Origin of the sequence: Nonomuraea sp. NPDC023979 (assembly GCF_040639085.1) — a bacterium.
GTDB classification, from domain to species: domain Bacteria; phylum Actinomycetota; class Actinomycetes; order Streptosporangiales; family Streptosporangiaceae; genus Nonomuraea; species Nonomuraea ceibae.
In genome coordinates, this window is the sequence record NZ_JBEZZG010000020.1 from 113,364 (window position 1) to 168,939 (window position 55,576).

The following is a 55,576-nucleotide window of genomic DNA, read 5'->3' on the forward strand; positions in this document are numbered from 1 at the left end:
TGGTGCTGCTGCCCAGGGCCGGGCACGTGGCGATGATGGAGGTGCCGCGCGTGGTGGCCGCCGAGGCGCGCCGTCTGATCCGTGAGACGCGATTGGGGAATGCCCCACTGCCCGGCTAGGTTTCACATGGAGATAGAGACCCCCTGAAACGGGAGCGTAGAAAGTGTCGTTGCCACCGCTGGTAGAGCCGGCCGCCGAGCTCACCGTCGACGAAGTGCGCCGTTACTCGCGTCACCTGATCATTCCCGACGTGGGGATGGCCGGGCAGAAGCGGCTCAAGAACGCCAAGGTGCTGTGTGTCGGCGCCGGCGGTCTCGGGTCGCCGGCGCTGCTCTATCTCGCCGCGGCGGGTGTGGGCACCCTCGGCGTCGTCGACTTCGACGTCGTGGACGAGTCCAACCTGCAGCGCCAGGTCATCCACGGCCAGTCCGACGTGGGCAGGCTGAAGGCCGAGAGCGCCGCGGCGTCCGTCCGGGAGATCAACCCGCTGATCGACGTCGTGATCCACAACACGGCGCTGACCACCGAGAACGTCATGGAAATCTTCTCCGGCTACGACCTGATCCTCGACGGCACCGACAACTTCGCCACCCGCTACATGGTGAACGACGCCGCGGTGCTGCTGGGCAAGCCGTACGTCTGGGGCTCGATCTACCGCTTCGACGGCCAGGCGAGCGTGTTCTGGGCCGAGCACGGCCCCTGCTACCGCTGCCTCTACCCGGAGCCCCCGCCTCCCGGCATGGTGCCGTCGTGCGCCGAGGGCGGCGTGCTCGGCGTGCTGTGCGCGTCGATCGGCTCCATCCAGGTCAACGAGGCGATCAAGCTGCTCACCGGCATCGGTGACCCGCTCGTCGGCCGCCTGATGATCTACGACGCCCTGGAGATGAAGTACCGCGACGTCAAGGTCCGCAAGGACCCCGAGTGCGTGCTGTGCGGCAAGAACCCGACGGTCACCCAGCTCCTGGAGGACTACGAGGCGTTCTGCGGCGCGATCTCCGACGAGGCGGCCGAGGCGGTCAGCGGCTCCACGATCACCGCCCAGGAGCTCAAGGCCATGCAGGACAACGGCGAGAACATCTTCCTCGTCGACGTCCGCGAGCCGAACGAGTACGAGATCGTCTCCATCCCGGGCGCCACGCTGATCCCCAAGGGGGAGTTCCTCAACGGCTCGGCCCTGGAGAAGCTGCCGCAGGACAAGCGGATCGTGCTCCACTGCAAGTCCGGCGCCCGTTCGGCGGAGGCGCTCGCGGTCGTCAAGAACGCGGGCTTCGCCGACGCCGTCCACGTCGGCGGTGGCGTGCTGAGCTGGGTCAAGACCGTCGACCCGAGCCTGCCGTCCTACTGAGTCTGCTTTCCGACGGATGACACGGGGTCGCCCGCATTAAGGTCGATCCCGTGGACAACGCCCGCCTCTGGCCTTCCCTGCTGGTGGCCTCCGCGCTGACTCTGGTCTGCGCGGTGGCCGCCGGGGTCGCGGCCGGTTCGGCGAGCGGCGAGCTGACCCGGGGTCCCACCGCGGCCGAGCTCAGGGCCGCCGCCGAGCGCGAGGTCGCCGAGCGCTGGCGCACCTGGGCGGCCGGGCGCGTCTTCCCGTCCAGCCTCGCCTACTCTGCCGAGCAGGGCGGCCGCGAGCGGGCCCGCCGGATCGGCATCTCGCCGCGCACCACCTGTCACGACGCCGTCGACGCCGAGGCCGCCGCCGCGCTGGCCGCCGCGGGCTGCCGCGCCGTGCTGCGCGCCACCTACATCGACGCCCTGCGCGGCGTGCTCGTCACCGTGGGCGTGGTCGCGCTGCCCGACAAGCAGCGCGCCGCCCGCGCCAGGTCCGCCTTCCCGGGCAGCGGCGCGCCCGTTCCCGGCCTGCGCCCGCTGGCCTTCCGCGGCACGGTGTCCGACCGGTTCACCCCCGCCGTGCGGCAGTCCGGCTCGGTACGGCAGGCGGGCCCGTACCTGGTGCTGACCACGGCGGGCCAGGTCGACGGCCGGCCGGCGAGCAAGTCGGGCGAGCAGCGGCCGGCGGTCTTCGCCTTCGCGACCGAGATCTCCGAGCGCGTCCTGGCCGACCTGAGCAGGCCCCGGATGCCCAACTGCGCGGCCGAGGAGTGGCGGTGCTGAGCCGCGGGCCGCTCGTGCGGGCGGCGCTCCTCGCCGGGCTGCTGCCGGCGCTCACGGCCCCGGCGTGGGCGGACGAGGTACGGTCCGGGCAGGAGCGGGTCATCAGGACGCTGGACCTGGCCAAGGCGTGGCGGATCAGCGAGGGCGACGGCGTCACCGTGGCCGTGCTCGACTCGGGCGTCGACCCGGGCCACCGCGACCTGGCGGGCTCGGTCACCGTCGGCCGCGACTTCACCGCGGGGGCGAACCCGCCGGGCGTCACGCCCCGCCGCCTGCACGGCACGTACATGGCCTCGCTGATCGCCGGGCACGGGCACGGCCCGGACGGGAAGCTGGGCGTCATCGGGGTCGCGCCGCGCGCCCGGGTGCTGTCGGTACGGGTGATCCTGGAGGACGAGGAGCCGGGGTTCCGCACGTTCAACACCGACGAGCGGTTCGAGAACGTGGTCGCGCGCGGCATCCGCTACGCCGTCGACCGCGGGGCCGACGTGATCAACCTGTCGATCTCCAAGGAGCTGGCGACCCGCCAGGACCGGGCGGCCGTGCGTTACGCGGTGTCCAAGGGGGTCGTGGTGGTTGCGGCGGCGGGCAACGAGGGCACCCGCGAGGTCGAGGGCGGCGGCGCGGCGCCGTACTCCTACCCGGCGGCCTTCCCCGGCGTGGTGTCGGTGGGGGCGACCGACGGGAGGCTGCGGCGGGCGACGTTCTCCAACTGGAACTCCTCGGTGGTGGTGGCCGCGCCGGGCGTCGACATCATGGGCGCGGGGCCGGGCGACGCCTACTGGGTGGGCCGGGGGACGTCGCAGGCGACCGCGCTGGTGTCGGGGGTGGCCGCCCTGATCAAGGCCGAGTATCCGGACCTGTCGCCGCCGCTCGTCGTGCGGGCGCTCGCGGCCAGCGCCGACGACCGGCCGCCGGGCGGCTACGACACCGGCACCGGGTTCGGCGTCGTCAACGCCGCCAGGGCGCTGGCCGAGGCGGAGCGGCTGGCCGGGCACACCGAGACCGCGGCGGGCGCGCAGGCGGCCGACCCGGACAGGCCGCTGGGCCAGGCGCCGCCCGCCCCGATCCAGGTCGTGCACCGCGACGGCGCGCACATCCTGCTGCACGGGGGCCTCGCGGCGGCGCTGGCCGTGGTGGCGCTGGGATCGCTGGGAGCCGTCGTCGCCCTGGTCAGAAGGGGCCGACGCCCACACAATGACCAAGAGGCATGATCCGCCCCGTTAGGGGGACGAAATAGACACGAAGCCGAGCTGGGAACGAGGCGGTGGTGAAGGCACGTAGGCCCACCTCAGGACTACCGCGCGTCGGGGGACGATCCACGCCGGGACGGAGCAATCCGCTCGGCGCCACCACCGGCCGCCGGTCGCGCGTGCGCGACTGGCCCACGGCGGGCATGCGGAGCAGGCGGGCGGCGGCCGAACGCGCCGAGACCGACTCCCTCCAGCAGGGCGTCCGCTACCGGCGCATGTTCGTCGCGCTCCTCACCGTCATCGTGGCCGTCTCGGCCGTCGTCGTGCTGCTCGGCACCGCCGGCCTGTTCAAGGAGACCCGGTCGCGCCCGCTGACCGCCGAGGAGCAGAACCGCTACAAGCAGGAGGAGATCGCCCGCCGCTGGCAGGCGTGGCCCACCACCGGCGTCTTCCCCGAAGAGGTCAAGTACCTCGGCCTCGACCGCGCGCAGCAGTACGCCAGGCGCGTCGGCATCGCCCCCGAGACCGCCTGCCGCGACGCCGTCGACCCGTCCGTGGCCGGCGTCCTCGACGAGTACGGCTGCGTCTCCATGCTGCGCGCCACCTACGTCGACCAGACCTCCACGTTCGTCATGACCGTCGGCGTGGCCGTGCTCAAGGACGAGGCGGCCAGGGCGTCCGTCACCGACCAGCTCAGCCAGGACGACCGCGTCGGCGTGCTGCCCGTCGCCTTCCCCGGCACCGTGACCGAACGGTTCGGCGTGCAGCAGCGCCAGCGCACCGGCTGGGTGGGCGCCGGGCCGTACATCGTGTTCTCGACCGCCGGTTACGCCGACGGCCGCACCAGGGCCGCGGTCCCGCCCGAGGAGATCCTGCACCCCGAGCTCTGGCCCGCCGCCAAGTCCGTCGGCAACCAGATCGCCTACTTCCTGGCGGACCCGCCCAAGGTCCCGCCCTGCACCCAGGGGAACGTGTGCTGACCGTCGTCCGCGTTCTCACCGCCGCGATGCTGGCCCTGCACGCCCCCACCGACCCGCCCATCCGCGAGCAGCAGCAGTGGGTGCTCGACGCGCTCAACGTCGAGCAGGCGTGGAACGTCACCAAGGGCGCCGGCGTCACCGTCGCCGTGATCGACAGCGCCGTCGACACCCGGGTCAAGGAGCTGCGCGGGCGCGTCACCGTGGGCCCCGACATGAGCTCGGGCTCGGCCCGCCCGCGCGAGGTCGAGCCCGGCGAGCACGGCACTGCCATGGCCGCGCTGATCGCCGGATCGGGAGCCGGGGACGGGTTCGTCGGCGTCGCCCCGGAGGCCCGGGTGCTGTCGCTGCCGCTGGCCCTGGACGAGAACCCCGAGGACCAGATCGCCCCGCCGCTGCTCACCGACCCCGGCGCCACCGAGAGCCCGCTCGCCCGCGCCCTGCGCTACGCCACCAACCACGGCGCCAAGGTCATCAGCATGTCGATCGGCAACTACGGGCCGCACAAGTCCGAGCGCGAGGCCGTCTCCTACGCGCTCGGCAAGGGCGTCGTCCTGGTCGCCGCCGCGGGCAACGACGGGCAGACCAGCTACACCAAGGACAACGAGACCTCCTACTGGAGCTTCCCCGCGGGCTACCCGGGCGTCATCGGCGTCGCGGCCGTGGACAAGACGAGCAAGCCCGCCCCGTACAGCAGCGACAACCTGTCCGTGCTCGTCGCCGCGCCCGGCTCCGGGGTGCCCGTGGTCCAGCGCGGCAGCGGCTACGCGCTGTCCGACGGCACCAGCTCGGCGGCGGCGCTGGTGGCCGGGGTGGCCGCGCTCGTCAAGGCGCGCTACCCCGACCTGCGGCCCGAGCAGGTCGCGCAGGCGCTCGCCACCGGGGCGCGGGGCCGCCCCGCCGCCGGGTACGACGACAGGACCGGGTTCGGCGTGGTCGACGCGGGCGCCGCGCTGAACGCCGCCGAACGGCTCACCGGCCACAAACGCCAGGTCCCCGTACCCGCTGACCAGCACTTCGGGCAGGGCGAGGACACCCCGCAGCCGTCGGCCCCCGGACCCGACCCGTGGCGGCTCTGGCTGTACGGGATCGGCGTCCTCGTGGCCCTCGTCATGTTCTGCGGGGCCATCGTGCTCCTCAATCAGCGGAGGGAGTAAAGATCCGCTATGGTCCCCCGTCATGGGATACGAGCTACGCGTGGTTCGTGAGGCGCCGCTGGCCTTCGCGGAGGTCGCGAAGGCGATCGCGCCGGCGGGTTTCGAGCTGCGCGGATCGCACGAGATCGTCGCCAGGCACGGCGACGGCACGCACGCCGTGGGCGCATGGCGTGAGCAGGTGATCGGGGCGCCCGGCTCCGACTGGCAGGTGGCCCAGCTCGTCCGGCTGGCGGGCGTGCTCGGCGCCCGGCTCATCGGCGAGGACGGCGAGGTCTACGGGCTGCGTGAGGGCGTGGTCGAGGTGGTCGCCGACGGGTCGGTGATCGAGCTTGGCAAGCTGGACGAGATGATCGACGCGGGACCGGCGGCGTGGAGCCGCTGAAGCCGTTCGCCGAGCGCGTGCTCGACCTCGTCGAGCGCATCCCGCCCGGCAAGGTCATGTCCTACGGCGACATCGCCGAATACCTGGGCGAGGGCGGCCCCCGGCAGGTGGGACGCGTGATGTCCGTGTGGGGCGGCGGCGTTCCGTGGTGGCGCGTGGTGCACGCTGACGGCAGCGGCGTGGCCCCTGACCACCTGCAACGCTGCCTGGCGCACTGGCGCGAGGAGGGCACCCCGTTGCGGGGGGAGCGCGTGGACATGCGCGGCGCCCGCTGGGACGGGCGTTCAGCCGATTCTCAGGAAGGCCGCTGACCTGCCGGTTCCCTGAATGGGCGATTTGGTAGTAGGTGACTCCTATTACCATGGGCAGAACACTGACGGCAGCCTGAAAGGCGGTGCCTCCCCGATGGCTACCGGCGTAACTGCCCAGAGCCCGGGCGGCGATGCGGTCCCCGACCGACTCAAGGCCGTCCAGGACCTCTGCGACCGTGGCGAGCCACTCGACGCGGTCATGCGCGCCGTCGGGCCGGGCGGCCGCGACGCGGCGTTCGACGCCGAGGTGCTCAGCGGGCCGCTCGGCGCGCGGATGGACCTCGCGGTCAAGCGCGGCGCCGCCCGCAGGCGCGAGCTCGTCGACCTCGTGCGACCCTACCTGGCGGGCGTCGCCGCGGGGGTCAAGCGCGAGCTGCCCGTGGCCCGCCGCCTCATCTGCCACCTGATCGAGCACCGCCCCGACGACGAGCTCGTCGAGGGCGAGACCCTCGCCAAGGTCGTGGCGGCCGCCGCCGAGCCGTCCAAGCGCATCCGCAAGGGCCTGCGCTGGTACGCCGACCTGCCGTTCCGCGACGAGCTGCCCGCCGAGCTGTTCCGGCTGCGCCGCGCCGACCTGGTGCCCGTCACGCACATCGACGACATCGTGTGGGTCGACGGCAAGCTGCGCATCACCGGTTTCGCCTACCTGGCCGGCCTGTCGGTGCGCAGCCGCCGCTTCAACCGCGCGACCGTGGTGCTGCGCGGCCCGCGCTGGCTGCCGCCGGTGCGGCTGCGCACCCGCCGCGTGCTCGCCCCCGAGGCCACCCACGGGGCCCGCGAGCCCGGCTGCAACTACGACTGGTCGGGCTTCCACGCCGAGCTGAGCCCGTGGGCGCTGCGCTGGCGCGGCGCCGTCCGCGGCCTGGTCTCCGGCGTGCGCCGCCGCCTGCGCCGCCGTCCCGCCGTGCGCGACACCACCACGTGGCGGGCCGAGATCGTGTTCTGGAGCCGTGGCGCCCGCGCCACCGGCCTGCTGCGCGGCGCGTCCATCGGCCGCAGCGAGCGCCCCGCCGGCCGCCAGCTCAAGCCTGGCTGGTGGGCCAGGCCCGTCTGGACCTCCGACCGCGCCCTCCAGGTGGTGCTCCAGCCCAACCGGGCCGAGCTCACCGGCGTCACCGTCGACGACGAGCGCCTCCAGCTCAAGATCCACCTGCCCGACCGCGTCGTCACCAAGGGCCACGCCCGGCTCGGCGGCCACCGCATCGCCGCCGACTTCAGCCCGGCGGGCAAGGGCACCGACGTGCTGCTGACGCTCGCCGTGCCCGCGCTGCTGCAGGAGAAGGACGGGCGGCGGCTGTGGGTCGAGCCCAAGGGCGACCCGGCGGCCTCCGTCATGCTCGGCGACCTCAAGGGCACCAGGGCCGTGGCCGGCGACCGCGAGATCACCGTGCTCGGCGACCGCCGTGACCGCGTGGTCGTCTCCGCCCACCGCATCCGCCCGGTGATCTCCTCGGCCGTCTGGGACGGGCCCACGCTCGTCCTGCGCGGCCACTACCCCGACGCCGAAGGGCCGCGCTCGCTCACCCTGCGCCACCGCTCCGGCCTGGCCTACCAGGTCCCGATGGAGCGCGAGGGCGAGGAGTTCACCGTGCGCGTCCAGCCCGGGTTCATGGACCGCTTCGGCGAGGCGGTGCCGCTGTCGTCCGGCACCTGGCAGATGTCCGTACGGCACCCGTCCGGCGAGATCGTGCCCGTGCGCATGGACCATGCCGCGCTGGAGACCCTCGACGAGGACCCGCGCGTGCTCGGCGGCCACTCCTTCCGCATGGTCTCCACCCGCTTCGACGTGCCGGTGGTCGTCTCGGAGGAGGAGCGGCCCGCCGCCGAGAAGGGCGTCGCCGGCACCCACGTGCTGCGTCGCGTCTTCTACCCGGCCCAGCGCACCGAGCCGCTCGACGAGGCCACCGTCTACGTGGTCAACGACGGCCGCCTGTACGCCGACAGCGTCCGCGCCATCTACGAGGAGCGGGTGCGGCGCGGCGACGACCGCCCGCACATCTGGATCGTCAAGGACGGCGCGTTCACCCCGCCCGACGGCGCCACCTCGGTGCGCGCGGGCAGCCGCGAGCACCACGCCGCGCTGGCCCGCTCGCGCTACATCGTCACCAACGCGTTCCTGCCCGTCTGGTTCCGCTCCCGCGAGGGCCAGGTGGTCGTGCAGACCTGGCACGGCACCCCGGTCAAGCACATCGGCAACGACCAGGCCCACATGCGGCGCGACCCCAAGCCGCCGGTCTGGCACCGCCAGGCCGCCGAGGTGCGCGGCTGGGACGTGCTGCTGTCGCAGTCGCCGTGGGCCACGCCGGTGCTGCGCAAGGCGTTCGGCTACCAGGGCGAGGTGCTGGAGAGCGGGCTGCCGCGCAACGACGTGCTCACCTCGCCCGACCGTGACGAGCTCGCCGCCGCCGTGCGCGAGCGGCTCGGGCTCGCCGAGGGCAAGCGCGTGGTCCTGTACGCGCCCACGTGGCGCGATTACGACCGCAAGAACGCGATGGTCAAGCTCGACCTGGCCAAGGCGCGTGAGGCGCTGGGCGCCGACCACGAGCTGCTGGTACGGGCGCATCCCATGCAGGCCATGCCCGCCGTTCCCGACATCGCGCGTGACGTAACGACTTATCCGGATATGGCGGATCTGCTGCTCGTGGCCGACGTGCTGGTGACCGACTACTCGTCCGTCATGTTCGACTTCGCGGTCACCGGGCGGCCGATCGTCCTGTACGGCTACGACCTGGCCAAATACTCCGCCAAGCGCGGCATCTACGTGGACCTGCCCGAGGTCGCCCCCGGGCCGGTGCTGTCGACCTCCGGCGAGGTCGTCGAGGCGCTGCGCTCCATCGACGAGGTCGCGGCCGCCCACGCCGACCGCTACGACGCCTTCCGGGCCACGTTCGCGCCGCGCGACGACGGCAAGGCGACGGCCCGCGTGGTCGACCACGTTTTCTGAGGGCGTACCGACGACGGCGTGTCGGGGCGAATCCTGAATTTTGCCCCGATTGGCCCCGATAACGTGGGCGTCCGCGCGGGGAGACCGGGCAAGTCGGCACGATCTACCCCTGTGGTCTGGTGGAATCTAGTGCTGTGAGTGGTCAGACCTGGCGATTGGTGCGCCGCGGCAGCGGGAGGCCTGTTGAGGCCCCTGTGCTTGATGAACATCAGCGCGCCGTGGTCGAGCACCCCGGAGGCCCCCTGCTCGTCCTCGCCGGGCCCGGCACCGGCAAGACGACGACCATCGTCGAGAGCGTCGTCGACCGCATCGAACGGCGCGGCGCCGACCCCGAACGCGTCCTCATCCTCACCTACAGCCGCAAGGCCGCCGGCGAGCTACGCGAACGCGTCACCGGCCGGCTCCGCCGCACCACCCGCACCCCGCTGGCGCTCACCTTCCACTCCTACGCCTACGCCCTGCTGCGCCGCGAGGCCGTCCTCGCCGGCGAGCCGCCGCCCCGCCTCCTCACCGGCCCCGAACAACTCCTCGAAGTCCGCCGCCTCCTCCACGGCGAGCTGGAGGACGGCGCCCTCGACTGGCCCGAAGACCTGCGCGAACCGCTCAAGACCCGCGGCTTCGCCGAAGAGCTGCGCGACTTCCTGTCCCGCGCCGCCGAACGCGGCCTCGACGGCGAGCGCGTACAGGAGCTCGGACGGCAGCACGGCCGCGCCGACTGGGTCGCCGCCGGCCGCTTCGCCCAGCGCTACCAGCTCCGCTTCGACCTCGACCCCGACCCGGCCATGGACTACGCCGAGCTGATCCGCACCGCCGCCGGACTGCTCGCCGACCCCGACGTACGCCGCCGCGAACGCGCCGCCCACGACGCACTGTTCGTCGACGAGTACCAGGACACCGACCCCGCCCAGGAGTTCCTCCTCCAGCAGCTCGCCGGCGACGGCCGCGACCTGGTGGCCGTCGGCGACCCCGACCAGTCCATCTACGGCTTCCGCGGCGCCGACGTACGCGGCATCCTCGCCTTCCCCCAGCGCTTCCGCACCCGGTCCGGCCACGACGCGCCCATCGTCGCCCTGCGCGTCTGCCGCCGCAGCGGCGCCGACCTCCTGGAGGCCTCCCGCCGCGTCGCCGACCGCCTCCCCGCCACCCCCGCCCCCTCGGCCGGCCCTCCCGCCGACGGCATCCCCCGGGCGCGCGGCCACCGCGACCTCGTCCCCCTGCCCGACACACCCTCCGGCGAGGTACGGGTGCTGCTCGCCGACAGCACCAGCCAGGAAGCCGCCGTCGTCGCCGACACCCTGCGCCGGGCCCACCTCATCGACGGCGTGCCCTGGCACCGCATGGCCGTCCTGGTCCGCTCCGCCACCCGGCAGGTGCCGCTGCTGCGCCGCGCCCTCGTCACCGCCGGGGTCCCCACGATGATCGCCGGCGACGAGGTGCCCATCGCCCAGGAGCCCGGCGTCCGCCCCCTCCTCACGCTGCTGCGCGTCGCCCTCGACCCCGCCGCCCTGGACGAGGGCGTCGCCGAGGAGCTCCTCACCGGCCCGCTCGGCGGCACCGACATGATCGGCGTCCGCCGCCTCCGCCGCGCCCTCAAGATCGCCGAAAACGAGGCCCACACCGCCCCCACCCCCTCCGCCCCCACCCCGGCAGACCCCCCGGCCTCCGCAACCCCGGAAGGTGACGCCCCCCAACCGGGCGCACAGGCCGGCGCACCCCAGAGCGCCCCGCAGACCGGCACCCTGGCGGACCCCAAGGCGGCACCGGGCCGCGCGTCCGGCGCGGCGCCGTCTGGTGCGGCGCAGGGCGGCCCGCAGGCTCCGCAGGAGGAGCCGCCGCCCGCGGACTCCCCCCGTGCCGCCGTAGCGGAGGCGGTCGCGCCGCAGGGCGACTCGGCCGGGCCCGGAGCGGCGGAGGAAGGGGCGGCGGCGGGCTCTGGGGAGGGGGTGCGGTCGTCGGGGGAGTTGCTGGTGGCGGCCGTGAACGATCCGCGGGAGCTGGTACGGGTGGAGCCGCACGTGGCCGTTCCGGCGGAGCGGGTGGCGAGGCTGCTGGCCACGGCGAGGGAGGCGCTGCGGGAGGGCGCGACGGCCGAGGAGGTGCTGTGGGCCGTGTGGCAGGGCAGCGGCCTGGCGGAGCGGTGGACGGACCTGAGCCTGAGCGGCGGCCAGCGGGGCGCGCAGGCGGACCGGGACCTGGACGCGGTCGTCGCGCTGTTCGATCATGCGGCGAAGTTCGTGGACCGGATGCCGAAGGCGGGCCCGGAGGTGTTCCTGGACGATCTGGCGTCGCAGGAGATCCCGGGTGACACGCTGGCGGAGCGGGCGCCGGACGGTGACGCGGTGCGGGTGTTGACGGCGCACCGCTCGAAGGGCCTGGAGTGGGACGTGGTGGTCGTGGCGGGCGTCCAGGAGGGCGTCTGGCCGGATCTGCGGCTGCGGGGCACGATGCTGGGCGTGGAGGACCTGGCGGAGGTGGCCGAGGGGGGCAGGCCGAGTGCGGCGTCGCTGGCGTCGAAGCTGCTGGCGGAGGAGCGGCGGCTGTTCTACGTGGCGGCGACGCGGGCGCGGCATCGGCTGGTGGTGACGGCGGTGGGCGGTGAGGACACCGACGAGCGGCCGTCGCGGTTCCTGTCGGAGCTGATGCCGGGCGCGGTGGACGAGGCGACGGTGGAGGACCGGTCGCGCTGGCTGAGCATGCCGTCGCTGGTGGCCGATCTGCGGAGCGCGGTGACGGATCCGACGAAGCCGGCGTCGATGCGGCGCAGGGCGGCCAGGCAGCTGGCGAGGCTGGCGGCGGCGGGGGTGCAGGGCGCGCATCCGAACGACTGGTACGCGTTGACGACGATGACCGATGACCGGCCGTTGAGCTGGCCGGACGACGTGGTGAGCATTTCCCCGTCGGCGGTGGAGAGCTTCACCAAGTGCGGCCTGCGCTGGCTGCTGGAGACGGCGGTGGGCGCGGCCGGGACGAGCACGGCGCAGGGGCTGGGCACGGTCATCCACGCGCTGGCGGTGCTGGGCGCCACGGATCTGTCGGACGAGAACGCGCTCGGCGACCGCCTGGACGGCATCTGGAACGAGCTCGACTTCGGTGGCGTATGGTTCAACCGCAAGCAGCGCCGGGTGGCCGAGCAGATGATCGGCCGCTTCCTCCGCTGGCAGCAGGACAACCCGCGGGAGCTCGTCGCCCTGGAGGAGGCGTTCGTCGCCATGGTGGGCGACGGCGTCCAGATCAAGGGCCGGGTCGACCGTGTGGAAAAGGACGCGGAGGGCCGGGCGGTGATCATCGACCTCAAGACGGGCGGCTCGAAGCCCAAGCCGGGCGAGCTCGACCGCCATCCGCAGCTCGGCGTCTATCAATTGGCGGCGCTGCTGGGCGCGTTCGCCAGGCACGGCATGGCGGAGCCCGGCGGGGCGGCGCTGGTGCAGCTCGGCAAGGCGGCGGGCAAGACGGCGGCGGTGGAGCAGAAGCAGGGCGCGCTGGCCGACGACGCGAACCCGGGCTGGGCGCGGGATCTGGTCGACACGGTGGCGATCGGCATGTCGGGCCCGTTCTTCCAGGCGAAGGTCAACGACGGCTGCCGTACGTGCGCGGCCAGGGCGAGCTGCCCGGTCAACGACAGCGGGGGACAGGTGTGCTGACCCCGGTCGAGCTGGCCGGCAAGCTCGGCATCCTGCCGCCCACCCGGGAGCAAGCCGCCGTCATCGAAGCGCCGCTGGAGCCGATGGTCGTCATGGCCGGGGCGGGTTCGGGCAAGAGCGAGACCATGGCCGGGCGGGTGGTCTGGCTGGTGGCCAACGGTCTGGTGAAGCCGTCGAACGTGCTGGGTCTGACGTTCACCCGCAAGGCGGCGGCGGAGCTGGCGACGCGGGTGCGGGAGCGGCTGGCGGGGCTGGCGGAGGCGGGCCTGGTGGAGCCGTCGATGCTGGACGAGGAGCCGACGGTCTCCACCTATCACGCGTACGCGGCCCGCCTGGTCACCGATCACGCGCTGCGTGAGGCGCTGGAGCCGACGATGCGGCTGGTCACGCCGGCGGTGTCGTGGCAGCTCGCGTCGCGGGTGGTGGCGATGTACGACGGGCCGATGGACCGGGTGGAGCTGGGCCCGCCTTCGGTGACGGCGGCGGTGCTGGAGCTGGCGGGTGAGCTGTCGGAGCATCTGCGCGCCCCGGGTGACGTGCGGCGGGTGGGGGAGTGGCTGGACGAGCGTCTGGCCGAGCTGCCGGGCCGCACGGTGCAGGCGCAGCGCAAGCCGATCGCCGTGCAGGCGGCCAGGGAGCAGTTGCTGCCGCTGGTGGAGGCGTACGAGAGGTTGAAGCGGCGGCGGGAGGTCATCGACTACGGCGACCAGATGTCGCTGGCGGCGAGGATCGCCGCCAATCACCGCGAGGTCGGTCAGATCGAGCGGGAGCGGTTCGCGGTGGTGCTGCTGGACGAGTATCAGGACACCAGCCACGCGCAGCTGGTGTTGCTGCGTTCGCTGTACGGGGGCGGCCATCCGGTGACGGCGGTGGGCGACCCGTGCCAGTCGATCTACGGCTGGCGGGGGGCGTCGGCGGGCAACCTGCGCCGGTTCGCCGAGGACTTCCGGACGGGGGCGGGCGATCCGGCTCCGGTGCGGCAGCTCAGCGTCAGCTTCCGCAACGGTGACCGGGTGCTCGACGTGGCCGCCCGGGTGCAGCTGCCGCTGCGGATGGAGGCGCGTGAGGTGCCGGTGCTGGTCCCGGGCCCGAACCGGGTCGACCGGGGCCGTGTCACCTGTGCCTTCCACGAGACGGCCGAGGACGAGGCGAAGTGGGTCGCCGACCGCGTCGCCCGGCTGCTCGGCCAGGAGGTCGCCCCGGACGGCCTGCCGTGGGGGGACAAGGAGCGCAAGAAGACCCTTGCGCTGCAGCCGCAGGACGTGGCGATCCTGGCGCGCAAGCGGTCGCAGTTCCCGGCGTTGCGCAGGGCGCTGGAGGATCGTGACATCCCGGTCGAGGTGGTCGGGCTGGGCGGGCTGCTGACGGTGCCCGAGGTGACCGACATCGTGGCCACGTTGCGCGTGCTCTACGACGCGACGGCGGGCGACGCGCTGGCCAGGCTGCTGGCGGGGCCGCGCTGGCGGATCGGCCCGGCGGACCTGCGGGCGCTGGGGGAATGCGCCCGCGAGCTCAACCGGGAGATGCGTGACGGGCAGCGCGTGCAGGACCCGCTCGACCAGGTGGTGGCCGATCTGGCGGAGGAGCGCGGCAGCCTGGTCGACGCGCTCGACGAGCTGCCCGACCGGGAGGAGTGGCTGGAGGCGTTCTCGCCGCTGGCCGCGACCCGGCTGGTGGCGCTGGCCCACGAGCTGCGCCAGCTCAGGGCGCACACGGCGCAGCCGCTGCCCGACCTGATCAGCGAGGTGGAGCGCAAGCTCGGCCTGGACGTCGAGGTGGCGGCGCGGGGCGGCACGGTGAGCGCGTTCGCGGCCAGGGCCGACCTCGACGCGTTCCTCGACGCGGCGTCCCGGTTCGCGGGCGACGCCGAGGATCCGACGCTGGGCGCGTTCCTGGCCTATCTCCAGGCGGCGGAGAGCGAGGAGTTCGGGCTGGAGGCGGGCCGGGTCGGCGACAGCAACAGCGTCAAGCTGATGACCGTGCACGCGTCCAAGGGCCTGGAGTGGCCGGTCGTGGTGGTGCCGGGCCTGTCGCAGCTCCTCAACACGAAGGGCGCGGTCGCGACGGGCAGCGTGTTCCCGGCCACGCCGGTCATGAACAGCCGCTGGACCGACAACCCGCGCAAGCTGCCCTACCCGCTGCGCGGCGACGCCGCTGACCTGCCCCGGCTGACGGGGTTGAGCAAGGACGAGCTGGCCGCGTTCGACGAGCGGTGCCGCGAGCGCGACCTGATGGAGGAGCGGCGGCTGGCGTACGTGGCGGTGACGCGCGCCCACTACCACCTGATCGCCTCCGGCTACCGGTGGGGCAGCGCGTCCAAGCCGCTGGAGCCGTCCGACTTCCTGCGGGAGATCGCGCAGAGCGCCGACCGGATCGCGTTCTGGGCGCCGGAGCTCGCCGAGGGCGCCACGAACCCGCTGCTGGCCGAGCCGGCCGCCGCCGTGTGGCCCGTCACGCCCGAGGGGCTGCGGTACGAGTCCGTGCTTGACGGCGCCCGCCTGGTGGAGGACGCGCTGGCGGGCACCCTGGAGGACGAGGAGGAGGAGCAGCCGCTGCGCGCCTTCGAGGAGGAGCGGGTGCGCGCCTGGGACCGCGACACCGAGCTGCTGCTGCGCGAGCGGGAGTTGCATCGGCGGCGCGGCTCCACGACCGTCGAGCTGCCGTCCAAGCTGACCGTGTCGTCGCTGGTCACGCTGGCCACCGACGCCCGCGAGCTGGCGCGCAGGATCCGCCGCCCGGTGCCGGTCAAGCCCGCGCCGCTGGCCCGCCGGGGCACCTCCTTCCACAAGTGGCTGGAGACGCGCTGGGACCAGCAGCGGCTCATCGACGACTTCGACCTGGACCTGGAGCACGAGCCGGAAGAGGCGGACGTGCGGCTGGCGGAGCTGCAGGAGCGCTTCGAGGAGAGCGAGTGGGCCGAGCGGCGTCCGGTGGACCTGGAGGTGCCGTTCGAGACCATGATCGCCGACCGGCTGGTGCGCGGCCGCATGGACGCGGTGTTCGAGCTGCCCGGCGGACGTTACGAGGTCGTCGACTGGAAGACCGGCGACCCGCCGACCGGCAAGAAGGCCAGGGCCGCCTCGGTGCAGCTCGCCGCCTACCGGCTGGCCTGGTCGCACCTGGCGGGCGTGCCGCTGGAGCGGGTGAGCGCGGCCTTCCACTACGTGCGCGCCAACCGCACCGTGCGCCCGGTGGACCTGCTCGACGCCGACGGCCTGGTGGCCCTCATCGAGGCGGTGCCGGAGGTCAGTCGCGCAGATGGTGGAAGCCGGGCTTCGGGTGCATGAGGAAGTCGTGGTGTGAGATGTTCCAGGCGTAGGCCCCGGCCATCCCGAACACCACCGTGTCCCCCACCCGTACCGTTGTCACGATTTTTCGTGCGAAGACGTCTTTCGGGGTGCAGAGCTGCCCGACGAGCGTGACCGGCTCGTCCGCCACGCCCGGCCCGTCGCCCGTGGGCAGCACGGTGAAGGGCTGGTCGTGGCCCTTGGTCACCGGGGTCCGCAGGTGGTGGGTGCCGCCCAGCAGGACGGCGTACGCCTCCCCGCGCACCCGTTTCACGTCCACCACCCGGGTCACGTAGAAGCCGCAGTAGGCGGTCAGCGCCCGCCCCGGCTCGATCCTGACGAGCTGCCCCGGCCGCCGCAGCCGCGCCAGCCCCGCGCCGTAGGCCGCCCAGTCGAAGCGCTCCGGCGAGCCGTAGGAGACCGCCATGCCGCCGCCCAGGTTCACCTCGGGCTGGCCGGTGTCCAGCAGCACCGCCGCCAGCCGCAGCAGCTCTGGCGCGGCCAGCCCGCTCGCCAGGTGCGTGTGCCTGCCGCGCAGCCGCACCCGGTCCGTGAACAGCGGCAGGCACTCCTCGACCCCCGCCTCGTCCATCCCGAACGGGCCGCTCATGGTCAGCGCCGCGCCCTCCACCGCCAGGTCCGGGCTGACGCGCAGCAGCACGTCCGCCTCCAGCCCTGTCGCCACCAGCCGCCGCAGCTCGTACGGGGACTCCACGTGGATGCGGTGATGCGGCAGCCGCAGCTCGGCGTCGGTCTTGCCGGGGCCGCCCAGGGCCAGCGGCCTGCCCGGCAGCAGCGCCGACACGTGCGCGTGCTCGCCGCCGGACGACACCTCGAACCCGTCGACGTGCGCGTCGAGCACCCGCAGCAGCTCGGCGTCCGGATTGGCCTTGACCGCGTAGTACAGCTCGACGCCGGGCAGCGCGGCCCGTACCGCGGCCGCGTGCTCGTCCAGGGCGGGCAGGTCGTACAGGTAGGCCGGGGCGGCCAGGCGGGGGGCGGCCTCCAGGACCCTCGCGGTGATCATGCGAGCGGGTTCGCGATCGGGACATAACCGGCGGACCGGTCGGCGGCCCTTGCCCAGCGCACGCCCAGGTTGGCCTTGGCCGGCAGCGGCGCCCCCGCGAGCAGGTCCGACAGCGGCACCGGCCCGCCCAGCTCGGCGGCCTGCTTGGCGAGCACCTCCCGGGCGGCGCGCCACAGCTCGCGCAGCAGCCCGTCGTCGCCGTCCGAGACGGTCGCCGCGATCTCGACCAGGTGGTTGACCAGCAGGCAGTAGACCACCCGGGCCCAGCCGCGCTCGGCGTCGTAGGACATGGCCTCCGCGACCCGGGCCGGCACGCCGCTGAGGTCGTGGCGGCCGGTGACGAGCTTGGCGCCCTCCAGGTCGCGGAAGACCGCCTCCACGGGCAGGCCGGAGCCGTCGAGACCGACGAGCACGTTCTGCAGGTGCGGCTCCAGGATGACGCCGTGCGTGAAGTACAGCTCCAGCACCGGCGGCGCCACGGCCGTCACGTACGCCGTCCACCAGGCGAGCGGGTCGGGCGGCGGCGGCCCGGCGGCCAGCGCCCCGGCCAGGACCGGGGTGACGCCGGGCGAGCAGGCCGCCCACGGGCTCGCGCGGACGATCACGCCCAGCCCCTCCAGCAGCGGCGTCGCCGAGCGGTAGCCTGGCTCGGGCAGCCACCGGGCGCCGGGATGCTTGGCGGCCACCTCGGCGAACACCGGCGCGAGCCGCGAGGTCAGCTCCACCGCCCCGGCCAGCTCGTACCAGGCGTTCTTGCGCACGCAGTTGGTGATCCGCACGTCGAGGCTGAACTTCAGGCACGCCCCGGCCGCCGGGGCGTACACGGTGCGCACCGACGAGGTCGGCATCACGACCGGTCCCGGCCCCAGGTCGATCAGCTCGCCGCCCAGCGGGGGCCGCAGCAGGCCGAGCTGCCACGGGTGCGCCGGCAGCAGCCGGTAGCCGGGCGGCGCCTCGCCCAGCGCGTCGAGCGCGCGCACGTCGCCCTCCTCGGCGGCCGCGTCGTCCCGCACGCCGAGCAGCCGCAGCGGGAACTCGGCGTGCGCCTCGGGCGCGTAGGCCAGCCACCCGTCGCCGCCGCGCGCCTTCGGGCTCGGATGGAACGGGTGCCCGTACACCAGCGCCTGCTCCGAGGCCAGCCACGGATCGGCGGGCGGCACGGCCTCCGCCCTGGCCCGTAGGATCGCGGCCACCGCCTCACGGCTGGCGGCCACCTGCCCGGCGAACTCGTCGTTGCGCCCCGCGCCCAGCTCCGCCTCGGCCAGCCGGACCAGCTCGGCGGACGTCAGCGGATGCCAGGCGCCCGCGTCGAGCCGTTCGGGACGGCCGTCGAAGCGCAGCGCGGCCCCGCCGTGGGTGCGCACCCGCAGCAGCGTGCCCCCCACGCGCAGCAGCAGCAACGGCGGCGCCGGCCAGACCAGGCCGCGCGGTCCGGCCACCTCCCGCACGCAGCAGCGCAGCAGCGCGGCGAGCGTCGCCTCCTCGGCCGGCCCGGCAGACGAGGTGAGGGCCAGACCGTGCATTCAAGCTCTCCTCAGGTAGTTGGGCCCGCTGGTGCCGTAGAACTTGTTGATGTCACGCGCGCCCGACCGCTGCTTGGCCACGAGGGTCCCGGCGGTGACCATCGACTTGCCGGTGAGCCTGGCCGCCTCCAGCGTCCGGGCGCGCAGCAGCCTGGCCATCGGGTCGTCGCCGTAGGGCTCCAGCGCCGCGGCGAGCGTGTCGCGCAGCAGCGCGGACGCCTCGGCGTGGGGCAGCGCGCCGAACGTGATCGCGGCCGCCGCCAGGTGCAGCGTGATCGTCACGAAGACGTCGGCCAGCGCGTGCGGGTCGTCGGTCATCATCCGCGCGTCGCCGAACGCGGGCACCGCCACCCCGGCCGCCGCCAGCCTGGCGGGGGAGGCGAGCAGCCCGTCGTTGTCCTTGACCAGCAGCTTCATGGCGCCGTCGGCGAAGACCAGGGCCAGGTTCTGCTGGTGGGCCTCCAGCGCGACGCCGTACTCGACGAACAGCCGCACGTTCCAGCCGAACAGCAGCCGCAGGTAGGCGGGCAGCACGTCGCCCAGCTCGGCCAGCACCCCGGGCACGGCCAGCGCCGCCACCGGCACGATCTTGCCGGGCGGCAGCCTGCGGACCATCCAGGCCAGATACTCGTGCCCGGCGTGCGCGTACGCCTGCTCGTCGGCGATCAGTACGTCCGGGCCGGCGAGCTCGCGGAGCAGCAGCTCGGCCCGCGCGCCGTCGCGCAGCGTACCCGGCTTGATCGAGCGCCGGTTGCGGCTGCCCAGCGTGGCCGTGGGCAGCGGCAGCTTGAGGTGGACGCGCGGCCCGACCTCCACCGTCCGCATCGACAGCGTCGGGCGTACGGTCACGCGCGGCTCGTCCAGCACCCGCACCCCGTCGATCTTGGCGACCTCGGCGACGGTCAGCGGGTGCACCGGGAACAGCCCGTCACCGTCCGGCAGCACGTCGGCGGGCAGCGGCGACGAGCCTGCCATCAGCAGCTCGCCGGGCACCCGCGCCCACCGCAGCGGGAACGACGGCGCGAACTCCGGCGCGTACGCCAGCAGGTCCGCCTCCGACAGCCCCGTCCGCGCCCGCGCCGTCGGATAGACCGGGTGGTCGGTGAAGGCGGCCAGCGACTCGTACGACGGCTTCCTGGCCAGCACGCCGGGCAGATGGGCGTCGTGCAGCTCCAGGGCGGCCAGCGCGGCCAGGCACTCGTCGAAGAACGCGGCCACGCCCTCGGCGTCCGCCGGGTCGGCGATCTCCGCCAGCGTCTCCAGCACCTGTTCGAGGCCCAGCAGCTCGCCCGGCGCCACCACGAAGTCCTGGAAGAGCGATCCGGGAGCCAGCCGCACCAGCCGCCCGTCGGCCATCGTCAGCGCGACGCCGTCGCGGTCGCGGGTGACGCGGGAGGAGAGCCTGCCGTAGTCCTCGCGCAGCAGCGCGTTGAGCACCCGGGCGGCCAGGTAGGAGTCGCGGGAGCTCATCCGACGACCCACGGCCTGGACGCCCGGTAGCCCTCGACGGCGGCCTCGACGCGGGCCCGGTCCGGCCCGACGGCCCTGATCACGCCCAGGTAGTCGCGGTTGGTGTGAGTCAGCTCCACCCGCTCGCCGGCCTGGCGCAGCGGCTGGTGCCACAGCTTGACGCCGTCGTGCTCGGTCTCCTCGGCCCCGGGCGCGGTCAGGATCGTGCCCGGCCGGTCGGCCACCAGGCTGACCGCCGTCCCATACCTGGAGGATTCGGGCATCGCGGGCATGGGTTCGCCGAGGTGCACGCGCAGGATCCACTCGAACAGCGGCACTCCCAGCACGTCGGCCAGCAGGAAGTCGCAATGGTCGCCGATCACCCGGTAGTTCACCTCGACGATCCGGGGCCCGGCCGGCGTGACGACGTACTCGGTGTGACACGCGCCGAACCCCGCCCCGATCGCCCGCAGCGCCGCCAGCACGTGCTCGTGCGGCCCCTCGGGCGCCCAGTCGAGACGCTCCTCGACGAAGTGCGGCAGCGGCCCGAGCGTCGTCGCGAACCCGCCCAGCACGCCGATCCGCGAGCCGTCGCCCAGCGTCTCCAGCGTGCGCAGCGGCCCTTCCAGGTACTCCTCGACCACCACCGCCTCGCCGGGCCGCCGCGCCCGGACCGCCTCCACGGCCTTGGCCAGGTCCGACTCGACCAGCAGCACGTCCTCGCTGGCCACCCCCTCGCGCGGCTTGACCACCAGCGGGTACGGCAGGTCGTCCGGCACCGGGTCGCCCGGGGCCAGCCGCGCCGAGAACACCCGCTCCACGCCCGCCTCCGCCAGCCTGCGCCGGGTCAGGAACTTGTTCTTGGCCGTCAGGCAGGCCCGCCAGTCCTTGCCGGGCAGCCCGAAGTAACCGGCGGCCAGCGCGGTCTCCGCCTGGAGGTGGTCGGAGTTGGAGAAGATCGCGTCCGGCCTGCCGAGGTGCTCGATCGCGTCGATCAGCGCGCGCGGGTCACGCACGTCACAACCGACGGCGTACGGATGCCGCTCCGGCCGGTCGGTGAGGATCGTCACCTCGCACCCCAGCGCGCGGGCGGCGGGCAGGAACCCGCCGGTCACCGAATCGGTCGGTTTGAGCGCGGTCAGGTAGAGCCGCAACGCGAAGGCACCCCCGGATGATCAGGTAAGGCTAACCTAACCCGAAAGATCCTAGCCCCTCCAAGATCCCACCGCTGCAGGGAAACCGTAATCGGCGGCTAACCCTGAGGTCATAGGATGACATGGGATTTGGGAAGGGTGGGGCCTTGGATACGAGGGCGGAAGACCAACTCATCGGACCGCTGCTCCTCGCACGCGGCACCATCGACAGATCGGCGGCGCTCAGGGCCGACCGCGCCTGGTTGGAACGTGCCTGGGCCGACCCCTCGACCCGGGTGCTGATCATCGACAACGGCCACACGCTCGTCCGCCGCGACGGCGACGAGGTCCACGCCGTCCTCTACCCCACCGCCGACGCCCCCGACGGCGAGCGCTACCTGCTCGGCGTCGAGGGCGACGTCGCCTACTTCGCCGTCGCCGCGCCGCTGCCCGGCACGCCCGCCGGCGACGTCAACGGCCGCGTCACCGTCCCCATGAGCCTGCGCGACACCCCCGACGGCCAGCCCGTCCCGGCCGGCCTGCGCCAGGCCGGCGGCCTGCTCGGCGACCGCGACGCCGGCCTGCTCGTCTACGCCGTCGCCCTGGAGGCCTGGCACGCCACCCACGAGTTCTGCCCCCGCTGCGGCACCCGCACCGCCGTCCAGGCAGGCGGCCACATCCGCGTCTGCCCGCACGACTCCAGCCAGCACTTCCCCCGCGTCGACCCGGCCGTCATCATGCTCGTCCGCGACGCCGACGACCGCTGCCTGCTCGCCCGCGGCCCCCAGTGGCCCGAAGGCCGCCTGTCGATCCTCGCCGGCTTCGTCGAGCCCGGCGAGTCCCTGGAGGCGGCCGTCGCCCGCGAGGTCGCCGAAGAGGTCGGCGTCACCGTCACCCGGCCCCGCTACCTCGGCAGCCAGCCCTGGCCGTTCCCGCGCAGCCTCATGCTCGGCTTCTTCGCCGACGCCCTCACCACGGAGCTCACCCTCGACCCCGAGGAGATCGCCGAGGCCCACTGGTTCTCCCGCGCCGACCTGGCCAAGGCCATCGAAAAGGGCGACGTACGCCTCCCGCCCCCGGTCTCCATCGCCCGCCGCCTCATCGAAACCTGGTACGGCGAACCCCTCACCGGAGATTGGTGACGTATCGTAAAACCCGTTCGAGCCCCCGGCCAGTGGTCCGGGGGCTCGTGGTGTGTCAGGTGTGTCAGGAGACGCCCAGGAGGTCCTTGACCTCGCGGGCCGACGGGTTGGTGCGCACGACACGCCCCTTCGGGGTGTCGATGACGACAGTCGGCACCGTCTGGTTGCCGTCGTTGACGCTCATCACGAACGCGGCCGCCTCCGGGTCACGTTCGATGTCGATCTCGGCGTAAGCGATGCCCTCGCGGGCCAGCTGGGACTTCAGCCGCTTGCAGGGGCCGCACCAGGTGGTGCTGTAGACCGTGAGCGCCATGTCAGCGATTCCCTCCAAGGTCAAGGAAACAGGCGCTCCGTGCAACAACCCCGGTGCCCCGGTTAATCCCTACCCGACGTGCGAGGTGATCCACTCGTGGACGCGCTCGGCCACGCCGGGGGTGCGGTAGAGGGCGCTGCTGTGGGCGATGCCCGGCACGCTCCAGGTCGTGACGGCCACCCCGGCCTTGCCGAGCATCTGCTTGAGCAGCTGGCTCTGCACCGGCGGCACGAACTCGTCCTGCGAGTGGACGGTCAGCATCGGCGCGTCCTTGGCGCTGGCGTGCCAGGCGACCTCCATGCTGGCCCACACACGCGAGCACTTGCCCTTGGGGGCGCAGCCGCCGGCGAGCTGGACGGCGGCCGAGCGCAGCTTGCGCTTGTAGGGGTCGAGCGACTTCTCGCCGTCCTTGAACGCGCGCAGCGGCGAGATGATCGGCGACAGCCCGACGACGCCCTTGAGCCCCGTCATCCCGTTGCCGTAGGTGCCGACCGAGGCGGCGATGTGGCCGCCGGCCGAGAAGCCGACCACGACGTAGTTGTCGGGGTCGAGCGCCCAGCGCTCGGCGTGCTTCTTGGCCTTGGCGATGGCGGCGAGCGCGTCGGTGCGCTGCGCGGGCCAGGCCGCTTCGGTGGAGAGCCGGTAGTTGAGGTTGAAGACGGTGTAGCCGCGGTCGGCGTACTCGCGGGTGATGGCCGTCATCTGCCGTTTGTCGCCGCTGGACCACCAGCCGCCGTGGATCAGGAAGATCCCCGGCCGCTTCATCCCGTCGGGGGTCCACCACACGTCCATCTGCTGGTGGCGATGCCTGCCGTACGCGATCGTCTCGCTGGAAAGGCCGCCGATGCCGTCGGGGTCGGTGATCGTGGTCGGCCCCGGTGCGGGGTCACCCGACGCGTGCGCGGCCACGGGAGTCAGCGCGACTAAAGCGAGCGCGACAGCGCTCAGGGAAACCGCGGTTCGCACAGCCTGCCCTTCTCTCCCATGCTCAGGTCGGCCCCATTGTGATGGAAGAGACCACTTCTTTGCATCTCAGCGACATTGAAACGATTGACTGCCGCATGCTGCCAGAATGGCGCCCGGAGCGCCACCTGCTGGGAGGATGGTGGGGTGAACGGCGTGGATGACGTGCTGGCCGGGCTCGATCCGGAGCAGCGGGAGGTGGCGGAGACCCTGCGTGGGCCCGTGTGCGTGCTGGCGGGCGCGGGCACCGGCAAGACCAGGGCGATCACCCATCGCATCGCCCACGCGGTGCGGTCGGGGGTGGTCGACGCGCGCAGCGTGCTGGCCGTGACGTTCACCACACGGGCGGCGGGGGAGCTGCGGCAGCGGTTGCGGGCGCTGGGCGCGCCCGGGGTGCAGGCGCGCACGTTCCACGCGGCGGCGCTGCGGCAGCTGACGTACTTCTGGCCGAGGGTGATCGGCGGCGAGGCGCCGTCGGTGATCGAGTCGAAGCTGCCGGTGCTCGTGGAAGCCTGCCGCCAGATCCGGAAAAATCCGGACCGGTCCGAGCTGCGCGACATCGCCGCCGAGGTCGAATGGGCCAAGGTCACCCAGATCGGCCCCGACGACTACGTGGCCGCCGCCGCCAAGCACAACCGCACCCCGCCGGTGCCCGCCGACGAGGTGGCCAGGCTGTACGAGGCGTACGAGCGGATCCGGCGCGAGCGCCACCTGGTCGACTTCGAGACCATCCTGGAGCTCACCGCCGCGGTGATGACCGAGCACCAGGAGGTCGCGAGCCAGATCCGCCAGCAATACCGCTACTTCGTCGTCGACGAGTATCAGGACGTCAACCCGCTGCAGAAGCTCCTGCTCGACACCTGGCTCGGCGGGCGCGACGACGTGTGCGTGGTCGGCGACCCCAACCAGACCATCTACTCCTTCACCGGCGCCAGCCCCCGCTACCTGACCGGCTTCGCCGTCGAGCATCCCGGCGCGGCCGTCATCAAGCTGGTCCGCGACTACCGCTCCACGCCGCAGGTCGTCGACCTGGCCAACCTGGTGATCGCCAAGGGCCGCTCGCCGCACCGCCTGGAGCTGGTCGCCCAGCGCCCCGACGGCCCCCGCCCGGTGTTCGCCGACTACGACGACGAGCCCGCCGAGGCCGCCGGGGTCGCCCGCGCCATCAGGAAACTCCTCGACCGGGGCGTCCCGTCCCGCGAGATCGCCGTCCTGTTCCGTACGAACTCCCAGTCGGAGTCCTACGAGGAGGCGCTGTCGAAGGCCGAGATCCCGTACGTGCTGCGCGGCGCCGAGCGCTTCTTCGAGCGCCCCGAGGTGCGCCAGGCGGTCGTGCTCCTGCGCGGCGCGGCCCGGTCGGCGGCGCACGAGCCGCTGGCCTCGGAGGTCCACCAGATCCTCACCGGCATCGGCCTGACCCCGTCGCCGCCCGGCGGCGGCAAGGCGCGCGAGAAGTGGGAGTCGCTCAAGGCCCTGGCCGACCTGGCGGAGGACATGGCGGCCGAGGGCGCCGACCTGCCCGCGTTCGTGGCCGAGCTGGAGCGCCGCGCCTCCGAGCAGCACGCGCCGCCCGTCGAGGGCGTCACGCTGGCCTCCCTGCATGCCGCCAAGGGCCTGGAGTGGGACGCGGTCTTCCTGGTCGGGGTGACCGACGGGATGATGCCGATCATCTACGCCGAGACGCCCGAGCAGATCGAGGAGGAGCGCCGCCTGCTCTACGTGGGCATCACGCGGGCGCGCGAGCACCTGACGATCTCCTGGGCGCTGGCACGCGCCCCGGGGGGTCGCAAGGGCCGCCGCCCGTCGCGGTTCCTCGACGGGCTCACCGGCCGTTCCGCCGCCGCGTCCCGCCCGGCGGCCACGCCCGCCCGCGAACGCCGGGCCGTCGCCGCGCCGGTGAGCTGCCGGATCTGCGCCAAGACGCTGAGCGCGGCGGCCGAGCAGAAGCTGGGCCGGTGCGCGACCTGCCCGGCCGACTACGACGAGGGCCTGCTGGAGAGCCTCAAGGCGTGGCGCACCGCGACCGCCAAGGAGGCGAAGATCCCCCCGTACGTGGTCTTCACGGACGTGACGCTCCAGGCGATCGCCGAACGGGTGCCCACCAGCGAGGCGGAGCTGCTGTCGATCACCGGCATCGGCCGCGTCAAGGTCGACCGCTACGGGGAGGCGGTCCTTGACCTGTGCCGCTCGGCCGTCGCGTAGGCTGTGCTGCCGCCTCCGCAACGGGCGTGCGACCATATACCTGGTCATACCCGAGGGGGATAGGTGAACGAGGCGCTGAAGGAGCTCCTCGACCTGCTCGACCTGGAGCAGATCGAGCTGGACATGTTCCGGGGCCGCAGCCCCGAGGAGCGCATCCAGCGCGTCTTCGGCGGGCAGGTCGCCGCGCAGGCGCTGGTCGCGGCCGGCCGCACGGTGCCCGCCGACCGCAACGTGCACTCGCTGCACGCCTACTTCATCCGGCCCGGCGACCCCTCGGTGCCGATCGTCTACAACGTCGAACGGGTCCGCGACGGCAGGTCGTTCACCACCCGCCGGGTGCTGGCCATCCAGCACGGCAAGGCGATCTTCTCGATGTCGGCCTCGTTCCACCTGTTCGAGGAGGGCGTGGAGCACCAGGCGTCCGTCATGCCGGTGGTGCCCGACCCGGCGACGCTGCCCACGTTCCAGGACCGGATGGTCGAGCTGGTCGGCGAGCACCACGAGCTGCGCGAGTGGCTGTCGCGCCCGCGTCCCGTCGACGCCCGCTACGCCTCGCCGCTCACGTGGGAGGCGTACGAGAACCCGGAGCTGCGCAGCGCCACGACCAACGTGTGGTTCCGCTACGACGCCGACCTGCCCGACGACCCGCTGCTGCACGTCGTGCTGGCGGCCTACGCCTCCGACTTCACGCTCGTCGACACGATCCTGCTGGCCCACGGCATGGCCTGGGGCGCCTCCAACGTCATGGGCGCCTCGCTCGACCACGCCATGTGGTTCCACCGGCCGTTCCGGGCCGACGACTGGCTGCTGTACGCCCAGGAGTCGCCCTGGTCGGGAGGGGCCCGCGGGCTCGCCCGTGGCGAGATGTTCACCGCCTCCGGCGAACTCGTGGTGTCCGTGGTGCAGGAGGCCATGATCCGCGTGACAAAGTAACAAAATCGCAGGTAGAAAATAAGTTGCCCAGTCCTGGGCTACCGGTTTAGGGTCATGGTCAAGCGAGTCGGGCAATCAGCTCGACGATCTTCAGACGGAGGTGAGTCCCAGTGATCAGCAGCAACATGATGCCGGCCACGCAGTGGCTCGCTTCCGCATGCCGTGACGCGGTCAGGCTCGCCGATGGGCCGGCCAAGCTGCGGCAGCCGAAGTCTGCCCGCCGCCAGGAGATGGCTTTCTACGCGCACGCCCACTCGGGCGCCGCCGCCATGAGCGCTCCTGTCCGCATCGCAGGCGCCGAAGTGCCGACCCAGCCGAACACCAAGGGTGGAGTGCGCGGTCCGCAACCCTGGAGGGATGTGCCGGTCATAACCTGACCGGCACATAGCAGCCCCCAGGCCGCGGATCCGCACACAGGATCCGCGGCCTCTTTGTTTGTCCGTGATCCCCCCAACACCCACGAGGTGCCCGAACCAGAGCAAACAGCCCGATCAAAAGGAGAAACCAGATGGGGGCGAAGACGATCATGGACCTGATCGACGAAGCCGAGATCCCCTGTCGTACCGACCCTGACCTGTGGTTCGCCGAGTCGCCGGACGACGTCGAGTTCGCCAAGGCGCTCTGCGGTGGCTGCCCGATCCAGAAGGCCTGCCTGGCCCGCGCGCTGGAGCGCGAGGAGCCCTGGGGCGTCTGGGGCGGGGAGCTGATCCTCCGCGGGACCGTCGTTCCTCGCAAGCGTCCGCGCGGCCGTCCGCGCAAGCACCCGGTCGCTGCCTGACCTTCCGCACGTCCGCTTCACACAGAAAGAAGACAGAGATGAACACCTTTCCGACGACCGACCTGACCGCGCCGTATCTTTACCAAGAACTGGTCAACGACCGAATACAAACCCTTCACCGCGAGGCGCGCGAGTACCGCCTCGCCGCCCGCATCAGCCGAGTACAGCGGGCGCGGCGCGGGGTCCGGAAGGCGAACGAACGCCTTCTGCGCGCCCTGAGCCTGGAGGGCTGATCCGGGAGGTCCTGCCGCCGGCGCAGGATCTCCCGGGATCCCTCCCCCGACCCATCAGCCGCCCCGGGCACCCGCCCGGGGCGGCTTCCGGCTTTCCGGCCTCCCGGCCCTCCGGATCTCAGCGGGCCGGTACGGTTTCTCCCAGGTCAACGGGCCGGCACGGTTCTCCGGGATCATCGGGCCGGTACGGGCCGCGGCTCCTCGGCGGCGCTCCACAGCCGGGTGGCCATCCACGCGACACCCGCCGCCGCCACGACCAGCCCGCCCAGGTAGACGGGCTCCGGCACGAGGTTGCGCAGCGAGCCCGGGACCATCCCCACGGCATACAGCCCCACCGCCGCGTACGGCAGCGCCCCGCTCCTGACCGCGGCCGCCGCGAACACCAGCACCCCGGCCACCAGCACCGCCGACGTGACCAGGAACGCCATGCCCGTCCCGCCCGCGAGCAGCCCCATCACCGTGGCGCCGCCCAGTCCCGGGAAGACGAAGTGCAGCGTGTACTCGATGGCGAAGGCCCCGGCCAGCCCCGCCGCGTTGAGCAGGTAGCCGGCCAGCCCGAGCCCGCCCGCCGCGTCACGGATGAGCAGATAGAGCCCGGTGATCGCGAACAGCCCGGTCAGCGCGGCGAACGGCGCGATGGCGTGCGTGACGGCGTTCTCCGGCAGGACGCCGCCCCGCCGCAGCACGTTCACGACCAGCAGCGCCGCGCAGACGAACCCGGCGGCGGCACTCGTACGAAACAGAAGCACGATCTTTCACCCTTTCCTGGAGAGTTCCTTGGAGAGGTCCCTGGGGAGTTCCCCGGAAGAGTTCCCGGGAGAGCTCCCGGGAGAGCGGGAGACTGGGGGACCAGCGGGAGGACTGGGGGACTGCCCGCCATCATCCGCGCCCGCAGCGCCCGGGCCGAGAGCTCGCGCCCCTCCGTAAGCACCCCGAAAGGACTCCCACGGCCGTCCCGCCCAGCGTTGGAACCGCCGCATATCGGGGTAGGTCACCGCTCGGTCCCCCCGCCCGAACCAGCGCCGGCCGGGGACCCGTGCCGTGCGCGACGCTGCCCGCAGCCGTCGACCCGTCACGAGGAGAGCACCATGACCAGCACCATCAGCAGGCGCGTGGTGTTGGAGAAGGCCGCCCAGGACTTCGCCGACGCCAACGCCAAGCCGCCGTTCATCTACGAGCTGCCGCCGGAGCAGGGGCGGGAGATCCTGGAGAAGCTCCAGTCCGACCCCGCCGTGCCGCGCCCCGACATCGACGAGGAATGGATCCAGATCCAGGGCGGCCCGACCGGCGTCGTCCCCGTGCGCATCGTCAAGCCCAGAGGCAGCACCGGCACGCTCCCCGTGATCTTCTACATCCACGGCGCCGGCTGGGTGTTCGGCTCCGCCCGCACCCACGACCGGCTCGTCCGCGAGCTCGCCACCCGGGTCAACGCCGCCGTCGTCTTCCCCGAGTACGACCGCGCGCCCGAGGCCAAATACCCCACTCAGATCGAACAGAACTACGCCGCCGCCCGCTGGGTCATGGAACACGGCAAGGAGAAGGACCTCGACGCCTCCCGCATGGCCGTCGCCGGCGACTCGGTCGGCGGCAACATGTCGGCCGTGCTGGCGATCATGGCCAAGGAACGCGGCGACGTGCACCTGCGCGCCCAGGTGCTGTGGTACCCGGTCACCGACGCGAACTTCGACACCGAGTCCTACCAGCAGTTCGCCACCGGCTACTTCCTCAACCGCGACGGCATGAAGTGGTTCTGGGACCAGTACACGACCGACCCCGCCCAGCGCGCCGAGATCCACGCCTCACCCCTGCGCGCCACCCCCGACCAGCTCCGCAACCTCCCGCCCGCCCTGGTGCTCACCGGCGAAGCCGACGTCCTGCGCGACGAGGGCGAAGCCTACGCGGCCAAGCTCCGCGAGGCCGGCGTCGAGGTCACCGCCGTACGCCTCGGCGGCATCATCCACGACTTCGCCATGGTCGACCTGCTCCGCGACACGCATGCCAACCAGACGGCCCTGGACCTAGCCACCACCACCCTCCGCACAGCCCTCCACCCATCAGGCGAAGTAGCCACCCCCCACTGACCGTCCACCACCGCCAAGGACCTCGACGCCGACCAGCACACGCACCCGGAGGTCTCCTCCAACTGGCCCGCCACCGGCTGGTCCGCCACCGGCTGGCCCGCCACCGGCTGGTCCGCCACCGGCTGGTCCGCCACCGGCTGGTCCGCCACCGGCTGGCCCGCCACCGGCTGGCCCGCCACTGAATGGTCCACCACCGGCGACCGGCCCGCCACTGACCGGCCTACGGCTCAAGGGGCGGGGGCCGCTGACCGCCCGCCATCATCGGGCGGTCCGTTGCCGACGTGGCCGCGGGGCCCCCGCCTCGCGGCCCTCAGCCGTGCGTGAGCGCTCGCCGCCGCCCCCGGCCGCGCCACGCGGCGATCACCGCCTCGGCCATGGCAGCATCCACCCCACCCGTGGTGTCGACCTCGAAGTCATAGGGCCCGAACCCGTGAATGCCGTCCTGCTCGACATGCGACCGCCCCTCCCCGACCCGCCGATCCCCACGGGCCAGCTCCCGCCGATCGATCTCGTCGAGCGAACAGTGCACCCCCACCAGGAACACATCGAACCCGCCCAGCAACTCCGCCAGCTCCCTGCGCCAGGCCGCGAACTCGATGACATGCTCCACGATCAGGTCGTTCCCGGCCCCGGCCAGCGCCGGCAGGCACCGGTGGAAGCCCTTGAAGAACCGAGGCCGCATCTCCTCCCACCACGCGAACGGCCCCTCCGGCGCCCGCCGCTCCGGCAACATCCCGGCCGCCACCAGCTGATCGGACGACACGTACAGGAACGGCTCGTCCATCGCCCGCCGCACCAGCCTGGCGAGCGTCGTCTTCCCCGAGCTGGACGCGCCGTTGAGCATGATGATGCGCCCAGCCCCCCGCTCCACCGGCCGAGGCTCCTCCACGCCCCCACCTCCGTACGACGCCGCTCCACCAAGCACCCAGGCCCCCGCGAACCACCATGCAAGCACGCAAGCCGTCACGCATACGAACGATTTATCGCCCATCCCCACGCAAGGCAGCCCCCTGATCCCGCGCACTCCAGCACCGCCGCCCCACCAGGGGCAGCCTCATGCCACGCGGCCACCCCCGCCCGAGCGCCGCCCCCTGCTCAAGCCCTGCCGCAAGTGCCCGGGCGCCGCCGCTGAAGGCATCACCCCGCCGCGCCGGGACGGGCCGGACGCTCGGGTTGGGTGGCAACGCGAGTGCCCGAGCGCCGCCCCCTGCTCAAGCGCTGCCGCAAGTGCCGGAGCGCCGCCGCTGAAGGCATCACCCCGCCGCGTCAGGACGGGCGGGACGCTCGGGGTTGGGTGGCAACGCGAGCGCCCGAGCGCCGCCGCAGGTGAACGCACCACCGCCGCACCAGGACGGGCCGAACTGTCCAGGTCAGGTGGTGACGAGGGCTTCCTTGTCGTCCGTGTCCGTGTCGTCGTCGGTGAAGCCCGGGACCCAGCGGACGACCTCGTCGCGGAAGCGGGCCGTGGCGCCGAGCTGGCAGAGGACGCCCACGCCTGCCGCGTGCACCCGGTGGATGAGCACGTACGAGACCGGCAGGTTGAGCTGGCGCACCACGTTGGTGGGACGCAGGTCGGTGACGCTGGCGAACTGGTCCTGCAGCCACTCCCGGCTGAACGTGAACTCCTCCACGGCCGTCGGCTCGACGTAGGGCGACAGGAAGGCGCGCAGGGCGTCGTGGTCGACCTCGATGCCGGGCCGGATGAAGCCCTCGTCGCGCAGCCCCTGGACCACGGTGGCCATGTCGCCCTGGTTGAAGATGCGGGTGAGCTGGCCGAACACCATGGGGTAGCCGTCGGGCATGCGGTTGACGGCGCCGAAGTCGAGGATGCCGAGCTTGCCGTTGGGGAGCATGCGGAAGTTGCCCGGGTGGGGGTCGGCGTGCAGCATGCCGACACGGGCGGGGGAGCAGAAGAGGAAGCGGACGAACAGCAGGCCCGCCCGGTCGCGCTCCTCCTGGGTGCCGCCGGTGATGATGCGGGACAGCGGGGTGCCGTCCATCCACTCGGTGACCAGGACCATCTCGTTGGCGGCGATCACGTCGGGGACGTGGAAGTCGGGGTCGTTGTGGAACTCCAGGGCGAAGGCGTGCTGCGCCTCGGCCTCGCGCAGGTAGTCGAGCTCTTCGGCGATGCGCTCGCGCAGCTCGGCCAGCACCGCCTTGATGTCGAGGCCGGGCAGCAGCGCGCCGAACAGCTTGCCGAGGCGGGCGAGCTGGGCGAAGTCGCCCAGCAGGGCCTTGCCCGCGCCCGGGTACTGGATCTTGACGGCGGCCTCGCGCCCGTCGTGCCACACGGCCCGGTGCACCTGGCCGATCGAGGCGGCGGCGGTGGGCTGGTCGTCGAAGGAGAGGAAGTGGTCACGCCAGTCGTCGCCGAGCTGCTGGGCGAGCACCTTGTGGACCGTCGAGGCAGGCAGCGGGGGCGCGGCGTCCTGGAGCTTGGTGAGGGTCGCCCGGTAGGGGCCGACGATCTCGGCGGGCAGGGCCGCCTCGAAGATGGACAGCGCCTGGCCGAGCTTCATCGCCCCGCCCTTGAGCTCGCCGAGGACCTTGAAGATCTGCTCGGCGGTGCGCTGCTGGATCTCCTCGGCGACGATCTCGGCCGGTTTGCCGCCGATGCGCTTGCCGAGCCCCAGAGCCGCACGCCCGGCGAACCCGAGCGGAAGGGAGGCCAGCTTCGCCGAGCGCGTGACGGCGCGACGCGGAAGATCGCTCACACTGATGCGCGGTATCCCTGGCAGGGATGCCACTTCCCCCCTTCGTGGTTAGCAGCTCTGCACGTCAGCCGCTTGAAGCCGACATGACCATTGTTAGCGGATATGGATTGTTTCGCATACAACGACATTGCGGGTGCCTGTCCCATGCTTGCCTTTTCCACTGCCAATCAGGCAAGACGTGCACTGTGCCGTTGGTCACAACGGGCTCCCGGCCGTCCAGATACGCCAGGGCGTGACCGGTCACCGCCGCCGCCACCAGGCCGGCAAGAGGGGTGTCGCAGGCGATCTCGCCTGGCGGATAGCCGCCGAGCCGGGCGGTGACGATCGGCCAGTCGGGGTCGTGGTCGCGACGCGCCAAGTCTAGGCAGTGCAAGCAAGCGCTTTGTCCGGGCAGGACCAGCGGCCCCACGTTCCCGTGCCCCTCGAACGCCGAGCCCAGCAGGTGGGGCAGACCCAGCTCGTACAGCTCGTTGACCAGCACGCCGTCGAGCGGTCGCACCGGGGTGAGGATCACCAGGTCGGGCCGGTGCGACCGATCGCTCAACGGCGGCCCGCCCGCCCGCACATCGACCCCTGGCTCGTACCGCCGCCCGGCATCCCGGCCGGCCCGGCGCGCCCGCTTGCCGTCCCTCCCGCCCGACACGCCGTCCTTCCCGCCCGACACGCCGTCCTTCCCGCCCGACACGCCGTCCTTCCCGCCCGGCACGCCGTCCCTCCCGCCCGGCACGCCGGACCGGTCAGGCACACCAGCGGCGCCGGGCCGCTTCACCACACCAGAGTGGCTGCGGGCCTCCGGGTCCCTGCGCCCGGCGGATGCACCGGCGAGGCGGTGCGCCTCTGGCCCTTCCCGCAGCTCGGGGGCATGGGCGCTGTCGCGTCTCGGGGTGGCGACGGCGGGGTGCGGCCGGCGCTCGTCGTCGCTATGGCCGCCTTCCGACCAGGTGAGACGGCGGGCGGCGCGTACGGCGCCTTCCTCGCGCGACCTCCCCACCTCCTCCCAGCTCAGCCCGCCGGGGGTGAGGTCCTGGGGCCGGGCGGTGCCGGGGTCGATCACCCGGATCGTGCCGACGCCCGCCGCGGCGAGCAGGCCGACGACCTGGGCGCCCACTCGTCCGGCGCCGTAGACGCGGACGTGCGCTCGTCGCCTGCGGCGCAGGGCCTCCACGCCGCCGCCTGGCGCATGGGAGGCCAGGTCCAGGGCGTCGAGGTCCGGTCGCAGCCGGTCGAGCTCGGCCAGCGGCAACAACGGCGGCGTCACCGAGGCGTCGTGCAGCACCCCCGTACGTGTGAGCGAGTCGAGGAAGGCGGCAGGCTCCGGCACACCCGCGGCGGCGCCCTCCCGGAGGGCCTGGTCAAGGTCGCGGGTGCCGTCGAGGCTGTCGATCCACCTGCGGACCCGCCGGGTGAGGTCGCGCAACACGACGGCCCGGCCGGGATGCGCGCCGAGCTGGAGGGTGCGCTCGTCGTGGTCGATGCGGAGGAGGGCGGGTTTCACTCGTGGCCTCATGCCGCGAAGATTCGCACGCCGCGTCAAGATCCCGAGCGGCTTTCCCGCCGCCTGTGGACAACCCCGCATCCGCCCCGACCGCCTGTGGACAACTCCGCACCGAGCCCGCCCCCCGAGGCAACCCGCCCCCGACCCGACCTCCCGAGGCAACCCGCCCCCGGCCCACCCTCCTGAGGACAACCACGCGTACGCGGGAGATCTCCAGACGGCCGACCCCGCCGCCCCGGGTTACGCTCTCCCGCATGAGCGAGCTCTTGATCGACCGCCACGACGACGGCGTGGTGCTGGTCACCCTCAACCGCCCCGACGTGCGCAACGCCATGACCGACGGCATGACCGCCGCCTGGCGTGACGCCATGACTGCACTCGCCGCCGACCGTGACGTCCGCTGCGTCGTGGTGACGGGCGCGGGGACGGCGTTCTGCGCCGGGGGAGACCTGTCCTGGCTCGGCGAGCGCGGCGTGGAGCCGGTCCCCGAACTGCGTGACAGGATGCTCGCCTTCTACCGTTCCTGGCTGTCCGTCACGGAGCTGGAGGTGCCGACGATCGCCGCCGTCAACGGCGCGGCGGTCGGCGCGGGGCTGTGCGTGGCGCTGGCGTGCGATCTCGTGTACGCGGCGGACGAGGCCAAGCTGCTGGCCCCGTTCACCTCGCTGGGCCTGCACCCGGGGATGGCCGCCACCTACCTTCTGCCCCATCGCGCGGGCACGGCGCTGGCGCGGGAGATGCTGCTGACCGGCCGTACACTGCGCGGAACGGAGGCCGCAGATAAAGGTCTGGTAAATCAAGCTTTCCCAAGAAATGATCTGCTGGCGCAAGTGATGACCATCGCCCGGCAGGTCGCGGCGAACGCCCCCATTGCCACCAGGCTCACCAAAGCCGCACTCAAGCAGGATCACCAACACCTGGAAGCCGCGCTCAGTTGGGAGTCCCTGGCCCAGCCCGTGACCATGACCTCGGCGGACATGATCGAGGGCCTGGCGGCGCATCGGGAAAGGCGTGTGCCCAAATTCACCGGCTCTTAATCATCTGACCAGCGAAAACAACGCTTGCCCTCTGTGGAATTCCGCCAGTCTCGGCTAACGTGCATATGTGCCCCCCGAGACAGTCGAGGTCCGTCGCAGTTCTCGTCGTCGGCGTACGGTCTCCGCCTACCGCGACGGCGACAAGACGATCGTGCTCCTGCCCGCCTGGCTGAGCGGCGAAGACGCGGATGAATGGGTGAGCCGGATGCTCGATCGGCTTGCGGCGAAGGAACGCCGGCGACGTCCGACCGACGAGGCCCTGCTGGAGCGGGCCAAGGAGCTGTCGGCGAAATATCTCGACGGCCGGGCCGTCCCCGCGAGCGTGCGCTGGGTCGACAACCAGCAGCACCGGTGGGGCTCCTGCACGCCGGAGAACGGCACGATCCGGATCTCGACCCGCATCAAGGGCCTGCCCGAGTGGGTCATCAACTATGTGATCATCCACGAGCTGGTGCATCTGATGGTGCCGAGCCACGGCCCGCGTTTCTGGGCGCTCGTCGAACAGTATCCCAAGGCGGAGCGGGCCCGTGGGTTCCTCGAAGGATTCTCCGCCGCCGCCAATTCCGCACCGGAGGAATGTTGACCCGTCTCGCCGCCGTCCTGGTACGTCAGCGCATGGCCGAGGCGGCGCCGCCGGGCGTCGACGGCCGGGCGTGGCTGGAGGCCGTGGCCGAGGACACGTACGAGATGGTCGCCGGGCTGGAGCTGGTCACGCCGGTCCTGCTGACGAGCGTGCCGGAGCTGTCGGAGATCGTCTGGCCGGGCACCGAGGTGATCGCGGTCGGCGAGGACGAGCCGCTGCGGGACATCCTCAAGAGGCTCGACGGCGAGCAGGCCGCGGTGATCTCGGGCGACGCGCCGGATCTGCCGCCGCTGCTGGTGGGCAAGCTCTTCCGCGAGCTGGGCCGCGCCCGGATCACCGTGTGCCCGGCCGAGCGGGGCGGCGCGGTCGCGCTGGCCTGCGGGCTGCCCGCGCCGGGCTGGGCCGATCCCGACCTCGACGCCGCCGACCCGGTGGCGGCGCTGCGCGCGCAGGCCCCCGGCCCCCGCATGGTGGCCGCCACCCCGGGCTGGCACCGGCTGCGCGTCCCGGACGACGCCGCCCGCCTGGACCCCGGCCTGGAAGGCTGGGACAACACCCGCGCCCTCCTCGCCGCCCGCTGAGCCTTACGCGGGTCCGTACGGCACGCTGAGCTCTGCGAAGACCGCCCGATGGTCGGTCCCCGGCACGTCGTGCACGCTGACCGCCCGGACCCCGACCCGCTCGTCCACCAGCACGTGGTCGATCGTGATGATCGGCGGCATCCGTCTGTTCGCCGGCCAGGTCGGGATCAAGCCGGCCCCCACCTGGTCGGCGGCGTCCTTGTAGCCGCGGGCGAGCAGCCGCCGCATCGGCGCGTGGTCGAGCGAGGCGTTGAAGTCGCCCGCCAGGATGCGCACGGTGTCGGCCGAGGCGGCGGGCAGGGCGTCGAAGACCGCGTGCCAGTCGGCCAGCTTGGCGCCCAGCGGCGGCACGGGATGCACGTCGTAGAACTCGACGGGCGCGGCCCCGGGCAGCGCCAGCGCGGCCACGGGCATGTTGTGCCCGGGCAGCGGCGGCAGCGCGTCAGGCAGGGGCCGGAGCGGATGTCTGGAGAACAGGCCGCTCCCGCTGGCGTTCCACTCGGCCTGGAGCACCCGGTGCGGCATGAGCTCCTTGAGCCCGGCCAGGTCGAGCTCCTCGACCGCGCCCGGCGTCAGCTCCTGCGTGTTGAGCACGTCGGCGTCGTACGCGCGCACCAGCTCCATGATCGTCCGCGTGTCGGCCTTGCCGAACAGCAGGTTGACCGACAGCACCCGGAGCGGCCGGCCCGCCGTCGCCTCCGCCGTGCCGAACCACCGGGGCAGCACGCTGAACCCGAGCGCCGCGGTGGTGAGCAGCGCGACCGCGGCGGCGGCCCGCCTGCGTCCGAGCGCGGCGATCAGCAGCGGCACCAGCGAGCCCGCCGCCGCGTAGGGCGTGGCGGTCATGAGCTGGGTGGGGATGGAGCCGCGTTCGAGGCCGGCCAGCCGGGTCACGGCCCACGCCGCGAACGGCGTCACGGCCAGCCAGGTGAGCGTGGTCCCCGTACGCCCGCGGCGCCGGGGACGGGCAGGCGTGACGATCGTGCCGCCGATCGGGCTCTCCGCCGATACGCCCACGGGTCAGCCCAGCGTGGCCAGTGTCGCGCGCCCGCGTGCCGCCAGCCGGCGGGTCGCCTCGTCGGACGGCTCGGGGATCTCCTCGACGGGGAACCAGCGCAGGTCCAGCGACTCGTCGCTGATCACGGCCTCCGCCCCGGCAGGGGCCACGGCCGCGTACTCGACGTCCAGGTGCCAGCTGTGCGGCGGATGGCACCAGACCTGGTGCCTGTCGAGCGCCAGCGGCCCGGGCAGCAGCTCCAGGCCGGGGATGCCCGACTCCTCCACGGCCTCGCGCAGCGCCACCTCGGCCAGCGTGCGGTCACCCGGCTCGCAGTGGCCGCCCATCGGCAGCCACATCCCGGCCTTGGGGTGGAGCGTGAGCAGCACCCGCCGGCCGTCGTGCGAGAGCACCGCCGTGGTCGCCGTCAGGTGGCCGGGCGCGCACGCCCGAAGCATCGCGTCGTCGTGCGCCCGCAGGTGCTCGACGAAGCTCTCCCGCAGCGCCTCCTCCTCGGCGGACGGGGCCGTCCAGGAGGAGAGCACCGCCAGCGCGTCGCCGTGCAGGCTCAACTCCTGCCGTCCTCGCCCTGCTCGTCGTCGGGCTTGCTGTCGAGCTGCGAGATGTCCCAGGCGGTCTCGCCCGCCACGAACACCTCGGGGTGCGCCAGGTCGTCGGCCGTCGGCATGAGGTCGGGGTGGCCCCACAGCGCATCGCGGCCGTCGACCCCGCGGGCGCTCTCCAGCGCCTGCCACAGCGCCGCCGCCTCGCGGAGCCTGCGCGGGCGCAGCTCCAGGCCGACGAGCGTGCCGAAGGTCAGCTCGGCGGGCCCGCCGGTCGCGCGGCGTCGCCGTACGTTCTCCGCCAGGGCGGCGGCGGAGGGCAGCTTGCCCGCGGCGGCCTGGTCGACCACCGTGGACACCCAGCCCTCGACCAGGGCGAGCATCGTCTCCAGCCGGGCCAGCGCGGCCTTCTGCCGCTCGGTCTCCTCGGGCTTGAGCAGCGCGCCGCCGCTCAGCGCCTCCTGGAGCGCCTCGGGGTTGTTGATGTCGAGGCCGCGGATCTGCTCCTCCAGCGCGGAGGTGTCGACCGTGATGCCCCTGGCGTACTCCTCGACGGCGCCGAGCAGGTGCCCGCGCAGCCACGGCACGTGCTGGAACAGCCGGTGGTGCGCGGCCTCGCGCAGAGCCAGGTAGAGCCGGATCTCCTCGGCGGGGTGCTCCAGCCCGTCGCTGAAGGAGGCGATGCCGCCCGGCAGCAGCGCCGCGGTGCCGGACAGGGGCAGCCCGATGTCGGTGGTGCCGATGACCTCGCGCGCCAGCGAGCCGAGCGCCTGCCCGATCTGCTGGCCGACCATCATGCCGCCCATCTGCTTGAGCATGCCCATGAGCGGCCCGGCCATCTGCTGGGCCTCGGGAGGCAGCCCCGAGCCGCCGAGCGCGCCGCCCATGGTCTCGACCATGCGCTCGGCGATCGGCTCGGCCAGCTTGCGCCAGACGGGGATCGTGTTCTCGATCCACTCCGAACGGCTCCACGCCTGCGGATTGGACACGCCGCTGGGCAGCGTCGTGGCCTCGTTGAGCCACAGGTCGGCCAGCTCCAGCGCCTCGACGATCTGGCGCCGCTCGCCTTCCATGACGCTGGGATCGCCCTGGGCGACCACGGCGTGCCGGGCGATGTTCTTGGCCATGTCCCAGTTGACAGGGCCGGAGCCCTGGGGCGCCGACAGCATGTCGGCGAACTGGCGCATCGCCTGAGCCATCTGCTCAGGGTTGCCGAACATGGCGAACGGGTTCTCGTTGGGGTCGTTTTCGCGACCTGGCAGGTCAGTCACCGCTCTACCTCGTGCAGGATGGAGGAGTCCACATCCGCCACGTTAGTCGTCCTACGGCGGATCAGTGCAAAGTGAGGACCTGGTGCCTACCTCGAAACGCCCGCGCCAACCCGTCGTAGCCGTCACCGGCGCCGCCTCCGGTCTGGGCCGCGAGCTGCTCGCCAAGCTCGTGTCCGCCCCGGATTTCCGCAGGGTGGTGGCCATTGACGAAGAACGCGGCGACATCCAGGAGGCCACCTGGAGAGTGATCGACGTACGCGATCCGCTCTTGGCGAACCGGATCTCCGACATCGACGTCCTGGTGCACCTGGCGGGTGACTACGCCGTCGACTCCGACCCGAAGGAGCGCAGGGCCTACAACCTGCGCGCCGCCCAGACCGTGCTCACGGCGAGCGCGGCCGCGCGCGTCCGCCGTGTGGTGCTCGTCACCAGCGCGATGGTGTACGGGGCCGCGCCCGACAACGAGGTGCCCCTGGCAGAGGACGGGCCGGTGGCGGCCGAGCCCGACACGGGCGTGGTCGGTGACTTCCTGGAGATCGAGGCGCTGGTGCGCCGGTCGCTGCGCAGCCATCCGGGCCTGGAGGTCACCGTGGTGCGGCCGGCGGCCGTGGTCGGGCCGGGCGTCGACACCGTGATCACCCGCCACTTCGAGTCGCCCCGGCTGCTGACGGTCAAGGGCTGCGAGCAGCGCTGGCAGTTCTGCCACCTCGAGGACCTGCTCTCGGCGCTGGAGCTGGCCGCGCGCGGGCAGGTCACGGGCGTGATTGCGGTGGGCTCCGACGGCTGGCTGGAGCAGGAGCAGGTGGAGGAGCTGTCCGGGATCCGCCGGTTCGAGCTGCCGGCGGGGCTCACGTTCGGCACCGCGCAGCGCCTGCACCGGCTGGGCATCACCCCGGCGCCCGCCACCGACCTGCACTACGTCGTCTACCCGTGGGTCGTCGACTGCGCGGCGCTGCGCGAGGCGGGGTGGAAGCCGGCCTGGACGAACGAGGCGGCCTTCGCCCAGCTCCTGGAGCTGCGCGAGAACCGTACGACGGTGGTCGGCAGGCGGCTGCCCGTCAAGGAGGCGACGCTCACGGCGGCGGGCGCCACCGTGGCGGTCATCGGCACCGCGGCGATCGTCAGGCAGGTGCGCAAGAAGCGTCGCGGGTGAAGACTCTGTAGTCTCTTTTCGTGGACGTCATCCGGTTGCTGGCCATTCGTGACAGCGCGCTGTCCGTCGACGAGGTGATGGCCGCGGTGGGCGACCACGCGGCGGGCGGCACCTCGCTGTTCGTGGGCACCGTCCGCGAGGAGGACCACGGCAAGGCCGTGACCAGGCTCTCCTACTCCGCGCACCCCTCCGCCGAGAGCGAACTGCGTTCGGTGGCGGAGAAGGTGGCCTCCGACTTCCCGGTGACCGCGCTGGCCGCCGTCCACCGCGTCGGCGACCTGGAGCTCGGCGACGTCGCCGTGATCGTGGCCGTGGCGTGCCCGCACCGCGACGAGGCGTTCCGGGCCGCGCGCAGGCTGATCGACGATCTCAAGTCCCAGGTGCCGATCTGGAAACATCAGGTGTTCGCCGACGGGTCGACCGAGTGGGTCGGCGCCTGCGAATAAGCTCGATCCATGTCACGACGCGCCCTGACCCTGCTCGTATCGGGCTTCCTGGTGCTCGCGCTCGGCATCGTGGGGGCGTTCGTGGACGTGCCGTACGTCGTGCTGAGCCCCGGCCCGACGGAGAACACGCTGGGTGAGGTCGACAAGAAGCCCGTGATCACGATCAGCGGGCGGGAGACCTACCCGACCAGCGGGTCGCTGAGGCTCGTGACCGTCGCCTACCAGGGCGGCCCCAACTCCAAGATCGACCTGCTGACCGCGCTGCGCGGCTGGATCGACCCGTCGGTCGCCGTCGTGCCGCAGGAGACCATCTTCGCCCCCGACCGCACGCAGAAGCAGGTCGAGGAGGAGAACGTGGCGGAGATGACCAGCTCGCAGGACAACGCGACCGCCGCCGCGCTCAACGAGCTCAAGATCCCCTACTCGACCGTCATCTCGGTGCGCACGGTCCAGAAGGGACAGCCGGCCGACGGCAAGCTGAAGGTCGGCGACAAGATCACCGCCGTCGACGGCAGGCCGATGGTCGACGTGGAGGAGGTCGGCAAGGCCGTCCGCGAGCACAAGCCCGGCGAACCGGTGACGTTCACCGTGACCAGGGGCGACGACCAGCTGGACGTCACCCTCCAGACCGCCAAGGGCGAGCAGGGGCAGAGCCGGGTCGGCGTGACCATGCAGCGGGAGTACAAGTTCCCGTTCGACGTCGACATCAACGTGGGCGACGTGGGCGGGCCGAGCGCCGGGCTGATGTTCTCGCTCGGCATCCTGGACAAGCTCACCAAGGGCGAGCTGACGGGCGGCAAGCAGATCGCCGGCACCGGCACCATCACGCCCGAGGGGCAGGTGGGGCCGATCGGCGGCATCGCGCAGAAGATGGTCGGCGCGCGGAAGGCCGGCGCGACCGTCTTCCTGACGCCCGCCGGCAACTGCGCCGAGGCCGTGAAGGGCGCGCCGGACGGGCTGCGCCTGGTCAAGGCCGAAACGCTGCACAGCGCGGTGCAGGCGCTCGACGCGCTGCGCACCGGCAAGGGAAAAGTGCCGTCATGCGACGCGGGATGAAACTTCTTGTGATGGTCGTGCGTTAGCCGTACGGATGGCCCTGCGGTGTAGGTTGCCAGACACGGACCGTTTCTTCATCACGACGAGGGGTTGGCCTTGAGCTTCCGGACCCCAGGAGCCGGTAGGGCGATGCGCTTGCCCCGCCGACCGCGACTGCTTCTGCCTGTCGCGATCGCACTAGTTGCGATTGTGGCGCTTTTCTTCCTTTTTTCGGGGATTTATACCGACTATCTATGGTTCAACGCGATCGACTTCATGCCGGTGTTCTCCGGCGTGCTGCTGACGGAGATCGTGCTGTTCGTCATCGGCGCGGTGCTCATGGTGGGCATCGTCGGCGGCAACATGCTGCTGGCCTTCCGGACCAAGCCGATGTTCGGGCCCGCCATGTTCGGCGGAGCGAGCGGGGCCGACCGCTACCGCATGGCGCTCGACCCGCACCGTAAGCTGATCTTCCTCGTCGGCATGGCGATGCTCGCGCTCTTCGCGGGCTCGTCCTTCGCCGGGCAGTGGCAGACCTGGATGAAGTTCGCCAACGGCGAGACGTTCGGCAAGACCGATCCGATGTTCAAGATCGACGTGTCGTTCTTCATGTTCGACCTGGCGTTCATCCGGATGGTGCTGAACTTCCTGTTCGCCGCGGTGATCATCTCGATCGTGCTGGCGGCGATCACGCACTACCTCTACGGCGGCTTCCGGCTGCAGTCGCCCGGCGTGCACGCCTCGCGCGCGGCCCGGATCCACCTGTCCGTGCTGCTGGGCGTGTTCGTGCTGCTCAAGGCCATCGCCTACTGGATCGACCGCTACGAGCTGGTCTTCTCCGAGCGCGGCTTCGTGCACGGCGCCTCCTACACCGACGTCAACGCGGTGCTGCCCGCCAAGACCATCCTCGCGATCATCGCGCTGATCTGCGCCGCGCTCTTCTTCGCCGGCATCTTCCGCCCCGGCGGCATGCTGCCCGGCGTCTCCTTCGGCCTGCTCGTGCTGTCGGCCGTGCTGATCGGCGGCGTCTACCCGCTGCTCGTCGAGCAGTTCCAGGTCAAGCCCAACCAGCAGGGCAAGGAAGCCGCCTACATCGCGCGCAACATCGAGGCCACGCGGCAGGCGTACGGGATCGACGACGTGAAGGTCGAGCAATACTCCGCCGAGGCCGACCCCGCCAAGGTCCAGCAGGCCGGCGACACGTCCGTGACGGGCGTGCGGCTCCTCGACCCCGCGCTCGTGTCCAACACCTACGAGCAGACCCAGCGCATCAGGGGCTTCTACGAGTTCGCCGACCAGCTCGACGTCGACCGCTACCCCGACGCCAACGGCAAGCCCGTCGACCACATCGTCGGCGTCCGCGAGCTGAGCGGCCCGCCGGAGGGCCAGAACAACTGGATCAACCGGCACCTCGTCTACACCCACGGCTACGGCATCGTGGCCGCGCCGGGCAACAAGGTCGACTCCGGCGGCCTGCCCGACTACGACGCCAAGGACATGCCCGTCACCGGCCCGCTGACGCAGACCACCGGGCTCAAGGAATCGCGCATCTACTTCGGCGAGCACCCCAACAACAACGAGTACGCGATCGCCGGCGGCAACCCCCAGCGGCCGCAGGAGCTCGACTACCCGGAGACGGGCGGCACCGGCCAGGCGAACACCACCTACACCGGCAAGGGCGGCGTGCCCGTCGGCTCGTTCGTCAACCGGCTGTTCTACGCCGCCAAGTACGGCGAGGTGAACATCCTGCTGTCGGGCGACATCAACGACAACTCCAAGATCCTGTACGAGCGCAACCCGCGCGCCAGGATCCAGAAGGTCGCCCCGTTCCTGACGCTCGACTCCAACCCCTACCCGGCGATCGTCGACGGGCGGGTCACGTGGATCGTCGACGCCTACACCACGTCCAACGCCTACCCCTACTCGCAGAGCGAGAGCCTCGGCGAGATGACCCGCGACACGGCCACCGACCGCTCGCGCGTCATCGCCCAGCAGCCGCAGGACCAGGTCAACTACATGCGCAACTCCGTCAAGGCCACGGTCGACGCCTACGACGGCACGGTCACGCTGTACGCCTGGGAGCCTGACGACCCGGTGCTGAAGACGTGGAGCAACGCGTTCCCCGGCGTCATCCAGCCCAAGGAGCGGATGTCCGCCGACCTCAGGGCGCACGTCCGCTACCCCGAAGACCTGTTCAAGGTGCAGCGCTACACCCTGTCGCGCTACCACATCACCGACGCCGCGGCCTTCTACAGCGGCCAGGACTTCTGGAACGTCCCCAACGACCCGTCGCAGGGCGACCGCAACATCAAGCAGCCGCCCTACTACCTGACGGCCACGATGCCGGGCGGCCAGCCGACGTTCTCGCTGACGACCACGTTCGTCCCGAGACAGGGGCCCAACCTGGCCGCCTTCATGGCGGTCGACTCCACCGACGGCCCCAACTACGGCCAGCTCCGCGTCCTGCGGATGCCGTCCAACGCCCCGATCCCCGGCCCCGGCCAGGCGCAGAACGCCTTCCAGAGCCGCTTCGCGGGTGAGCTCAACCTGCTCGGCGTCGGCGCCTCGTCGGTCCGCTACGGCAACCTGCTGACGCTGCCGTACGCGGGCGGGCTGGTCTACATCGAGCCCGTGTACGTCCAGGTCGCCGCGGGCGGTGGCCAGGAGCCGTACCCGATCCTGCAGCGCGTCCTGGTCTCGTTCGGCAGCAAGATCGGCGTCGGCCGCACGCTGGAGGAGGGCCTGGCCGAGGTCTTCGGCGGCGAACAGCAGGAAACCACCGAAAACAAGCCCGCCGAGGAGAACCAGCAACAGCAGCCGGCCCAGACCACTGCTCTGGCGACGGCCATCTCCGAGGCCCAGACGGCCTACGAAGACGCCCAGAAGGCCCTGCAGGCCAGCCCGCCCGACTGGGACGCGTACGGCAAGGCCCAGGAGCGGCTCGACGCGGCGCTGGAGAAGCTGAAGTCGCTCGGCGCCCAGCCGGCGCCGAACGCCTCACCCACGGCCTCGCCCACGGCGTCACCGTCGGCCACGCCCACCGGCTCACCCCCGGCCACGCCGACCGGTTCGCCCACGGCTTCACCCACGGCGACGGCCACCGGGGGGACGTAGGTCAGTCAGTTTGCGTAAGCCCCGTGTCAGGGATAGTCTTTAGACACACACCGACGCGGGGTGGAGCAGTTCGGTAGCTCGCTGGGCTCATAACCCAGAGGTCGCAGGTTCAAATCCTGCCCCCGCTACCAAAAGAAAAAGTCCTCCAGGAGTTTCTCCTGGAGGACTTTTTCGTATGCGCAATTCCGCGACTTAATCACCTGAAAGCCTTCAGCGCCGGGTCCGCCGGAAGACGCCGAACTCCACCGCCAGCCCCGCCAGCGCGCCCCCGCCGAAGGCGACGAGCTCGTCCAGCCCGAGCCCCTCGTCCCTGGTCGTCAGCAACGCGAGGGCCACGTTGGCGACGACGATGCCCGCGAGCATGAGGATGACGAGCCGCACCGCCGGCCAGGCGGATTCCCGGGCCTCACTCATGATCAAGCCTCCTTCATATGTAGACCACCTACATGTAGACAGCCTACTCTAATGGCCGAGCTGACGGGATACGGGTTCCGCGCCACCTGGCATCACCTGGTGCTCGCCGCCCGCATCCCCAAAGAGGTGGAACGGGACCCCGCCGCGCTGGCTCGAGCGGTCGACGAACTGGCCGCCGCCCGCAGCCTGTGGCTGCCGCACGTCGCCGTCGTCCCGGTGATCCGGCGGCTTGCCGAGGCCCACGCCTACGGGAGGCCCGCCGCCGGCGCATGCGTGCTGTGCGCGACGCCGAGACCGCCGGACGGGGTGTGCCCGGCGTGCGGCGTCGCCGGGCCCGCGCACGCACCGGAGCCCCGGGACGACGACCGCTGGCGACAGGTCCGCGACCGAACGTGGGGGGACCCCCGAGGGCTGGCTCCCCTGGGAACGGCGGATCCGCCCATTGTCCTTCGACTCCGGTGACCAATCAGGCAAGATCGGTGTATGAGTGCATTAGTCAGGGCCGCGCTCGTGGGCGCCGTGGTCGGAATCGCCGAAGCCATGCTGTACGTGTTCGGCGACGCCGACGAGATACCGGTCGTCCTCGCGATGGCCCTGCTGCCGTTCCCGCTGGGCATGTTCCTGAGCTGGTTCGGCAGGCTGCCGCTGTCCTGGGCGGTGTCGACGCTGGCGTCCTTCCTGCTGTACGTGCTCATGCTGGCGTTCGCCGTCTTCGGGCTCACGCTCTCGACGGCCATGGACTTCGGCGCGGTCACCGGCACCGCCGCCTTCATGGCGCTCGGCGTCATCGGGTACGTAGCCGCCGCCGCGATCGTGATGCCGGGACCGGCCAGGGCCAGGTCGCTGGCCGCCGGCTTCGTCGCCGTGACCTGCCTCGGGCTCGGCCTGCCGCACGACCTGATCGCCGCCGGCGCCCAGGCCGAGCGGCTGCACCGCGCCGGCTTGCCCCTGGTCGGGCCCGGCCTCGACGGCTTCCGCCTGACCCACGCCGACGACGACTACACGGGCCATCCCGACGAGCCGGAGCTGCACCTCACGTACGAGGGCGAGGGGACGATGATCGAGGTCAGGGTGCTGCGGCCCGACCTGACCGGCCCCTACCTGGCCTGCGAGTACGACAGCGGCGCGGACTGCCGGCAGGTGCGGGACGGCGTCTGGATGGACAGGTACAGGGTCATGTACGCGAGCCGCGGCGGCACCACGGTGCGGCTGGAGGGTGAGACAGCGTCCCATGGCACCCTGCTGGCCCTGCTGGACACCTTCCGCCCGATCCCCCTGACGGAACTGGCAGCAGCCGACCGCCCATGACCGCCCGCTACGACGGCCTGGCCGAGTGGTACGACGACTTCAACGCCGAAGCCGCCGCCGCCAACGCCGCCGAGGTGGCCGCCCTGCTGGGCCCGGGCGACGGGCCGTGTCTCGACCTCGGCTGCGGCACCGGGCTGTACCTGGACGCGATCCGCTCCACCGGCAGGACCGTGGTCGGCCTCGACCGCTCCGCCGACCAGCTCCGCCTGGCCCGCCGCCGCGACCCCGCCCCGCTGCTGCAGGCCGACGCGGCCGGACTGCCGTTCGCCGCCGGGGTGTTCACGGCCGTCGCCGCCATCTGGGTGTCCTCCGACGTCGACGACTTCGCCGGCCTGCTGGCCGAGGCCGCCCGCGTCCTACGGCCGGGCGGTCTGCTGCTGTTCTACGGCATGCACCCGTGCTTCAACGGCCCGCACATCGAGCCTCGTGAGGACGGTGCCGTCCTCATCCACCCCACCTACCGGCACCGGGGCCGGCACCCGCGCAAGCCGTGGTGGCGTGCGGGCGGGGTCCGGGACCTGGTCGGCATGAGCCACACGCCGCTGCCGGATCTGATCAACGCCTTCCTCGACGCCGGGCTGGTGCTCACGAGAGTGAGCGAGCCCGGTGGGCGTGCGGTGCCGGGCATGTTGGCAATCACTGCGCGGACTCCGGCATAGCCGCGGAGATATCGAAATATCAACTTTTGAAACGGTGTCTTGTCGGCGCGGGACACCAGCGGCATAGTGGTGCAGATCACAGCGCGCATCCGTCGCGGCGTGCACTTCAGGCACTGCCGCCCCCAGGCAGACCGACTATGCGCAGGAAAGCGCGGATTGGACGAAGCGCATGAGATCCGCCCCGCCGATCCGCCGCAAGATCCTGCGGATTCTCCTGGTGCCTCTGGTGTCGCTCGTCGGCCTGTGGGGCTACATCGCGTACAGCATGGTGTCGGAGACGACGGGGTTCGCGCAGAGCCGGGGCGAGTGGGACGCGGTCGGCGCGCCGTCGCGTGAGCTGATCATCGCGCTCCAGCGGGAGCGGCTGCTCACCGCCGAGCTGGCGGGCCGGGCGGCGGGTGACACGCAGCTCGCGACGCAGCGGCACGTCACCGACCAGGCGGTGGCGCGGGTGCGGGACGTGGCGGCCGGGCTGGCCGAGCAGCCGCAGGCCGGCACCGCGCCCGAGACCGTGCGGGCGCTGCTCAAGGCGCTGGACGGGCTGGCGGGACTGCGCGCGGCGGCCGATCTCGGCGACGAGGCGGCGCTGACCACGACCGAGAAGTACAACGTGATGATCGGCGTCGCCAACCAGCAGTTCGGCGGCGCCGAGCGGCTCACCGAGGTCTACTCCTACCGGGTGCTGCGCGGCCTGTCGGCCTACAGCTCGGCCGCCGAGTACGCCTCCAGGGAGGCCGCGGTGCTGGCCCCGGCGCTGGAGCGCGGGCAGATGACCTCGACCGAGCACGCGGCGTTCGTGGCGGCGATGACGGCGCGGCGGGTGCAGCTCGCCGACGCGCTGCGCGACATCGGCCCCGAGCTGCGCGCCCTGCACGAACGGCTCGTCGCCACCCCGTCCTACCAGCGGTTCGAGCAGGCGGAGGACGCCGTCTACGCCTGGAACGCGCGCGGCATGCCGCCCGTGACCGCCACGGCCTGGCGGCTCGACGCGGCCGAGGCGTTCGCCGGGCTGAGCGGCAACTCCAGCCAGGAGGTGCGGCGGGCCACGCTGAAGGGCGAGACCCGCGTCGTGGAGGGCCTGGTGCGCATCGGCGTGGTGCTGGGCCTGGGCCTGCTGGCGGTGCTGCTGTCGATCGTGCTGTCGTACCGGTTCGGCCGCTCCATGATCGACGAGCTGAGGAAGCTGCAGGCGTCGGCGGTCGAGCTGGCCGAGGTCCGGCTGCCCAACCTGGTCGAGCGGCTGCGCAGGGGCGAGGACGTCGACCCGGCCGAGACGACCGCCGAGCTGGAGAAGGCCAGGACCGCCGAGGTCGAGCGGGTGGTGCAGGCGTTCTCGGCCGTGCAGCGCACCGCCGTCGAGGCCGCGGTCGGCCAGGCCACGCTGCGCAAGGGCGTCGGCCAGGTCTTCCTCAACCTGGCCAGGCGCAACCAGGCGCTGCTGCACCGCCAGCTCACGCTGCTCGACGCGATGGAGCGCAAGGCGGAGGACCCCGACACGCTGGAAGGGCTGTTCAAGCTCGACCACTTCACCACCCGCATGCGCCGCCACGCGGAGAACCTGATCATCCTGTCCGACGCGGCGCCCGGCAGGCGCTGGCGGGACCCAGTGCCGCTCCACGACGTGATCCGCAGCGCCGCGCTGGAGGTCGAGGACTACACGCGGGTCACCATCCAGCCGATGCCGCAGGCGCCGATGCTCGCGGGCGCCGCCGTCACCGACGTCATCCACCTGATCGCCGAGCTGATCGAGAACGCCACCTCCTTCTCCCCGCCCAACACCAGCGTCCAGGTGCGCGGCCTGGCCGCGGCCAACGGCTTCGCCATCGAGGTCGAGGACCGCGGCCTGGGCATGAACACCGCCACGATGGCCGAGCTCAACGCCCAGCTCGCCACGCCGCCCGAGTTCGACCTGGCGGGCAGCGACCGGATGGGCATCTTCGTGGTCTCCCGGCTGGCCGCCCGCCACGGGATCAAGGTCACGCTGCGCCAGTCGCCCTACGACGGCACCACGGCGATCCTGATGGTCCCGGTGAGCGTGCTCACCGAGCCCGTGCAGGCCCGCCCGCACACCACGGTCTCGCTGTTCGAGCCGGCCTCGGCGCCGCCGGTCCGGCAGGTCCCGGCCCCCTCCGCCGTACGGACCCTGCCCCCGCCGCCCTCGCCGGTGCGCTACGAGACCGACGACGACCTGGACGGACTGCCGGTACGGGTACGGCAGGCCAGCCTCGCACCACAACTCCGCAAGACGCGCCCACGGCAGGAACCCGACATCTCCCCCCGCTCCCCGCAGGAGCTCCACGACCTGATGACCTCCATGCAGGAGGGCTGGCGACAGGGGCGCAGGGAGGCGGGGGAGAGCCGTGACATGCGCGATGAAAGGGATGACCATGGCCGACACGAGATCTGAGCTGAGCTGGCTGCTGGACGACCTGACCCACCGGGTCCCGGGCGTACGGCACGCCGTGCTGCTGTCGGCCGACGGCCTGACGATGGGCGGTTCCCAGGGCATGACCCGGGAGGACCACGAGCATCTGGCGGCCATCGCGGCGGGCAGTCACAGCCTGGCCGTGGGCGCCGGGCGGCACTTCGGGCTCGGCGGCGTACGCCAGACGATCATCGAGCTGGAGGGCGGCTTCCTGTTCGTCTCGGCCGCCGGACAGGGCGCCCGGCTGGCCGTGCTGACGGCGGCCGACGCCGAGCTGGGACTGATCACGTACGAGATGGCGCTGCTCGTCAAGCGCGTCGGCGAGCACCTCTCCACCCAGCCGAGAGGAGCCGCGCCCGCGCCTGTCTGGAACGGGACGGCACCGTGACCGACGACGATCCGGGGCCGCTGATCAGGCTGTACGGGCTCACCGGCGGCCGGGCGCGGCCCTCGGGGGAGGCGTTCGACCTGGTCGCGATCGTCACGACGATCAGGACGCCCTACGAGCTGCCGGGGCTGAACCCCGAGCACCACGCCATGCTGGCCATCTGCCGCCGGCCGACGCCGGTGGCGGACGTGGCGGCGCAGCTCGGCCTGCCACTCAACATCACCCGCGTGCTCCTCGGCGACCTGCGGCGCGAGGGCCTGGTGAACATCGACCCGCCGCAGCCTCCCGACCAGACGATCGACGAACGCACTTACAGGGATGTACTGCATGGAATTCGCAGGCTTTGACCGCCCCCGGCCCTCCGGCGGGACGCTCACCGCGACGGCCCTGAAGATCCTGATCGCGGGTGGATTCGGCGTCGGCAAGACGACGATGGTCGGCACCATCAGCGAGATCCGCCCGCTGCACACCGAGGAGCTGCTCAGCGACCGCGGCGTCGGCGTGGACGACCTGTCGGGCGTGGAGACCAAGGTCGCCACGACGGTGGCGCTCGACTTCGGGCGCATCACCATCCGCGAGGACCTGTGGCTCTACCTGTTCGGCACGCCGGGCCAGGACCGGTTCTGGTTCATGTGGGACGAGCTGGCGCTCGGCGCGCTGGGCGCCGTCGTCCTGGCCGACACCCGCCGCCTGCAGGACTGCTTCCCGGCGGTGGACTACTTCGAGCAGCTCAAGCTGCCGTTCGTGGTCGCGGTCAACTGCTTCGACGGGGCCCGCCGTCACGATCCTGCGAAGGTACGGCGGGCCGTCGGGCTGGACGAGGGCACCCCGGTCGTCCTGTGCGACGCGCGCAACCGCGCCTCGGTCAAGGACGTGCTCACCACGCTCGTCACCCACGCGGTGAGCCGGAGGTAGCCGTCAGGAGGTCGTGCAGCTGATCGGCGACGGCGTGCTCGTGCCGTCCCCGCTGGCCAGGAAGCCGAACGTGGTGGTCGCGTCGGGGCCGACCGAGCCGTTCCAGCCCAGGTTGGAGACGGTCACGTTGCCGCCGCTGCCGGACACCGAGCCGTTCCAGAGCTGCGAGATCGACTGACCGCCGGAGAACGTCCAGCCGACCCGCCATCCGCTGATCGGCGCCGTGCCGGTGTTGCGCACGGTCACCTCGGCCTGGAACCCGCCCTGCCACTTGTTGACCAGCTTGTACGTGGCGGTGCAGCCGGGCGTGCCCGTGGGGGTGACGGTGGGGGTAACTGTCGGGGAGACGGTGACCGTCGGCGTGACGGTCGGCTGCGGCGCGGCCATGGCCAGGTCGTACGCCCGCTGCGGCACGAACTGTCCCGCCGAGGCGATGCACCCGTCGGCCTCGCCGGGCGGCTTCACCCACAGGTACGCGTCGATCGCCGGGTCGCCGGTGTCCGTCGTGCTCCAGGTGCCGGTGGCGCGGCCCGCCGGGTCACACCACTCGCTGCCCGCCGGGCCGTTGCCGTTGCGGCTGGTGTCGATCACCGCGCCGAGCCCGGAGACGCCGGTCGCCGCGATGACGCTCTTGGCGTAGGACACCAGGCCGGGCGTCGAGCGGTAGTTGGAGGTGTTGACCGCGATGCCGTCGGCGCTGGTGCCGACCTGGGCGCCGTTCAGCCGAGAGGCGGCCTCCGACGGCGACAGCCAGGCGTCGTGCCCGATGTCGAAGTACACCTTGACCTGCGAGGACGTCGCCTTGAACCGCTGCCCGGCGTAGGCCATCGAGGCCTTGACCTCGGCCTGCTCGGCGGAGTTCATGCAGTTGGACATGATGGCCAGCGCGTCGGGCTCCAGCACGATCGTGGCCGGGCGGCCGCCCAGACCGGCGGCGATCTGGTCGATCCAGCCTCGGTAGGCCGCGTGGTCGGGGGCGCCGCCGGCGCTCGGGCCGCCGCAGTCGCGGTTCGGCATCGCGTACACGGCCATGATCGGGATCTTGCCGGCCGCCGCGGCGGCGCCCACGTACGCGTCCACCTGGCCGCGCACGGCCGACGGGTTGTAGCTGGCGAACCAGCGGCCCTGCGGCACGGCCGCGATCCGGTCCCTGATCACGGCGGCGCGGCTGTCGCCGGGGTTGGCGGCCACCCACTTGGCGGCGTTGGTCTGCGGGTCGACGTAGAACGCGGAGTCGGCGGCCTGGACGGCGGAGGAGGTGAAGACGGCCGCCCCCGCCACCGCCGTGACGGCCGCGGCGACGATGGCGGCCACCAAGGGCCTGCTGCGAGACATGGATACTCCGTCCGGTGATGTGGGAGCGCTCCCACAGGGTTCACTCGGATGGTAGGGAGCCGGTCGCCGTTCCCAGAAGGGTCCGCACCGGCCGCGACGAGGGCGTCCGGCGAAAGTCACAGGCGGGACAGGCTGTTCGGCTGTGCGGAAGGGTGAAACTTTCAGCAGCCGCCTTGCTATGGTCCCTGGTGTGCATGGGCCAGGGGGACCGGTCAGGCGTAGGGATGTGCGGTGGTTGTGGCTGGTGGTGCCACCGAGCATCGCGGCCACGGCGAGCGTGATCGGGGCGATATTTCCCGGCGGCAGCCTATATATCTGGTCCTATGCGCTGATGTTCTGGATCTTGGCGGCCGTCGCCTGGGGCGTGCTGTTCTTCCTGCGCCGCTACCGCAAGCTGTCCGCCGTCGGCCCGCTGCTCGCCGTTGCCACCTTCGCCGTCGTGGCCGCCGACCTGCCGATCAGGTTCGCGTTCGCCGTCTCCGAGCACGCCCTGTCGACCTACGTACGGTCCCTGCCCATGCATCCGGAGAGCGTCACCGTGGGCGACGTCGAGGCCGGGCTGGGCGTCGAATGGGTCGGCCTGTTCCCCGTCGGCCGTGCCGTACGCCATGTCGGCAGGACCGACCTGGGCGTCGTCGGCTCCGGGGGATGGCTGGAGTTCTGCGGGCTCACCTACTCCACCGGGACCATCCGCGCCACGTCGGCCGACCATCTCTCGGGCCGCTGGTACGTCACGTGCGAGGCTTTCTGAAGACCAGCAGATACCGCCAGAAGAGCAGACGGCGGATCCGGGCCCCGGGCAGGAGCTCGGCGGCCCGTTCCCTGATCTCCGGCAGCGTCATCGCGGGCGGCCTGACCGGTGCCCGCACCGGCGAGTGCGCCGCCCTGCCTGCCAGGGCCAGCCTGATGACGGCGTTCGCCGGGACGGCCGCCCCGCTGACCAGGCGGTCGGACCAGGTGCTCTCGCGATAACAGCCCAGCACCGCGAGCACCCCGCCGGGAGCCAGCGCCTCCCGCAGCCGGCTCACCGTGCCGAACGGCACGTGATGCAGGCTCGCCAGGCAGGACACGAAGTCGTAGCGTCCGCCCGGCAGCTCCATCGCGGTGATGTCGCCGTGCGTGAACGTCACCCCGGGAGCCTGACCGGCGGCCCGGATGACCGCCTCGTCCGGATCGACGGCGTCCACCGCCGGCCCGCGCGCGGCCAGGGCCCGCGCGAACGCCCCCGTGCCGCACCCCACGTCGAGCGCGTGCCGGGCGCCCGGCGGAAGCTGTTTCAGCAGCAGGCCGTGGTAGTGGTCGTTATGGTCGAACATCTCGGAATTATGGGCTTGTCCGCCATTGTTGATCAATGATTACATGATTACATGACGGAAGATAACGTGCCGACGCTCTACGAATGGGCCGGCGGCATCGAGGCGTTGGAACGGCTCACCGAGGTCTTCTACGGACACGTCGTCAAGGACGAACTCATCGGGCCGCTGTTCGCGCACATGGACCCGGGGCACCCCAAGCACGTCGCCATGTGGCTGGCGGAGGTGTTCGGCGGCCCGTCGCGCTACACCGACGAACGCGGCGGATACGCGCACATGCTCTCCTACCACCTGGGCAAGGCCATCACCGAGCCGCAGCGCCGGCGCTGGGTCAGCCTGCTCATGGACGCCGCCGACGAGGTCGCGCTGCCCGACGACCCCGAGTTCAGGGCCGCGTTCTTCGGCTACATCGAATGGGGCACCCGCATCGCCCGGCACAACTCCCAGCCCGGCGCCACGCCTCCGCCCCAGGCGCCCGTGCCCCACTGGGGCTGGGGAGTCGCGCCGCCGTACACGCCGTAGTCACTCGAAGTAACACTCCGGCTCGGCGAGCGGGTCGACGTGCGCGTCGGACTCGCGCACGTCCTCCTCGCGCGTCCACCGGGAGATCCCGCGGGCGGCCGCGTCGTCGATCTCGTCGATCCGATGCCGCTGCGGGAGCCGGTCCAGGTACATCGCCGCGAACGACGCCTGCGGGTCGTCCCCCAGGTCCTGACTGACCTCGTACGGTTGCTCGCTCATCGAACTCACGCCTTGCCGATCATGATGGCCGCTTTCCACCCGGCCCATCCGAGCAGGAACAGGGCGAACACCACCTGACCGGCGCGCATCCAAAAGGCAGAGGCCACGTCCGCGTACACCACGACACCCAGCCACATAACGCTGAATGTCCCGACAAAGGCGATTGCCGCCCAGTTCATCCCGCGTTGCCACATATGCGCAGTCTCCCAGGCCGTCCGCCAAGCGCGGGTATGTCCCAGGTCGTCATCCGGTGATACACGCGCGCTCTATCCCGCGCCGGTTCTACGGTCCGCCGCTGTACGGGCCGGGTCGCACGCTTTTCGTCCGGTGCGGCCCAGCAGCGGCGCCCCCACCCCGACCGGCTTGGAAAGGGGCGCGTCGGGGTCAGCGCGGCAGAGTGCGGACGGAGCCGACGCAGCGGCGCAACCGGATGCCGGCGCGGGGCCTCGGCCGGGCATGCTGCTCCAGGCAGGCCAGCAGCGCCGCCGCCGTGCGGGCGTCGGACAGGATGCGCTGCACGGCCTCGCCGTTCGCCGGAAGCTGGCCGTGCTCGCCCAGCTCGTGCGTGAGGAACGCCATCGGCTCGGGCGCCCCCACCGAGTCGGCCGCCACCGTGGCGCGGGCGGCGGTCAGCAGCCGCAGGTAGTGGGTGCGCATGACGGCCTCGCGCATCCGGGCGTGCTCAAGGTCGTCGACGAGCGTCCGCGCGATGCGCAGGAGATCCTCCGGCTGCGTGGCGTCGTCGGCGAGGAAGGCGCGGATGTCGTCGAACTCCGAGCGGGTCATGGCGGATACCTCCGAGAGCGCAGTCTGCTCGTACGTACTTCGTACCTGGGAGCGATTGCGGATGACTTGCCGGGCACTTGCGCGTTCCGCCGGATCCGGGGGGTGCGCCCCCGGGCCGAGCCTTGCCATGCGCGTGGAGAGGTTTGGCGGTTGCCTGGGGAGGGAAGAACGTCATGATTACCCGAGACGGGCCACGGTGGTCTTCGGGGCTGCTAGAGTTGCTGAGGCGCGGGCGACGAGGGGCTGATCAAGCTCCGGAGGTGCCCGGCGAATCCCACTCTCTGGCGAGACATCCGGACGGTTCGAAGCTGTCCGAATGGCTGGTAAGTTGGCGGGGCGTCGAAATTCCAGCAGGTCGAGCAAGTCCAGTCAATTTGACAGAGACTTGAACGGCTGAAAGAATTAAGACACAACGAAATGAGCGCCTCTCGCAGGACTGGGGAGCAAGCGTCCGTTTCTTGAGAACTCAACAGTGTGTCAAAAGCCAGTGCATGAAGTTTTTCATGCAACACCTCG

53 protein-coding genes and 1 tRNA gene (1 of these 54 running past the window's edge) are annotated in these 55,576 nt (G+C 72.1%); 35 read left to right on the plus strand and 19 right to left on the minus strand.

The annotated features are described in order from the left end of the window. From AB0G11_RS30155 to AB0G11_RS30205, 11 genes are all read left to right on the plus strand, one after another. On the plus strand, positions 1–119 hold the 3' portion of the coding sequence (locus AB0G11_RS30155) for an alpha/beta hydrolase (protein ID WP_357589976.1). Its footprint begins 778 nt before the window's first position; the window shows 119 of its 897 coding nt (coding positions 779–897); the start codon falls outside the window, past its left edge; the stop codon is at positions 117–119. A 44-nt stretch (positions 120–163) separates the two neighbouring features. Next, the gene (moeZ, locus tag AB0G11_RS30160) at positions 164–1,345 is read left to right on the plus strand and encodes an adenylyltransferase/sulfurtransferase MoeZ (RefSeq protein ID WP_219504820.1); all 1,182 of its coding nucleotides are present in this window, start codon (positions 164–166) and stop codon (positions 1,343–1,345) included. Positions 1,346–1,395: 50 nt separating this feature from the next. Next, a complete protein-coding gene (locus AB0G11_RS30165) occupies positions 1,396–2,115 on the plus strand; it encodes a hypothetical protein (RefSeq protein WP_308125736.1) in 720 nt (239 codons plus the stop codon). Beyond that, positions 2,109–3,329 (plus strand): S8 family serine peptidase, encoded by a 1,221-nt coding sequence (locus tag AB0G11_RS30170; protein ID WP_357589978.1) that lies wholly within the window; start codon positions 2,109–2,111, stop codon positions 3,327–3,329. Before AB0G11_RS30165 ends, AB0G11_RS30170 begins: the two co-directional genes overlap by 7 nt. Positions 3,330–3,385: 56 nt before the next feature. Continuing rightward, the gene (locus AB0G11_RS30175; RefSeq protein ID WP_357589980.1) at positions 3,386–4,288 is read left to right on the plus strand and encodes a hypothetical protein; all 903 of its coding nucleotides are present in this window, start codon (positions 3,386–3,388) and stop codon (positions 4,286–4,288) included. Then, complete coding sequence (locus AB0G11_RS30180; protein WP_219504823.1) at positions 4,282–5,442, plus strand: S8 family serine peptidase; 1,161 nt, start codon at positions 4,282–4,284, stop codon at positions 5,440–5,442. Before AB0G11_RS30175 ends, AB0G11_RS30180 begins: the two co-directional genes overlap by 7 nt. Positions 5,443–5,464: 22 nt before the next feature. Beyond that, positions 5,465–5,824: a hypothetical protein gene (locus AB0G11_RS30185; protein ID WP_219504825.1), complete on the plus strand. Its 360-nt coding sequence runs from the start codon at positions 5,465–5,467 to the stop codon at positions 5,822–5,824. Further along, positions 5,812–6,135 (plus strand): MGMT family protein, encoded by a 324-nt coding sequence (locus tag AB0G11_RS30190; RefSeq protein ID WP_219504827.1) that lies wholly within the window; start codon positions 5,812–5,814, stop codon positions 6,133–6,135. The genes AB0G11_RS30185 and AB0G11_RS30190 overlap by 13 nt, the downstream gene beginning before the upstream one ends. 94 nt (positions 6,136–6,229) lie before the next feature. Beyond that, positions 6,230–9,079 carry a CDP-glycerol glycerophosphotransferase family protein gene (locus AB0G11_RS30195; protein ID WP_357589982.1) on the plus strand — a complete coding sequence of 950 codons (2,850 nt, stop codon included), beginning with the start codon at positions 6,230–6,232 and terminating at the stop codon, positions 9,077–9,079. A 194-nt stretch (positions 9,080–9,273) separates the two neighbouring features. Beyond that, a complete protein-coding gene (locus AB0G11_RS30200) occupies positions 9,274–12,720 on the plus strand; it encodes a UvrD-helicase domain-containing protein (RefSeq protein WP_357589984.1) in 3,447 nt (1,148 codons plus the stop codon). Beyond that, positions 12,714–16,007, plus strand: coding sequence for an ATP-dependent DNA helicase (locus tag AB0G11_RS30205; RefSeq protein WP_357589986.1), 3,294 nt, complete (start codon positions 12,714–12,716; stop codon positions 16,005–16,007). Before AB0G11_RS30200 ends, AB0G11_RS30205 begins: the two co-directional genes overlap by 7 nt. Here the strand turns inward: AB0G11_RS30205 and AB0G11_RS30210 are convergent. Genes AB0G11_RS30210 through AB0G11_RS30225 form a run of 4 tightly spaced genes read right to left on the minus strand, consistent with a single transcriptional unit; the run spans position 15,967 to position 21,160 of the window. After that, a complete protein-coding gene (locus AB0G11_RS30210) occupies positions 15,967–17,034 on the minus strand; it encodes a type III PLP-dependent enzyme (protein WP_219504833.1) in 1,068 nt (355 codons plus the stop codon). The two genes, AB0G11_RS30205 and AB0G11_RS30210, sit on opposite strands and share 41 nt — an antisense overlap. After that, positions 17,031–18,557, minus strand: a complete 1,527-nt coding sequence (locus AB0G11_RS30215) for an IucA/IucC family protein (RefSeq protein ID WP_357589988.1) — start codon at positions 18,555–18,557, stop codon at positions 17,031–17,033. The genes AB0G11_RS30210 and AB0G11_RS30215 overlap by 4 nt, the downstream gene beginning before the upstream one ends. Next, a complete protein-coding gene (locus AB0G11_RS30220) occupies positions 18,558–20,027 on the minus strand; it encodes an IucA/IucC family protein (protein WP_357589990.1) in 1,470 nt (489 codons plus the stop codon). Next, a complete protein-coding gene (locus AB0G11_RS30225) occupies positions 20,024–21,160 on the minus strand; it encodes a siderophore biosynthesis protein (RefSeq protein ID WP_357589992.1) in 1,137 nt (378 codons plus the stop codon). Before AB0G11_RS30225 ends, AB0G11_RS30220 begins: the two co-directional genes overlap by 4 nt. Positions 21,161–21,306: 146 nt before the next feature. Here AB0G11_RS30225 and nudC point away from each other — a divergent pair, with 146 nt between their 5' ends. Further along, a complete protein-coding gene (gene nudC, locus AB0G11_RS30230) occupies positions 21,307–22,281 on the plus strand; it encodes an NAD(+) diphosphatase (RefSeq protein WP_246644788.1) in 975 nt (324 codons plus the stop codon). A gap of 64 nt (positions 22,282–22,345) precedes the next feature. On the opposite strand, the gene AB0G11_RS30235 is transcribed toward nudC, so the two are convergent. Both AB0G11_RS30235 and AB0G11_RS30240 read right to left on the minus strand, forming a co-directional pair. Beyond that, positions 22,346–22,594 carry a mycoredoxin gene (locus AB0G11_RS30235; RefSeq protein ID WP_246644793.1) on the minus strand — a complete coding sequence of 83 codons (249 nt, stop codon included), beginning with the start codon at positions 22,592–22,594 and terminating at the stop codon, positions 22,346–22,348. A gap of 69 nt (positions 22,595–22,663) precedes the next feature. After that, positions 22,664–23,560, minus strand: coding sequence for an alpha/beta hydrolase (locus AB0G11_RS30240; protein ID WP_357589994.1), 897 nt, complete (start codon positions 23,558–23,560; stop codon positions 22,664–22,666). 153 nt (positions 23,561–23,713) lie between these two features. Here AB0G11_RS30240 and AB0G11_RS30245 point away from each other — a divergent pair, with 153 nt between their 5' ends. The 5 genes from AB0G11_RS30245 to AB0G11_RS30265 all read left to right on the plus strand — a co-directional run bounded on the left by AB0G11_RS30245 (position 23,714) and on the right by AB0G11_RS30265 (position 27,703). Beyond that, positions 23,714–25,759, plus strand: coding sequence for an ATP-dependent DNA helicase UvrD2 (locus AB0G11_RS30245; RefSeq protein WP_219504916.1), 2,046 nt, complete (start codon positions 23,714–23,716; stop codon positions 25,757–25,759). Positions 25,760–25,822: 63 nt separating this feature from the next. Further along, the gene (locus AB0G11_RS30250; protein WP_219504843.1) at positions 25,823–26,692 is read left to right on the plus strand and encodes an acyl-CoA thioesterase II; all 870 of its coding nucleotides are present in this window, start codon (positions 25,823–25,825) and stop codon (positions 26,690–26,692) included. 110 nt (positions 26,693–26,802) lie between these two features. After that, positions 26,803–27,069: a hypothetical protein gene (locus AB0G11_RS30255; RefSeq protein ID WP_357589995.1), complete on the plus strand. Its 267-nt coding sequence runs from the start codon at positions 26,803–26,805 to the stop codon at positions 27,067–27,069. 131 nt (positions 27,070–27,200) lie between these two features. Then, on the plus strand, positions 27,201–27,470 hold the full coding sequence (locus tag AB0G11_RS30260) for a WhiB family transcriptional regulator (RefSeq protein WP_049571282.1): 270 nt from the start codon (positions 27,201–27,203) through the stop codon (positions 27,468–27,470). A gap of 38 nt (positions 27,471–27,508) precedes the next feature. Beyond that, entirely contained in the window at positions 27,509–27,703 is a 195-nt protein-coding gene (locus AB0G11_RS30265) for a hypothetical protein (RefSeq protein WP_219504847.1), read from the plus strand. A 173-nt stretch (positions 27,704–27,876) separates the two neighbouring features. Here the strand turns inward: AB0G11_RS30265 and AB0G11_RS30270 are convergent, their stop codons facing one another. Then, complete coding sequence (locus tag AB0G11_RS30270; protein WP_357589997.1) at positions 27,877–28,452, minus strand: hypothetical protein; 576 nt, start codon at positions 28,450–28,452, stop codon at positions 27,877–27,879. Between the two features lie 339 nt (positions 28,453–28,791). Here AB0G11_RS30270 and AB0G11_RS30275 point away from each other — a divergent pair, with 339 nt between their 5' ends. Further along, positions 28,792–29,784, plus strand: coding sequence for an alpha/beta hydrolase (locus AB0G11_RS30275; RefSeq protein ID WP_357589999.1), 993 nt, complete (start codon positions 28,792–28,794; stop codon positions 29,782–29,784). 310 nt (positions 29,785–30,094) lie between these two features. On the opposite strand, the gene AB0G11_RS30280 is transcribed toward AB0G11_RS30275, so the two are convergent. The 3 genes from AB0G11_RS30280 to AB0G11_RS30290 form a co-directional block, all read right to left on the minus strand. After that, positions 30,095–30,673: an AAA family ATPase gene (locus AB0G11_RS30280; protein ID WP_357590001.1), complete on the minus strand. Its 579-nt coding sequence runs from the start codon at positions 30,671–30,673 to the stop codon at positions 30,095–30,097. Between the two features lie 481 nt (positions 30,674–31,154). After that, the gene (locus tag AB0G11_RS30285; protein WP_219504854.1) at positions 31,155–32,501 is read right to left on the minus strand and encodes an AarF/UbiB family protein; all 1,347 of its coding nucleotides are present in this window, start codon (positions 32,499–32,501) and stop codon (positions 31,155–31,157) included. Between the two features lie 64 nt (positions 32,502–32,565). Further along, positions 32,566–34,008 carry a ThiF family adenylyltransferase gene (locus tag AB0G11_RS30290; protein WP_357590003.1) on the minus strand — a complete coding sequence of 481 codons (1,443 nt, stop codon included), beginning with the start codon at positions 34,006–34,008 and terminating at the stop codon, positions 32,566–32,568. Between the two features lie 242 nt (positions 34,009–34,250). Between AB0G11_RS30290 and AB0G11_RS30295 the strand changes: the two genes are divergently transcribed. From AB0G11_RS30295 to AB0G11_RS30305, 3 genes are all read left to right on the plus strand, one after another. Further along, complete coding sequence (locus AB0G11_RS30295) at positions 34,251–35,033, plus strand: enoyl-CoA hydratase-related protein (protein WP_219504856.1); 783 nt, start codon at positions 34,251–34,253, stop codon at positions 35,031–35,033. 67 nt (positions 35,034–35,100) lie between these two features. After that, on the plus strand, positions 35,101–35,616 hold the full coding sequence (locus AB0G11_RS30300; protein WP_219504858.1) for a M48 family metallopeptidase: 516 nt from the start codon (positions 35,101–35,103) through the stop codon (positions 35,614–35,616). Next, positions 35,610–36,197 (plus strand): hypothetical protein, encoded by a 588-nt coding sequence (locus tag AB0G11_RS30305; protein ID WP_246644805.1) that lies wholly within the window; start codon positions 35,610–35,612, stop codon positions 36,195–36,197. The genes AB0G11_RS30300 and AB0G11_RS30305 overlap by 7 nt, the downstream gene beginning before the upstream one ends. 3 nt (positions 36,198–36,200) lie before the next feature. Here the strand turns inward: AB0G11_RS30305 and AB0G11_RS30310 are convergent, their stop codons facing one another. The 3 genes from AB0G11_RS30310 to AB0G11_RS30320 are packed head-to-tail and all read right to left on the minus strand — an operon-like array spanning position 36,201 to position 38,977. Then, on the minus strand, positions 36,201–37,214 hold the full coding sequence (locus AB0G11_RS30310) for an endonuclease/exonuclease/phosphatase family protein (protein WP_357590005.1): 1,014 nt from the start codon (positions 37,212–37,214) through the stop codon (positions 36,201–36,203). A gap of 3 nt (positions 37,215–37,217) precedes the next feature. Continuing rightward, a complete protein-coding gene (locus tag AB0G11_RS30315; RefSeq protein ID WP_219504860.1) occupies positions 37,218–37,766 on the minus strand; it encodes an NUDIX domain-containing protein in 549 nt (182 codons plus the stop codon). After that, on the minus strand, positions 37,763–38,977 hold the full coding sequence (locus tag AB0G11_RS30320) for a zinc-dependent metalloprotease (RefSeq protein ID WP_219504923.1): 1,215 nt from the start codon (positions 38,975–38,977) through the stop codon (positions 37,763–37,765). The genes AB0G11_RS30315 and AB0G11_RS30320 overlap by 4 nt, the downstream gene beginning before the upstream one ends. A 130-nt stretch (positions 38,978–39,107) precedes the next feature. On the opposite strand from AB0G11_RS30320, the gene AB0G11_RS30325 reads away from it, so the two are divergent. From AB0G11_RS30325 to AB0G11_RS30345, 5 genes are all read left to right on the plus strand, one after another. Next, entirely contained in the window at positions 39,108–40,181 is a 1,074-nt protein-coding gene (locus AB0G11_RS30325; RefSeq protein ID WP_219504924.1) for an NAD-dependent epimerase/dehydratase family protein, read from the plus strand. Between the two features lie 20 nt (positions 40,182–40,201). Beyond that, positions 40,202–40,627 carry a molybdenum cofactor biosynthesis protein MoaE gene (locus tag AB0G11_RS30330; RefSeq protein ID WP_219504862.1) on the plus strand — a complete coding sequence of 142 codons (426 nt, stop codon included), beginning with the start codon at positions 40,202–40,204 and terminating at the stop codon, positions 40,625–40,627. 9 nt (positions 40,628–40,636) lie between these two features. Then, positions 40,637–41,683, plus strand: a complete 1,047-nt coding sequence (locus tag AB0G11_RS30335; RefSeq protein ID WP_357590008.1) for a PDZ domain-containing protein — start codon at positions 40,637–40,639, stop codon at positions 41,681–41,683. Between the two features lie 129 nt (positions 41,684–41,812). Continuing rightward, positions 41,813–44,776: a UPF0182 family protein gene (locus AB0G11_RS30340; RefSeq protein WP_357590010.1), complete on the plus strand. Its 2,964-nt coding sequence runs from the start codon at positions 41,813–41,815 to the stop codon at positions 44,774–44,776. Positions 44,777–44,830: 54 nt separating this feature from the next. Beyond that, a tRNA-Met gene (locus tag AB0G11_RS30345) sits at positions 44,831–44,907 on the plus strand. Positions 44,908–44,986: 79 nt separating this feature from the next. Here the strand turns inward: AB0G11_RS30345 and AB0G11_RS30350 are convergent. Continuing rightward, complete coding sequence (locus AB0G11_RS30350; RefSeq protein ID WP_219504868.1) at positions 44,987–45,190, minus strand: hypothetical protein; 204 nt, start codon at positions 45,188–45,190, stop codon at positions 44,987–44,989. Positions 45,191–45,241: 51 nt separating this feature from the next. Here AB0G11_RS30350 and AB0G11_RS30355 point away from each other — a divergent pair, with 51 nt between their 5' ends. From AB0G11_RS30355 to AB0G11_RS30385, 7 genes are all read left to right on the plus strand, one after another. After that, positions 45,242–45,652, plus strand: a complete 411-nt coding sequence (locus AB0G11_RS30355; protein WP_357590012.1) for a hypothetical protein — start codon at positions 45,242–45,244, stop codon at positions 45,650–45,652. A 21-nt stretch (positions 45,653–45,673) separates the two neighbouring features. Further along, positions 45,674–46,498: a hypothetical protein gene (locus AB0G11_RS30360; protein WP_357590014.1), complete on the plus strand. Its 825-nt coding sequence runs from the start codon at positions 45,674–45,676 to the stop codon at positions 46,496–46,498. Further along, positions 46,495–47,157: a class I SAM-dependent methyltransferase gene (locus AB0G11_RS30365; RefSeq protein ID WP_357590016.1), complete on the plus strand. Its 663-nt coding sequence runs from the start codon at positions 46,495–46,497 to the stop codon at positions 47,155–47,157. The genes AB0G11_RS30360 and AB0G11_RS30365 overlap by 4 nt, the downstream gene beginning before the upstream one ends. Positions 47,158–47,326: 169 nt before the next feature. Continuing rightward, positions 47,327–49,564, plus strand: coding sequence for a nitrate- and nitrite sensing domain-containing protein (locus AB0G11_RS30370; protein WP_357590018.1), 2,238 nt, complete (start codon positions 47,327–47,329; stop codon positions 49,562–49,564). Continuing rightward, entirely contained in the window at positions 49,539–49,970 is a 432-nt protein-coding gene (locus AB0G11_RS30375) for a roadblock/LC7 domain-containing protein (protein ID WP_219504877.1), read from the plus strand. The genes AB0G11_RS30370 and AB0G11_RS30375 overlap by 26 nt, the downstream gene beginning before the upstream one ends. Then, entirely contained in the window at positions 49,967–50,317 is a 351-nt protein-coding gene (locus AB0G11_RS30380) for a DUF742 domain-containing protein (RefSeq protein WP_357590020.1), read from the plus strand. Before AB0G11_RS30375 ends, AB0G11_RS30380 begins: the two co-directional genes overlap by 4 nt. Continuing rightward, a complete protein-coding gene (locus tag AB0G11_RS30385) occupies positions 50,298–50,885 on the plus strand; it encodes an ATP/GTP-binding protein (RefSeq protein ID WP_219504881.1) in 588 nt (195 codons plus the stop codon). Before AB0G11_RS30380 ends, AB0G11_RS30385 begins: the two co-directional genes overlap by 20 nt. A 3-nt stretch (positions 50,886–50,888) precedes the next feature. On the opposite strand, the gene AB0G11_RS30390 is transcribed toward AB0G11_RS30385, so the two are convergent. Further along, positions 50,889–52,220: a glycoside hydrolase family 6 protein gene (locus tag AB0G11_RS30390; protein ID WP_357590022.1), complete on the minus strand. Its 1,332-nt coding sequence runs from the start codon at positions 52,218–52,220 to the stop codon at positions 50,889–50,891. Positions 52,221–52,551: 331 nt separating this feature from the next. Here AB0G11_RS30390 and AB0G11_RS30395 point away from each other — a divergent pair, with 331 nt between their 5' ends. Beyond that, positions 52,552–52,971, plus strand: coding sequence for a hypothetical protein (locus AB0G11_RS30395; RefSeq protein WP_357590024.1), 420 nt, complete (start codon positions 52,552–52,554; stop codon positions 52,969–52,971). Here AB0G11_RS30395 and AB0G11_RS30400 read toward each other — a convergent pair. Further along, positions 52,952–53,536 carry a class I SAM-dependent methyltransferase gene (locus AB0G11_RS30400; protein ID WP_357590025.1) on the minus strand — a complete coding sequence of 195 codons (585 nt, stop codon included), beginning with the start codon at positions 53,534–53,536 and terminating at the stop codon, positions 52,952–52,954. The two genes, AB0G11_RS30395 and AB0G11_RS30400, sit on opposite strands and share 20 nt — an antisense overlap. Before the next feature lie 51 nt (positions 53,537–53,587). Between AB0G11_RS30400 and AB0G11_RS30405 the strand changes: the two genes are divergently transcribed. Further along, the gene (locus AB0G11_RS30405; protein ID WP_357590027.1) at positions 53,588–54,055 is read left to right on the plus strand and encodes a group II truncated hemoglobin; all 468 of its coding nucleotides are present in this window, start codon (positions 53,588–53,590) and stop codon (positions 54,053–54,055) included. Here AB0G11_RS30405 and AB0G11_RS30410 read toward each other — a convergent pair whose 3' ends face one another. From AB0G11_RS30410 to AB0G11_RS30420, 3 genes are all read right to left on the minus strand, one after another. Next, positions 54,056–54,274, minus strand: a complete 219-nt coding sequence (locus AB0G11_RS30410; protein WP_219504893.1) for a hypothetical protein — start codon at positions 54,272–54,274, stop codon at positions 54,056–54,058. A gap of 5 nt (positions 54,275–54,279) precedes the next feature. Further along, complete coding sequence (locus AB0G11_RS30415; protein WP_219504895.1) at positions 54,280–54,468, minus strand: hypothetical protein; 189 nt, start codon at positions 54,466–54,468, stop codon at positions 54,280–54,282. Between the two features lie 190 nt (positions 54,469–54,658). Beyond that, on the minus strand, positions 54,659–55,060 hold the full coding sequence (locus AB0G11_RS30420; protein WP_219504897.1) for a hypothetical protein: 402 nt from the start codon (positions 55,058–55,060) through the stop codon (positions 54,659–54,661). Between the last annotated feature and the right edge of the window lie 516 nt (positions 55,061–55,576).

Coding starts and splice junctions, on each gene's coding strand:
- AB0G11_RS30295 (WP_219504856.1), top strand. CDS start 34,251: ATGAGCGAGCTCTTGATCGACCGCCACGACGACGGCGTGGTGCTGGTC.
- AB0G11_RS30415 (WP_219504895.1), bottom strand. CDS start 54,468: ATGTGGCAACGCGGGATGAACTGGGCGGCAATCGCCTTTGTCGGGACA.
- AB0G11_RS30260 (WP_049571282.1), top strand. CDS start 27,201: ATGGGGGCGAAGACGATCATGGACCTGATCGACGAAGCCGAGATCCCC.
- AB0G11_RS30395 (WP_357590024.1), top strand. CDS start 52,552: ATGTTCTGGATCTTGGCGGCCGTCGCCTGGGGCGTGCTGTTCTTCCTG.
- AB0G11_RS30410 (WP_219504893.1), bottom strand. CDS start 54,274: ATGAGCGAGCAACCGTACGAGGTCAGTCAGGACCTGGGGGACGACCCG.
- AB0G11_RS30355 (WP_357590012.1), top strand. CDS start 45,242: ATGGCCGAGCTGACGGGATACGGGTTCCGCGCCACCTGGCATCACCTG.
- AB0G11_RS30290 (WP_357590003.1), bottom strand. CDS start 34,008: ATGAGGCCACGAGTGAAACCCGCCCTCCTCCGCATCGACCACGACGAG.
- AB0G11_RS30275 (WP_357589999.1), top strand. CDS start 28,792: ATGACCAGCACCATCAGCAGGCGCGTGGTGTTGGAGAAGGCCGCCCAG.
- AB0G11_RS30265 (WP_219504847.1), top strand. CDS start 27,509: ATGAACACCTTTCCGACGACCGACCTGACCGCGCCGTATCTTTACCAA.
- AB0G11_RS30405 (WP_357590027.1), top strand. CDS start 53,588: ATGACGGAAGATAACGTGCCGACGCTCTACGAATGGGCCGGCGGCATC.
- AB0G11_RS30360 (WP_357590014.1), top strand. CDS start 45,674: ATGAGTGCATTAGTCAGGGCCGCGCTCGTGGGCGCCGTGGTCGGAATC.
- AB0G11_RS30375 (WP_219504877.1), top strand. CDS start 49,539: ATGACCATGGCCGACACGAGATCTGAGCTGAGCTGGCTGCTGGACGAC.
- AB0G11_RS30385 (WP_219504881.1), top strand. CDS start 50,298: ATGGAATTCGCAGGCTTTGACCGCCCCCGGCCCTCCGGCGGGACGCTC.
- AB0G11_RS30350 (WP_219504868.1), bottom strand. CDS start 45,190: ATGAGTGAGGCCCGGGAATCCGCCTGGCCGGCGGTGCGGCTCGTCATC.
- AB0G11_RS30220 (WP_357589990.1), bottom strand. CDS start 20,027: ATGAGCTCCCGCGACTCCTACCTGGCCGCCCGGGTGCTCAACGCGCTG.
- AB0G11_RS30215 (WP_357589988.1), bottom strand. CDS start 18,557: ATGCACGGTCTGGCCCTCACCTCGTCTGCCGGGCCGGCCGAGGAGGCG.
- AB0G11_RS30370 (WP_357590018.1), top strand. CDS start 47,327: ATGAGATCCGCCCCGCCGATCCGCCGCAAGATCCTGCGGATTCTCCTG.
- AB0G11_RS30320 (WP_219504923.1), bottom strand. CDS start 38,977: ATGTTCGGCAACCCTGAGCAGATGGCTCAGGCGATGCGCCAGTTCGCC.
- AB0G11_RS30390 (WP_357590022.1), bottom strand. CDS start 52,220: ATGTCTCGCAGCAGGCCCTTGGTGGCCGCCATCGTCGCCGCGGCCGTC.
- AB0G11_RS30195 (WP_357589982.1), top strand. CDS start 6,230: ATGGCTACCGGCGTAACTGCCCAGAGCCCGGGCGGCGATGCGGTCCCC.
- AB0G11_RS30365 (WP_357590016.1), top strand. CDS start 46,495: ATGACCGCCCGCTACGACGGCCTGGCCGAGTGGTACGACGACTTCAAC.
- AB0G11_RS30305 (WP_246644805.1), top strand. CDS start 35,610: ATGTTGACCCGTCTCGCCGCCGTCCTGGTACGTCAGCGCATGGCCGAG.
- AB0G11_RS30420 (WP_219504897.1), bottom strand. CDS start 55,060: ATGACCCGCTCGGAGTTCGACGACATCCGCGCCTTCCTCGCCGACGAC.
- AB0G11_RS30185 (WP_219504825.1), top strand. CDS start 5,465: ATGGGATACGAGCTACGCGTGGTTCGTGAGGCGCCGCTGGCCTTCGCG.
- AB0G11_RS30335 (WP_357590008.1), top strand. CDS start 40,637: ATGTCACGACGCGCCCTGACCCTGCTCGTATCGGGCTTCCTGGTGCTC.
- AB0G11_RS30400 (WP_357590025.1), bottom strand. CDS start 53,536: ATGTTCGACCATAACGACCACTACCACGGCCTGCTGCTGAAACAGCTT.
- AB0G11_RS30340 (WP_357590010.1), top strand. CDS start 41,813: ATGCGCTTGCCCCGCCGACCGCGACTGCTTCTGCCTGTCGCGATCGCA.
- AB0G11_RS30235 (WP_246644793.1), bottom strand. CDS start 22,594: ATGGCGCTCACGGTCTACAGCACCACCTGGTGCGGCCCCTGCAAGCGG.
- AB0G11_RS30210 (WP_219504833.1), bottom strand. CDS start 17,034: ATGATCACCGCGAGGGTCCTGGAGGCCGCCCCCCGCCTGGCCGCCCCG.